46 protein-coding genes are annotated in these 42,645 nt (G+C 69.7%); 29 read left to right on the top strand and 17 right to left on the bottom strand.

Going from position 1 to position 42,645, the window contains the following annotated elements; all coding sequences use genetic code 11:
• The 4 genes from SYYSPA8_RS38065 to SYYSPA8_RS38080 all read left to right on the top strand — a co-directional run bounded on the left by SYYSPA8_RS38065 (position 1) and on the right by SYYSPA8_RS38080 (position 3,755).
• Complete coding sequence (locus SYYSPA8_RS38065; protein ID WP_323452096.1) at positions 1-825, top strand: ParA family protein; 825 nt, start codon at positions 1-3, stop codon at positions 823-825.
• 71 nt (positions 826-896) lie between these two features.
• Positions 897-1,136 carry a hypothetical protein gene (locus tag SYYSPA8_RS38070; protein ID WP_323452097.1) on the top strand — a complete coding sequence of 80 codons (240 nt, stop codon included), beginning with the start codon at positions 897-899 and terminating at the stop codon, positions 1,134-1,136.
• Between the two features lie 214 nt (positions 1,137-1,350).
• Positions 1,351-2,814 (top strand): hypothetical protein, encoded by a 1,464-nt coding sequence (locus SYYSPA8_RS38075; protein WP_323452098.1) that lies wholly within the window; start codon positions 1,351-1,353, stop codon positions 2,812-2,814.
• A gap of 77 nt (positions 2,815-2,891) precedes the next feature.
• Positions 2,892-3,755 (top strand): hypothetical protein, encoded by an 864-nt coding sequence (locus SYYSPA8_RS38080; RefSeq protein ID WP_323452099.1) that lies wholly within the window; start codon positions 2,892-2,894, stop codon positions 3,753-3,755.
• Positions 3,756-3,823: 68 nt separating this feature from the next.
• Here SYYSPA8_RS38080 and SYYSPA8_RS38085 read toward each other — a convergent pair whose 3' ends face one another.
• Both SYYSPA8_RS38085 and SYYSPA8_RS38090 read right to left on the bottom strand, forming a co-directional pair.
• Entirely contained in the window at positions 3,824-4,039 is a 216-nt protein-coding gene (locus SYYSPA8_RS38085; RefSeq protein WP_323452100.1) for a DUF397 domain-containing protein, read from the bottom strand.
• Positions 4,040-4,048: 9 nt separating this feature from the next.
• Positions 4,049-4,900, bottom strand: a complete 852-nt coding sequence (locus tag SYYSPA8_RS38090; protein WP_323452101.1) for a helix-turn-helix domain-containing protein — start codon at positions 4,898-4,900, stop codon at positions 4,049-4,051.
• 272 nt (positions 4,901-5,172) lie between these two features.
• On the opposite strand from SYYSPA8_RS38090, the gene SYYSPA8_RS38095 reads away from it, so the two are divergent.
• The 6 genes from SYYSPA8_RS38095 to SYYSPA8_RS38120 all read left to right on the top strand — a co-directional run bounded on the left by SYYSPA8_RS38095 (position 5,173) and on the right by SYYSPA8_RS38120 (position 8,290).
• Positions 5,173-5,340 carry a hypothetical protein gene (locus SYYSPA8_RS38095; protein WP_323452102.1) on the top strand — a complete coding sequence of 56 codons (168 nt, stop codon included), beginning with the start codon at positions 5,173-5,175 and terminating at the stop codon, positions 5,338-5,340.
• A gap of 577 nt (positions 5,341-5,917) precedes the next feature.
• Positions 5,918-6,340: an ATP-binding protein gene (locus SYYSPA8_RS38100; protein WP_228388523.1), complete on the top strand. Its 423-nt coding sequence runs from the start codon at positions 5,918-5,920 to the stop codon at positions 6,338-6,340.
• Positions 6,337-6,798 (top strand): hypothetical protein, encoded by a 462-nt coding sequence (locus tag SYYSPA8_RS38105; RefSeq protein WP_323452103.1) that lies wholly within the window; start codon positions 6,337-6,339, stop codon positions 6,796-6,798. Before SYYSPA8_RS38100 ends, SYYSPA8_RS38105 begins: the two co-directional genes overlap by 4 nt.
• Positions 6,795-7,529: a hypothetical protein gene (locus SYYSPA8_RS38110; RefSeq protein ID WP_323452104.1), complete on the top strand. Its 735-nt coding sequence runs from the start codon at positions 6,795-6,797 to the stop codon at positions 7,527-7,529. The genes SYYSPA8_RS38105 and SYYSPA8_RS38110 overlap by 4 nt, the downstream gene beginning before the upstream one ends.
• 150 nt (positions 7,530-7,679) lie before the next feature.
• On the top strand, positions 7,680-8,009 hold the full coding sequence (locus SYYSPA8_RS38115) for a hypothetical protein (RefSeq protein ID WP_323452105.1): 330 nt from the start codon (positions 7,680-7,682) through the stop codon (positions 8,007-8,009).
• Positions 8,006-8,290: a hypothetical protein gene (locus tag SYYSPA8_RS38120; RefSeq protein WP_323452106.1), complete on the top strand. Its 285-nt coding sequence runs from the start codon at positions 8,006-8,008 to the stop codon at positions 8,288-8,290. The genes SYYSPA8_RS38115 and SYYSPA8_RS38120 overlap by 4 nt, the downstream gene beginning before the upstream one ends.
• 403 nt (positions 8,291-8,693) lie before the next feature.
• Here the strand turns inward: SYYSPA8_RS38120 and SYYSPA8_RS38125 are convergent, their stop codons facing one another.
• Positions 8,694-8,981, bottom strand: coding sequence for a hypothetical protein (locus SYYSPA8_RS38125; RefSeq protein WP_323452107.1), 288 nt, complete (start codon positions 8,979-8,981; stop codon positions 8,694-8,696).
• 685 nt (positions 8,982-9,666) lie between these two features.
• On the opposite strand from SYYSPA8_RS38125, the gene SYYSPA8_RS38130 reads away from it, so the two are divergent.
• The 6 genes from SYYSPA8_RS38130 (at position 9,667) to SYYSPA8_RS38155 (ending at position 13,260) form a co-directional block, all read left to right on the top strand.
• Positions 9,667-9,933 (top strand): hypothetical protein, encoded by a 267-nt coding sequence (locus SYYSPA8_RS38130; protein ID WP_323452108.1) that lies wholly within the window; start codon positions 9,667-9,669, stop codon positions 9,931-9,933.
• Between the two features lie 76 nt (positions 9,934-10,009).
• Entirely contained in the window at positions 10,010-10,231 is a 222-nt protein-coding gene (locus tag SYYSPA8_RS38135) for a hypothetical protein (protein ID WP_153524482.1), read from the top strand.
• A 72-nt stretch (positions 10,232-10,303) separates the two neighbouring features.
• Positions 10,304-10,480: a hypothetical protein gene (locus SYYSPA8_RS38140; RefSeq protein ID WP_194292124.1), complete on the top strand. Its 177-nt coding sequence runs from the start codon at positions 10,304-10,306 to the stop codon at positions 10,478-10,480.
• Between the two features lie 904 nt (positions 10,481-11,384).
• Positions 11,385-11,915, top strand: coding sequence for a hypothetical protein (locus SYYSPA8_RS38145; RefSeq protein WP_323452109.1), 531 nt, complete (start codon positions 11,385-11,387; stop codon positions 11,913-11,915).
• A 117-nt stretch (positions 11,916-12,032) separates the two neighbouring features.
• The gene (locus tag SYYSPA8_RS38150; protein WP_323452110.1) at positions 12,033-12,536 is read left to right on the top strand and encodes a hypothetical protein; all 504 of its coding nucleotides are present in this window, start codon (positions 12,033-12,035) and stop codon (positions 12,534-12,536) included.
• Between the two features lie 247 nt (positions 12,537-12,783).
• Entirely contained in the window at positions 12,784-13,260 is a 477-nt protein-coding gene (locus tag SYYSPA8_RS38155) for a DNA-binding protein (protein WP_323452111.1), read from the top strand.
• A gap of 1 nt (position 13,261) precedes the next feature.
• On the opposite strand, the gene SYYSPA8_RS38160 is transcribed toward SYYSPA8_RS38155, so the two are convergent.
• Entirely contained in the window at positions 13,262-13,492 is a 231-nt protein-coding gene (locus tag SYYSPA8_RS38160; RefSeq protein ID WP_323452112.1) for a hypothetical protein, read from the bottom strand.
• Between the two features lie 1,108 nt (positions 13,493-14,600).
• On the opposite strand from SYYSPA8_RS38160, the gene SYYSPA8_RS38165 reads away from it, so the two are divergent.
• From SYYSPA8_RS38165 to SYYSPA8_RS38200, 8 genes are all read left to right on the top strand, one after another.
• Positions 14,601-15,080 carry a hypothetical protein gene (locus tag SYYSPA8_RS38165; protein WP_323452113.1) on the top strand — a complete coding sequence of 160 codons (480 nt, stop codon included), beginning with the start codon at positions 14,601-14,603 and terminating at the stop codon, positions 15,078-15,080.
• Positions 15,081-15,147: 67 nt separating this feature from the next.
• Positions 15,148-15,621, top strand: a complete 474-nt coding sequence (locus tag SYYSPA8_RS38170; RefSeq protein WP_323452114.1) for a hypothetical protein — start codon at positions 15,148-15,150, stop codon at positions 15,619-15,621.
• A gap of 308 nt (positions 15,622-15,929) precedes the next feature.
• Positions 15,930-16,850 carry a hypothetical protein gene (locus tag SYYSPA8_RS38175; RefSeq protein WP_323452115.1) on the top strand — a complete coding sequence of 307 codons (921 nt, stop codon included), beginning with the start codon at positions 15,930-15,932 and terminating at the stop codon, positions 16,848-16,850.
• 960 nt (positions 16,851-17,810) lie between these two features.
• The gene (locus SYYSPA8_RS38180; protein WP_323452116.1) at positions 17,811-20,039 is read left to right on the top strand and encodes a hypothetical protein; all 2,229 of its coding nucleotides are present in this window, start codon (positions 17,811-17,813) and stop codon (positions 20,037-20,039) included.
• A gap of 379 nt (positions 20,040-20,418) precedes the next feature.
• Entirely contained in the window at positions 20,419-21,435 is a 1,017-nt protein-coding gene (locus tag SYYSPA8_RS38185; RefSeq protein ID WP_323452117.1) for a hypothetical protein, read from the top strand.
• Positions 21,422-23,014: a hypothetical protein gene (locus SYYSPA8_RS38190; RefSeq protein WP_323452078.1), complete on the top strand. Its 1,593-nt coding sequence runs from the start codon at positions 21,422-21,424 to the stop codon at positions 23,012-23,014. Before SYYSPA8_RS38185 ends, SYYSPA8_RS38190 begins: the two co-directional genes overlap by 14 nt.
• A 222-nt stretch (positions 23,015-23,236) precedes the next feature.
• Positions 23,237-23,395: a hypothetical protein gene (locus tag SYYSPA8_RS38195; protein ID WP_323452079.1), complete on the top strand. Its 159-nt coding sequence runs from the start codon at positions 23,237-23,239 to the stop codon at positions 23,393-23,395.
• A complete protein-coding gene (locus tag SYYSPA8_RS38200) occupies positions 23,392-24,711 on the top strand; it encodes a 3'-5' exonuclease (protein ID WP_323452080.1) in 1,320 nt (439 codons plus the stop codon). Before SYYSPA8_RS38195 ends, SYYSPA8_RS38200 begins: the two co-directional genes overlap by 4 nt.
• Before the next feature lie 51 nt (positions 24,712-24,762).
• Here SYYSPA8_RS38200 and SYYSPA8_RS38205 read toward each other — a convergent pair whose 3' ends face one another.
• The 3 genes from SYYSPA8_RS38205 to SYYSPA8_RS38215 form a co-directional block, all read right to left on the bottom strand.
• Complete coding sequence (locus SYYSPA8_RS38205; protein ID WP_323452081.1) at positions 24,763-25,470, bottom strand: hypothetical protein; 708 nt, start codon at positions 25,468-25,470, stop codon at positions 24,763-24,765.
• A gap of 862 nt (positions 25,471-26,332) precedes the next feature.
• Entirely contained in the window at positions 26,333-26,905 is a 573-nt protein-coding gene (locus SYYSPA8_RS38210) for a hypothetical protein (protein ID WP_323452082.1), read from the bottom strand.
• Positions 26,906-26,968: 63 nt separating this feature from the next.
• A complete protein-coding gene (locus tag SYYSPA8_RS38215) occupies positions 26,969-27,346 on the bottom strand; it encodes a hypothetical protein (RefSeq protein ID WP_323452083.1) in 378 nt (125 codons plus the stop codon).
• Between the two features lie 295 nt (positions 27,347-27,641).
• Here SYYSPA8_RS38215 and mobC point away from each other — a divergent pair, with 295 nt between their 5' ends.
• The 3 genes from mobC (at position 27,642) to SYYSPA8_RS38230 (ending at position 31,434) form a co-directional block, all read left to right on the top strand.
• Complete coding sequence (gene mobC, locus SYYSPA8_RS38220; RefSeq protein WP_323452084.1) at positions 27,642-28,046, top strand: plasmid mobilization relaxosome protein MobC; 405 nt, start codon at positions 27,642-27,644, stop codon at positions 28,044-28,046.
• Entirely contained in the window at positions 28,043-30,211 is a 2,169-nt protein-coding gene (locus SYYSPA8_RS38225; RefSeq protein ID WP_323452085.1) for a relaxase/mobilization nuclease domain-containing protein, read from the top strand. Before mobC ends, SYYSPA8_RS38225 begins: the two co-directional genes overlap by 4 nt.
• Positions 30,212-30,339: 128 nt before the next feature.
• A complete protein-coding gene (locus SYYSPA8_RS38230) occupies positions 30,340-31,434 on the top strand; it encodes a hypothetical protein (protein WP_323452086.1) in 1,095 nt (364 codons plus the stop codon).
• A 65-nt stretch (positions 31,435-31,499) separates the two neighbouring features.
• Here SYYSPA8_RS38230 and SYYSPA8_RS38235 read toward each other — a convergent pair whose 3' ends face one another.
• The 9 genes from SYYSPA8_RS38235 to SYYSPA8_RS38275 form a co-directional block, all read right to left on the bottom strand.
• The gene (locus tag SYYSPA8_RS38235) at positions 31,500-31,736 is read right to left on the bottom strand and encodes a hypothetical protein (RefSeq protein ID WP_323452087.1); all 237 of its coding nucleotides are present in this window, start codon (positions 31,734-31,736) and stop codon (positions 31,500-31,502) included.
• Between the two features lie 242 nt (positions 31,737-31,978).
• Positions 31,979-32,584: a DUF4913 domain-containing protein gene (locus SYYSPA8_RS38240; RefSeq protein ID WP_323452088.1), complete on the bottom strand. Its 606-nt coding sequence runs from the start codon at positions 32,582-32,584 to the stop codon at positions 31,979-31,981.
• Positions 32,581-34,338, bottom strand: coding sequence for a type IV secretory system conjugative DNA transfer family protein (locus SYYSPA8_RS38245; protein ID WP_407706173.1), 1,758 nt, complete (start codon positions 34,336-34,338; stop codon positions 32,581-32,583). Before SYYSPA8_RS38245 ends, SYYSPA8_RS38240 begins: the two co-directional genes overlap by 4 nt.
• Positions 34,335-35,855 (bottom strand): ATP-binding protein, encoded by a 1,521-nt coding sequence (locus tag SYYSPA8_RS38250; protein WP_323452089.1) that lies wholly within the window; start codon positions 35,853-35,855, stop codon positions 34,335-34,337. Before SYYSPA8_RS38250 ends, SYYSPA8_RS38245 begins: the two co-directional genes overlap by 4 nt.
• An 18-nt stretch (positions 35,856-35,873) precedes the next feature.
• A complete protein-coding gene (locus tag SYYSPA8_RS38255; RefSeq protein WP_153524501.1) occupies positions 35,874-37,310 on the bottom strand; it encodes an SCO6880 family protein in 1,437 nt (478 codons plus the stop codon).
• Between the two features lie 5 nt (positions 37,311-37,315).
• Entirely contained in the window at positions 37,316-38,878 is a 1,563-nt protein-coding gene (locus SYYSPA8_RS38260; protein WP_323452090.1) for a hypothetical protein, read from the bottom strand.
• Positions 38,875-39,645, bottom strand: a complete 771-nt coding sequence (locus tag SYYSPA8_RS38265) for a hypothetical protein (RefSeq protein ID WP_323452091.1) — start codon at positions 39,643-39,645, stop codon at positions 38,875-38,877. The genes SYYSPA8_RS38260 and SYYSPA8_RS38265 overlap by 4 nt, the downstream gene beginning before the upstream one ends.
• Positions 39,646-39,655: 10 nt before the next feature.
• Positions 39,656-39,967: a hypothetical protein gene (locus tag SYYSPA8_RS38270; protein ID WP_323452092.1), complete on the bottom strand. Its 312-nt coding sequence runs from the start codon at positions 39,965-39,967 to the stop codon at positions 39,656-39,658.
• A gap of 11 nt (positions 39,968-39,978) precedes the next feature.
• Positions 39,979-40,242 carry a hypothetical protein gene (locus SYYSPA8_RS38275; RefSeq protein WP_323452093.1) on the bottom strand — a complete coding sequence of 88 codons (264 nt, stop codon included), beginning with the start codon at positions 40,240-40,242 and terminating at the stop codon, positions 39,979-39,981.
• Positions 40,243-40,531: 289 nt separating this feature from the next.
• Between SYYSPA8_RS38275 and SYYSPA8_RS38460 the strand changes: the two genes are divergently transcribed.
• Complete coding sequence (locus SYYSPA8_RS38460; RefSeq protein ID WP_153524497.1) at positions 40,532-41,005, top strand: helix-turn-helix domain-containing protein; 474 nt, start codon at positions 40,532-40,534, stop codon at positions 41,003-41,005.
• Positions 41,002-42,102 carry a C40 family peptidase gene (locus SYYSPA8_RS38280; RefSeq protein WP_323452094.1) on the top strand — a complete coding sequence of 367 codons (1,101 nt, stop codon included), beginning with the start codon at positions 41,002-41,004 and terminating at the stop codon, positions 42,100-42,102. Before SYYSPA8_RS38460 ends, SYYSPA8_RS38280 begins: the two co-directional genes overlap by 4 nt.
• A 78-nt stretch (positions 42,103-42,180) precedes the next feature.
• Here SYYSPA8_RS38280 and SYYSPA8_RS38285 read toward each other — a convergent pair whose 3' ends face one another.
• Positions 42,181-42,444 carry a hypothetical protein gene (locus SYYSPA8_RS38285; RefSeq protein ID WP_323452095.1) on the bottom strand — a complete coding sequence of 88 codons (264 nt, stop codon included), beginning with the start codon at positions 42,442-42,444 and terminating at the stop codon, positions 42,181-42,183.
• Positions 42,445-42,645 lie beyond the last annotated feature (201 nt).

Below are 42,645 nucleotides of genomic sequence, written 5' to 3' on the forward strand. Positions count from 1 at the left end.
ATGACAGAGACTCAGGTTGTGGGGAGCTATTCCGAGACCGGAGGGGTGACCAAGACCGCCAGCGCCGTTTCTCTGGCGGTTGCGTACGCGGTCGAGCACCCTGACGAAGATGTGATCCTGGGCGATCTTGACCCCCGGGCCGCCGCTACCAAGTGGACGGGCGCCAGCCCCAAGCTGGACGAGAAGGGGAACCCGCTGGACATGAGCGCCATCCTGGCCGCCGATGATGTGGAGGGGTGGGCCGACGCTATCGCCGTCCCGCTGGACCCGGAGAGGGGATGGCCGCGCAACCTTCGGGTCATCCCCAGCAGCCGCGCATTGTCCGCCCAGGAGAAGACCCCCGACGATCACGCCGAACGCCGGTTGCGGCGGAGCCTGATCGGCACGAGCGCCGCGTACGTCTCCCTTGATTTCCCGAACCGTCAGGGTGGTGTCCTCACTCAGAATGGACTCACGGCGTGCACGAAGATCGTGTACGCCGCCCGTCCGGACGAGGACGGCCTAGACGGAGTGGACGGCGCCAAGATCACCGTGGCGAAGTTCCACGGGTACCAGGCCGAGGACGGGTTGCCGAAACTCCCCCGTGAAGTGGGGATCATCCTCGGCGCCGCGTACGTTGGCGCGGTCTGGACCCGAGACGCGCGGCGGGCCGAAGAGGAGTTCAAACGCACCTCCCCCGGAATGCTGCTCAAGCCGTACGTGGAATGGCGAGCCATCGTCAAGGAAGCACGTTCAGCCGGTGAGTTCTACAGCAAGTACGGGGGCAAAGCGGGCGGTGACCGAGTGTTCCAGACCTATCGAGATCTACTGACGAGGATTGTGTGATGAGTGACCGCGAGCGACCCACCCCCCGGCCGAGGGCCGCCCCGGAAGCACCTGACCCGGCTGTCCCCCGAATGCCGGCGGCAGAGCCCAGCCCGTCCCCGGCGCCCCCGGCGCGGCGCCGGCGGGGGCCCGCTCCACTGGTTCAGCTCAACACGCGGGTCGTGCCGGAGCTGGACGAGCTCGTGGCCTATGTGGGCGATGAGCGGGGATGGTCGAAGCGGGACACCGTGGAGCACGCGTTGAGGAAGACCTACGCGGCCGAGCTGAAGAAGTTGCAAGCACGCAAGAGCGCGAGCGAGCAGGGGAACTAACTCGCGCTCTTGGTAGCGAGCTAGCTCGCTCGCTACCAAGCTAGCGAGCCAGATCAACAAGAAGGCCCCGGGGACGCCCGACTACCACGAAGCGCGCCCCCAGGGCCTACGGGAATGAGGAAGGCCCCATGCACCACCACAACGGTAAGGCCAACGGCCACCGCCCGGGGACCGCAGTCCCCGGGCGGCCCCGGAACGGGCGAAGGGCGGCCCGATGACGGACTTTGCGCAGCTCACCCAGTGGACAGCTCGGAACGGCGTCATGATCGGGGCCGCGCTTGTCCTCACGGCCGTGCTCGCCGTTATGACAGCGGTGTACCGCAAGGCCAAGACCGGCGACACGACCGCCAAGGCTCCGGTCAGAGTGAGGAAATTCAGCGTCGGGACGCTCTCCGCCGTGACGGCGTTCATCATCTGCACCAGCATCAGCCTCAACACGAGTTACCGGTTCACAGGTGACCGGGATGGGTTGGGCATGACGAACGAGGCTGAACGCATTTTGGCGTGCGCGGCGTTCGAGAGCCTGTTGGCCATGTGCGTGCTGGGTGCCCGTGAGCGCATGAGCGCCAGCGAGAGCCGCAGCCCCGGTTGGTACGGATCCGCCGTGTGGATCTTCGCTGCACTCTCCGCCATCCCCGCGTACGTCGAAGGCGACGGTTTCACTGCGGCCACCATGGTCCGGATCATCGTTGGTAGCTTCGGGTCCGCGCTTGCCGCTCACTCCGCACTCGGACTTGAACTCAGGCACCGTACGGGCGACGAGTCCCAGACCGCCATGGCCCAGATCATCCGGGATCTACGCGAGCGCCTGATGGCCCGGCTTGGGCTCGCCCACCGCAACCGCAGCGCTCAGCAGATCGCCCGGGACCGGGCCCTTGACCGGGCCGTGGACCTCTGGGACCGGTACGACCGGATGGAGGAGGCAGCCCGCGCCAGCAGGAAGGGGCGCAGGCTCGCCCGGCGGCTCGCTCTGTGGCAGGACCGCGCGGAGCTCGCCACAGACCCGGCACAGCGCGAGGCTTTCCGGCAACGAGCGGCACACCGGAAGTTCGCCACAGCGCTCCAGATCCAGGATTCCGAGTCCCCGTGGACACAGCCGAGCCCGGCCCAGCGGCACACCCGAGCACTGGACACGCTGGAGACACACGCCGAGCGCATCGAGGCCCTGGCCGACACCGCCGAGGCCGCCGTGATGGCACAGACCGGCACGCCCCCCGTGGCACAGAGCGGCACACATCTGCCTGCCCAGCGCGCCGACACGGGCACGGCGAGCCGTGAAGACGACGAGCCGGCCGACTACACCGAGGCCGGGCCCCCGTCCGCCGCCGCAGCGGCACACAGCGGCACACCCGGAACGGTCACCGCCCGTGTGCCCCAGCAGGACCCCGGCACGGACGAGGCCGCCGACGAGCACCAGGACCAGCCCCACCGGGATTTGCGGTCCTACCCAACGAAGCGGGCAGCCCTTGAAGCCCTGTACCGGTACCGGATCGACCCGGCCGACACACGGACCACGAATGCGATCGTTATGACGTTGCTGGACGAGCTCGAACAGCACGGCATCACGCTGGACCGGGGGACCGCAAACAGGTACATCGCCCCTCTCCGCCCCACCGACTCAGAGGATGCCGAGGACCGCGAGGGCCAGAGCCAGCCGCTTCAGTTGGTCGAGGCATGAGCAGGGGTGCGGCCGGTCGGCCGCACCCCTTACCACTCGGCACACCAGGTGCGCCGACACAGGCCGCAAGGGGAGAGATGACCAGGCCCGCCACACCGGCACACAGCGATCACGAGCCGCCTCACCCGCGAGAGACTGAGCTGACGGGCCGGGTTGACGCGGCCCACGAACGCGTCCGCCGGGCACTGGACGCCAGCACCGCACTCCGAGCGGCACAGGAGGCCGCGAGCGAGGCACGTGCCGAGGCACAGCGGGCCGAGGCTGACGCCGAGGCGGCACACCGCGAAGCCGACACAGTGCGGGCAGAGGCACAGACAGCCCGGTCGGAACTCGCGGCGGCGCAGCGGGAGGGGGAGGCACAGCGGGTCCGGCTCGTCGAGGCCGAGGCGGCACAGCGGGAGGCCGAGGGCGGCCGTGCCGTGGCGGTGCAGCTCGCCGCGCAGGCACAGCACACCGCCGAGGCGGCACGCCGGGAGGCGGAGGAGGCACGGGCCACGGCACGGGCGACGGGGGATCAGCTCGCCGCCGTCCGGGCGGAGCTGGAGACGGAGCGCGAGGCCCGCCGCCAGGTCGAGGCCGGCGCCGAGGAGACCACCGCGGCGGCGCAGCGGGAGGGGGAGGCACAGCGGGTCCGGCTCGTCGAGGCCGAGGCGGCACAGCGGGAGGCCGAGGGCGGCCGTGCCGTGGCGGTGCAGCTCGCCGCGCAGGCACAGCACACCGCCGAGGCGGCACGCCGGGAGGCGGAGGAGGCACGGGCCACGGCACGGGCGACGGGGGATCAGCTCGCCGCCGTCCGGGCGGAGCTGGAGACCGAGCGCGAGGCCCGCCGCCAGGTCGAGGCCGGCGCCGAGGAGACCACCGAACCTATGGCCGACGAGCCCGCCGCCCCGGCCCGGACCCGGCGCCAACCGAAGCGGCAGACCCGCAGCAAACGACGCTGAAGCACAAGTGGCACCACCAACCACAAGCGGGCCGACTGCAATTGCAGTCGGCCCGCTTGTGGTGAGGCTCAGAATCGCCCGGACTGAACACCCGCGATAAACATCTCAAACGCTCCGGTCGCCACGGTGACGACAGGCCCCCCATTCTCCTTGGAGTCACGCAGCGCCACCCATTCATGCGGGACTTTTGCGACCTCCACACAGGCGCCGCTCTCACTGCTGGCCGTGGCTTTGAACCACCGCAGATTTTCAAGAGCGGGGACAGGGGGGCGGGTTTGGCTCATCTAGTCTCCTTATGAAATAAGTTCGCGCATGAGCGCATTGGATTCCTCCGGATCGAGCGCCCCGGCCTGTAGACGGCTGAACGTGTTGCGCAATGATTGAACTTGCCGATCCTTTTCCAGGAACACGTTTCCCGCAGGACTGTCCACATAGCCGATCGTCCGGCCCGGAGGACGAAATTCGAGGAGGCTGAAAGCTCCCCGCAGACCCGGGTGAACATCTTTCTTCCGGGGAAAGACCTGAATCGTGATGTTGGGCAGGTGGGTGGACTTGACCAGGGATCTGATCTGACTGGCCATCACGGCAGTTCCCCCGATGTGTCGATGAAGCACCGATTCATCAATCACGGCCCAGAGTTCAAGCGGAGAAGAAGAAGTCAGCCGCTGTTGACGTTGCATCCGAACTTCTACCATCCGGGTAATTTCCCCATCCGAAGAATTGGGGAGAGCCGCCAGAACTGCACGGGCGTAATCCCGGGTTTGGAGGAGTCCAGGGATGAAACCAAGCTCCCAGCTCTGAACCGCACGGGCGTCATACTCCAGGCCGACGTAAACACTAAGTCCACTGGGCATGACCTGTTCGTATTCGGCTTGCTCCCACCAGCCGATTTCACCTGCGGCCTTATGCATTTCCAGAATTGTCGATCTCGCTTCGGGGTCCGTAACCCCGAATAGGTCTAGCATGGATCGAATCTCGATCACCTTGGCGAGTCCCTGGCCATTTTCCAGGCGACTGATTTTGGACGTGGAGCACTCAAGATGATGAGCCACCGCAGCCTGATCAAGGTCAGCAGCCTCACGCAAGCGGCGCAACTCCCCGCCGAGGTTCCGTCGCCGGAGCGTGGGCCCACTCGGCTCACTCATCCGCCGTCCCCGCCTTCGTTGTGGTCGTCGTGGGTTTGCTGTGTGCAAGTCTGCCTCATCGCTGCTCACGTCGCCGCGCACACCCCTTCATCACTCTTCTGAGCTGGAACGTTGGTCCGTCGCTCGCCATCTCACCCGTATGGGTATCTACCCTGGGCTTGCATCATGGGATTGCATGACGGATTCTAAAGGGGTTGACTACGGGATGTAGCGGCTTGGTGGCATGAGCAGATGCGTGGCGCCGAGCCCCGCGGACCCATGGAGGCCACCGGATGCGGTCCCAGATCGGCAGCAAGCAAGAGCCCTCCGACGACTCCCAGGAAGCGCCCCCGCAGGTGCTTGACGAGGTCGAGGAGGCCCGGCGGAAGGCTGCGCGTGCTCTAGCCGCCTCAGTCGAGGCCGCGCACCGCCTGAGCGAACTCACCGGGGGCACCCCGTGACCGACTATGCGATCCGGTGGGCCCTGGCCGCCGGTGCCAACCCGGGCGAACTTGCCCGGACATGGGAGACGGGGCAGCTCGCAGAGGTGCCCATAGGGCGTACCTGGGACGTTGTACGGATTACGGATCGAGTTGCCCCCACCGTTGCCGGTCGGCTGATCGTTCTAGGCGTCCCCCAAGGCCCCCTGCTCGTCTGCCAGCCCCGGGCCGCCTATGAGTGGCTTATACCGGTGGGCGAGGCGGCTCAATGGGCCGCGCTGCCGCAGTGGGGCCGTTTATGCGTAGCGGTCACCGCAGGCACCCTTCTTTGCCCCCCGCCCACCGACAGCAGGCGCCAGGAGTACCACCGTGGCCGCCGCTGGCTTGTCCCCCCGGCGGAGCGGTTTCCCCAGGCCACTGACTCCGATGCGTTGTACGAGGTCCTGGCCGCTGCCGTCACCCGTGATCGTGCCGACGAATACGCGAGCCGCACGGGATCTCAGGCCATGCCCCGCACCCGGGAGGCGCCCCCCCTATGAGCCCCGACATGTACCCGGTCCCGCCCGCCGGCACCGCTCACCCTTCGCCGGAGTGGGGGATGTTCGCTCTGCCGGGAACAAGCTCTCTCACCCCGAGAGTTGCCCGCCATGCCGTGCGTACCTCCCTCACTACGTGGGGCGTGCCTGACGAGGCAGTTGACAGGGCCGAGAGCATCACCAGCGAGCTTGTCACCAACTCCGTGCGGCACACGGTCAGCATGACGGTGGTGGTGCACATTGCGTACGACGGCCGAACCGCCACGGTCGGAGTGTCCGACGCCGGTAACGCCGCCGCAGGTCTGACGGCTCAGCCTGCCCCGCTGAACGCCGAGAGCGGCCGAGGGCTCTGGCTGATCGAGGCGCTGGCCGATCGGTGGTACTGCCGGACCGCCCCCAACGGCGGGGCCGATGTCACGGCAGAGATCCGCGTCAGCCACACCAGAGCCGAGTTTGCGGTACGTCCCCACCCGGAGATCACATGACCGCCGCGCCGCTGGAGGTACGCCAGGCCGGTACTCACTGGCGGAAGCCATTGGGGCCGGTGGACTTGAGCCCCCTCCCGGGCGACAAGTGCCAGCGACTTGAGAGTGACCAGTTCTTCGCGGCCCTCACCAGTTTACGGGCGTGGATGCTCGCCGATGGGGAGCCCCTGAACGACGGATCAGCGCAGCAGACCAGCAGTCACGTCCTGGCCGGGCGGTACGACCGTGCGAGCGCGGCCGACCGTGACGCCGTCGCCGTGGCGCTGCGAGATTGTGTGGCCCGCCTAATTCCGGAGGCGTACCCGACCGGGGATTACTGGCTGGTGGGGGCCGCCCAGGTTCTCGCCGCAGAGACAGCCGTACCCGACGCCCGCGCCGCAGCGCTGATGAGGCTCGCCGGCGCCACGCGCGATCTGCTCAGCGCCGTGGCGTCCCTGCCACCGGAGGACGCCCAATGACCCGTCGCCCCTGGCCCACGACGGACATGCTCACGGCGATAACGGATCAGCTCGCCGTGTACGAGGCCGAGGGCGGGCCGCCCGCTGTCGCGGTCGATCTGGCCGCCGCGCTCAGAGCCCACATCGGGGCCGCCGTCACCGCCGCCGAGGGCGCAGGGCCGGCCACCCGGGCCGCCAGGCAGGCGCGAACAATCGCTCTGGCATGGCTCAGGACAGACCCGCACGATCCTGCCTGCCCGGATACGCGCTACCTCGCAGCTCTGGCAACGGCGGCAGAGCGGATACAGCAGGTGGTCCCGAAGGCGCCCGTCCGCAGGAGCACCAGGAGCACGAAGCCGGCCGAGACGGCCGCCAAGCTTGCCGGCACCGCACGCGGCGCCGGAGTGGTGTACGCGTGCATACACGACGGCCGGGATCCTGAACGGCTGATGCCCAGGCTCACGGCGTGGGTACAGCAGGTCCACGGGGTCACCGTCGAGGCCATGGCGTACGACACCGGGCCCCATACCCGCCCGCTGTCGGAACGGCCGGGATGGAGAAAGGTGCACAGGGTGATCACAGCCGGCGGGGTGATGCTGCTCGCCGTCCCGGCCCTGGCGGAGCTCACGGGCCCCGGGAGCCAGCGTGACCGTCTCGTACACGCTCTGGCGGGCCATGGCGTTACGGCCATGACCATTCCGCGGCACTGGTACCCCAGGACCGACCCACGGACGTGGCGCCGCAGCAGATGAGCCACGTCGGCCGCCGTCCCCCGACCACCGAGGCGGCCGACTTCCGGGCAGTGCCCCCAGCCCCCAGCCGGACCGAATCCGGCGGGGGCACTGCCATGTATCGGAGGCGCGAGTACCGTTGAGGAGCCGAGCAGCGACGGAGGTCACAGGATGAGCGCGCTACCGCACGAGACGCCCCCCCGGGCGTACGCGGACCCATACCGGATCGAGGAGTGGGAGGGGCCCCAGACGCTCGCCGAGCTCCGGGCCGAGCTCGCCCTACTCGGAGCCGCCGAAGTCGTCGCGTTCAATGCCCGGCTCGATGCCGCTCGGTTCGGCGCCGCACAGGCCGAGGTGATCGCAGATGCCCGGCGGACGCTCGCGCTGCGGACCCGGCCCGAGGTACGGGCCGCTATCGCCGCGTCGCTTGCCGGGGCGACAGAGACGGCCCCGGTCGCCGACCTGTACGCCTATCTGGAGACCCAGGGCCCGGCGCGGTGACCCGCTGGACCGTCGAAGTACCGCCCCGGCTGTACGAGGAGTTCGCCCGGCTCAGCAGCGGCGGGCGACGAGCCGTTCATGACGTACTGGACCGGCTCGCCGTCGAGCCCCGCGACCCCACCAGTTCCACGGAACCGATCGAGGGCGCGGAGCTACGGCGCATCGACACCGAGCCGGCCAAGGACACCAGGGACCGGATCACTCTCCTGTACCGCGTCCACCCACCGCGGGCGGACTCCCCGGGCAGGGTCGAAGTGATCTTCCTGCTGTTCGGCCCCTGACCCCTGAACACCCCGCAGAGCCCGGCCATAGTGCCTGTTCCTGAACCCCGTACCGGCAGGTCAAAGCAGGTCGGTCCGAAATGGGAGCTTTGGGGAAACGTTCGGGCAACGGTCACTGTGACCGTTGCCCGAACGGAAACTGATGAGGCTGGAGTGACGTGAGCCGGATATGTGGTGAACGTCGTGACGGTGCTGACCAGCAACGCCACCTGGAGCTCACCGAGGAGCCCCACGGCTTGATCGTTCTCAAAGTCACCGCGGTGACTTTGGCCCAGGATCCGCCGGCTCTCAGCTTACCGAGCACCCTCGTCCGGAGGTTCAGAAACAGGCACATAGGCCGGGCTCTGCCTGTTCTTCTGCACGAGCCGCCGCCCTGCAAGGTGCGACCGCGCCGGGGGCCGTGTCAGCTCTTCCACTCGTCCGGCCAGCCCGGACGCACGAGGGGAAAGACACCAGGAGGAATCTGCAAACCGCCGACCCCGCTGTTTGTCTTTCCGGCGGTGACCAGCGTGCGCACGTATTCCACATCTTCAGTCAGCCGCGTGACTCGGCCCGCGAAGGCGTCATCCACCATGAGCAGCCCGTATCCGCCGTTGATAGCGGGCAGCCCGGCCACCGCGCACCAGGCGCGGTACCGGTCCAGACCGCCAAGATCATCAGGTGTGGCGAACGCGTACTCATATCGACCCATTGGGCCCCTCCCAAAGCGCTTCCGGTCCGGCCGGATCGTGTAAGGGACCCTAGCGTCAATTCGGTGCCCCGCTGGCCCTGTTGACTCTCCCCACAACCCGCGTACTGGTTGCACTCACGGTGCCGGCGCGGTTGGTTGGGCGCCTAGGGTTCGTAATCCTCCGTGGCCGGCGCCGTTGGCGGCCGGCGGGTTCGGTGGGGGTGGGAAAGGACGGCAGCGGCGGGGGGAGGGGTGCCGGGCGGGGGTCCGGGTGCCGTCCGCCCCGGTGGCCGGGTGGCGGGGCGCCGTACTCGCGCCGTCGCGGATGCGGGAGCGTGAGGAGAGCGCGCCGCCCGGCCGTGGCTGATGGGGGGCTCCTGCTGCCGCGATGGGGCCGGGGCCGGTGTGGTCACTCCGTGTCGGTGCGGGTCTCGCCGTGGCCGGGGCGCGCTCCGACACACCACAGCGGGGATCCCGCCGCGAGCACCGCGCACCCCACAAACACCCCCCCGACCGCACGGCCGCCGGGCCGCCCCCGGGGCGCCGTCGAGGACCGCCACGGCGACGAGCACCAGGACCACGGCCGCGCCGCCGGGCCGGTCGCGGGCCGCCGGTCGCCACGGCGTCGAGGACGAGCACCAGGCCGCCGAGGCCGGGCCGCCGGGCCGCTGCCGAGGGCCGTCCGGAACGCCCGGGGAGTTGGCTTGTGCAAGCCAAGAAGTGGGCCGAAGTTTCTTCGGATAGGGCTCTGACCTGCACTTTTACCGGTCTGGTGATGGTGCGTCAGATTGACCGTGAACCCCTAGTGCTGTATTCTTTTAGATGTCGGGAGGGAACGGCACCCACCGACACCACCACCACCAACCGGAAGGGGGCGCAGAGTATGCGCACCACGTGTGAAGACTGCGGCGATGAGATCGAGATCGATCCCGATGGATTCCGCACGCTCTGCGGCTGTGACGTAGCCGCATGATCAACCCGGTGGGGGTGGGAACGGCACCCGCCCCCACCGGGACACCTCACCAACACCCGATCGAGAGGATTCCGAGATGACGACACCCGCTGAGCAGTACGCCGAGGACCGCGCCACCGTGAAGGCCGACATGGAACAGGCCGTCACGCTCGAATTCGGCGAGTACGTCGGCTACTTGGCCCACTACGGGATCAAGCTGTGGAAGCTCGCGGACAAGCACCCCGCGCGGGAGCTCGCCCACCGCCACCTTCAGAACTACGCGGACGAGGTCTTGGACGAGCTCGCCGCCCGCCAGTAGCCGTACCCGTCCCCTCCCCCGGGGGCGGGAACGGCACTCGCCCCCGGGGCCACCAACACCCCGGGAGAACCGATGACTACGAAGAAGCAGCCCCCCAGCGAGGCCGTACGGGCACTGCTCGCCGAGGCCCGCGCCGACTACGAGCGAGCGCAGAGCCCCGAGATGAAGGCCGCCGTACGGCTCCAGCAGGGCCAGGCCCGCACCAACGGCAACGCGGCGGCCGGAGCCCCCGGCCACCGCCGGAGCTGAACCCCGGTCCGGGGCGCGCCGCCCGAACAGGCCGGGCGCCCCGGACAACGGGAAGGGCCGGTGGGACACCCCTAGAGGTGACGGCATCCACCGGCCCGCGCTCCCACCAACACCCGGCCCGAAGGCCGAAACGGAAGCAGCTACCAGTATAAGCGCGGACCGGGGCGGGAAGCCCGGCCCGGTCCGCGCCTTTGGAGAACCCGCCATGACGAACGCCATCACCACCCCCGCCCCCGCCGGTACCGCATGGGATCCGTCGATCCCGACCACCACCCACGGTGGCTGTTGGGTATATCCCGGCAGGCTGGTCCTGGCCATCCCGGGCCGAGAGTGGCCCCATCAGCCCGCCACGTGCCCCCAGCCCTACGACGCCCCCGGGGAGTGGATCGGATCCGGCGCAGACGAAGCGCTGGTGTGCACCGGATGCGGACTTGACATCACCTGAACCGACATCGGTGCAGGTGAACACCACGGGCCCGGACCATTCCTCAACGGGGGTGCTGTCCGGGCCCGCCCGCGCTCCCGGCCGCCGTCGAGGAAACGCGCCGGGGGCGACCAGTCACCGCCTCTCAGCCGGCCCGGGGCGCCGTCGAGGACGAGCGCCAGGACCACGGCCGCGCCGCCGGGCCGGTCGCGGGCCGCCGGTCGCCACGGCGTCGAGGACGAGCACCAGGCCGCCGAGGCCGGGCCGCCGCCGAGGACCATCCGGGGCGCCCCGGGAGTTGGCTTGTGCAAGCCAAGAAGTGGGCCGAAGTTTCTTCGGATAGGGCTCTGACCTGCACTTTTACCGGTCTGGTGATGGTGCGTCAGATTGACTGTGAACCCCTAGTGCTGTATTCTTTTAGATGTCGGGAGGGAACGGCACCCACCGACACCACCACCAACACCCACCGAAAGGCCCGAAATGACGACCTTCAAGGACCCGGCCGCAGCCAGCATCGAGATCGGTCGGATGCTCGTTCGCGGTCATCTGGCGGACGCCGCACCGGAGGACACCCCCGAGGACCGCGCCCGGCGCGGGTGGAGGCTCGCGGACATCGCCGCGCGCGCCGGATCTGCAACGAGCGCGTGCGAGATCACTTCGGCGGTGACCAGCATCCTGCACCTTGCCGACGGATGGCACACGGCGGATGCCGTGCTCACCAAGGCATTCAAGCGCCACTACGCGCCGATGCTCCCCGAGGTGTGGGCGGACGCCGCATACGGCGGACAGGAGCCGCACGCCGTTCCCCGGGTGCCGGGCCCCGACGCCGACCCGCGCGACATGGATGCCCTGGCCGGAGCCATTGCCGATCTGTTCGCGGGAGCCGCCGGGCAGTTCAACGCCACGGCCGAGGACATCGCGGACGCCGCCGAAATCGCTTTCTGGGACGACGCGGCGCCCGCTCACCGCGCAATCGTCCGCCAGATGCGCGAGCGCGCTGAACGCCAGTAGCAGCCAGCCCGGGGCGGAGCACGTCCCGCCCCGGGCCCGGACGGGCCCCGCAGCGCACACCAACGCCGTGCGCTGCCCCAGCGCTCCCACTCGCCACAGACCGAAGGAGACCCACCGATGAACCGCGCCCCTGCCCATTTCGCCAGCGCCTACGCTCTGTTGCGGATCGCCGCCGACGCCGCCGACCACTGGATTCAGACCGATGCGGACGCTCAGGCGAAGGCTGCGACCGACGCGGCCCCGGTGACGTACAAGGCGCCGGACGGAAGCGTGCACGTCTTCCGTACCCGCGAGGGCCGCCGCGCGTGCGCCCGCCACTGCCTCACCTACACCGCTACCCAGGGTGCCGCGCTGATCATCGGTGCCCGGGTTCTGGACGTCCGACTCCACCCCGCCGCCGTTGCCGCAGCACTCGCGGTGTCTGGGATCACGCACTATGCCGCCGACCGCCGGGTACCGAACGGCATCCTTCAGAGGCTCGCCCGGCGGGCCGGGAAGGAGCGGTTCTTTCTGCTCGCGGATCACGGAATGAACGGGTCGTACTGCCTTGACCAGTCCTGGCACCACTCATGGGAAGGGCTCGCCGCCCTGATCGCCATCACCGGAGCCGAGGACCGCTGATCAGGTCCCGGCCGGGCCCGGGTGCGGGGGCCGGCGGCATCGAGCCGCCGGCCCCCGCGCTGCCGCGGGGCCGGTCACCCGCCGTGCGAACGGCGCCCCGTACGCTCACACCGCCACCACCTTGAAGGAGCCCAACCCAGTGATTCCCCACGGCCGCCCCACGCTCGATCTTGACGCCGTGGCCGCCCGCGCCGAGACATCGCCATCCACATGGAAAAGAACGCGGCACGCCGCGTTCTCTAAGGCCGTGAAGCCCCTCCGGGGGATGCTCCGCCCGCTCCTGTACGACGCGGCCCAAGTAGACGCCTATCTGGCAGGCCAACCGATCCCGGCACTTCCCAAGGGGCCGAGCCCCGCGGATCTGCTCACCGACACCGAGGCCGCCGCCATCATCGGCGTGACCGCGTCCACGGTACGGGCCGACGCGGCCACCGGCCGGATGGACGGCGGGGTGGAGCGTCACGGGCGCCGATGGTGGACCCGTGCCGCCGCCGAGGCCGAGGCCGCCCGGCCCGACCAGCGCGGTCGGCAGCTTGGGGCAAAGGACAAGGCGCCCAGGGCCCGGCGCCCCGACCCCCGCATTCCTGAAGTCGGCGCCGAGCTGGAGGCCGCCGACGCCGGCCGCCGGGGCCCGGTCACCGCCGCCGAGCTCGCCGCCCGCTACGCCGTGAGCACCCGGACCGCCGAGCGCATCATGTCCAAGGCCCGCGAGGCCCGGCGGTAGCTCACGGGCCGCAGTCCGGCAGGGCGGGGGCAGGAATTGGGCGCCCGATGTCGAGGAGCAGGCCCGGGGGCACGTCGTCACGCATCCAGGACGCGCCGATGGACGACACGAAGCCGTCCGGGCCGTGCACGATCGCCAGCCCGTGCCGGCTCATCAGCGAGGCCGCCGCCGATCCGTCGAGCGCCAGCCCGAGGTACGCGGTTCCTGGCCGAGGCCACGTCAGATCACGCACCACCCCGGCCCCCGTCGAGCACCACGCGTGTTCGACCGGATAGGCAATATCCCAGGCCCACCCCTCCACATAGGCCAGCCCGCCGGCGGAATCCCGCGCGTACTGGACCGACTCAATGAAGCACTTTCCCGGCTCCCCCGGCGGAGGCCCACCATCCGGCCACGGAGCCGGAGTGAACAGCCTGCCGTGTGCCAGGAGTAGCGCGGAAACACTCCCATAGGCCCACCCTGGCCGTGGCGGCTTCATGACGGCTTCCGCCCGCAACCATTCGATGAGCCACCCATCGGACTCCCGCACCTCGGCCGCGGTGACCCCCGCCGTTCTACCCGTCTCATCCATCCCGTCAGTGTTCCGTACGCCGCCGGCGCGGTTGGTTGGGCGCCTAGGGTTCGTAATCCTCCGTGGCCGGCGCCGTTGGCGGCCGGCGGGTTCGGTGGGGGTGGGAAAGGACGGCAGCGGCGGGGGGAGGGGTGCCGGGCGGGGGTCCGGGTGCCGTCCGCCCCGGTGGCCGGGTGGCGGGGCGCCGTACTCGCGCCGTCGCGGATGCGGGAGCGTGAGGAGAGCGCGCCGCCCGGCCGTGGCTGATGGGGGGCTCCTGCTGCCGCGATGGGGCCGGGGCCGGTGTGGTCACTCCGTGTCGGTGCGGGTCTCGCCGTGGCCGGGGCGCGCTCCGACACACCACAGCGGGGATCCCGCCGCGAGCACCGCGCACCCCACAAACACCCCCCCGACCGCACGGCCGCCGGGCCGCCCCCGGGGCGCCGTCGAGGACCGCCACGGCGACGAGCACCAGGACCACGGCCGCGCCGCCGGGCCGGTCGCGGGCCGCCGGTCGCCACGGCGTCGAGGACGAGCACCAGGCCGCCGAGGCCGGGCCGCCGGGCCGCTGCCGAGGGCCGTCCGGAACGCCCGGGGAGTTGGCTTGTGCAAGCCAAGAAGTGGGCCGAAGTTTCTTCGGATAGGGCTCTGACCTGCACTTTTACCGGTCTGGTGATGGTGCGTCAGATTGACCGTGAACCCCTAGTGCTGTATTCTTTTAGATGTCGGGAGGGAACGGCACCCACCGACACCACCACCAGCACCCATCCGAAGGAGAGACATGAGCAAGGTGAGCAACGAAGAGCGCGCGGAGTGGGCCGCCATCGCCCTCAACGCCTACAGGAGCGAGGCGCCCCGCACCCTCTTCCCCATCCCCAACGAGTTCGAGCGCGTCCGGTTGGGCGTCGTCGCCGCCGAGGCCATGGCCCGCGCAACCCGGCACAACCCCGCCGATCACGTCGTCAATGACTACATCAGCGCCGAACTGATCATCGGCGACCTGATCGTGTACGTCTTCCATCTTGTGGACGACAAGGTCACCCCGGATCAGATCATCGCCGCTGCCGAGGAGATGCGCACCCCCTACCCGGTCACGCTCACGGCACTGTGCACGGTCGCCGCTGCCGATGCTGGACAGACGGCCGCGATGCTCGCCGCCCTGATGGAGGCCGCCGCTCACTTCGGGTGTGACTTGCCCGAGACCGTTGCCCAGGCGAAGGACTTTTACGAGGAGGAGAAGGCCGAGGAGGAAGCCGAGCAAGACGCGTGACTGAAGCTCCGGGGGCGGGAACGGCACCCGCCCCCGGAGCACCCCACCAACACCGAGAGGACTCACCATGACCGAGCTGACCATGACGGACCGGGCGGACCGGGCCCGCATCGCACTGGACGCGTACACCGCCGAGGCGCCCGCCAATCTGTTCTCATTCCATCTACATGATGAGCGTGTCCGGTTGGGCGTCGTCGCCGTCGAGGCCGTGGCCCGCGCGACCCGACGAGACCCGGCCACCCTCTCGCAGGAGACCGCCGACGAGCTCTTGGGCGATCTGATCGCCTACGTCTTCTGTCTCGCGGACGGCCGGATCCGCCCGCCCGAACTCACCCGCGCGGCTGAGCAGTTCCGCACATCGCGCCCGATCCGGCTGGACGCTGCCCTTGCTGCCGACGAGGCCGGTATGGGCAGGGTGGCCGCGATGCTGGGCGCGATTATCGACGTAGCCCACGAATACGACTGCGCCGTCACGTGGATGGTCGAGGACGCCGAGGAGTTCCTAGAGGAACAGAGGGCCGCCGAGGCCGCCGGAGCGTAGGCGCCGGTCCGGGCCCGGATCGCCCCCCAACGTGGGGGCGGTCCGGGCCACCGGACACGCCGAGGACGAGGGCCAAGCCGCCGCGCCAAGCCGCCGCCGAAGCCCCGGCCGGGGTACCGCAAACAGTTAGCTTGTGCAAGCTAAGAAATTGGGAAGTTTCTTCGGATGGGTCTCTGACCTGCGATTTTATGGGCGCTCTGATGGGGTGTCACTTTGACTGTGAACCCCTAGTGCTGTATTCTTTTAGATGTCGGGAGGGAACGGCACCCACCGGCACCACCACCAACACCCACCGAAAGGACCCGAAGATGGGCACCCCGACCACCACCACGGCCCCGATTCCCACCCAGCAGACCCGGACCGCCGGCAAGGAGCAGCACGGCAACGGCAGCAGGGTCATCGTCGCTCTTGAAGGGGCATGGGCCGCCATCCAGGCACGGCACCCGGACGTGCCCAATGTCCTGATGATCACGGGCACAGGGAGCACCGGTCTCAGTGTGAAATGGGGTCACTTCGGCGAAAGCCGCTGGACCGTGGAGGGCCAGGGCGGCACCCACGAACTCTTCGCGGGTGGCGAGCTTCTGAGTCTCGGAGGCCGCGCCACCATGAAGACCTTGCTGCACGAGGCCGCTCACGCGCTTGCCGCCGTCCGGAACATCAAGGACACCAGCAGCGGAAAGCGCTACCACAACATGCGCTTCGTCAAGATCGCCAAGAGCCTTGGGCTTGTGGCCCCCGCCACGCCCGACAGCATCCGGGGATGGTCAGCCTGCACCATCCCTGACGAGACCGCCACGACGTACGCGGAGGCCATCGAGGCACTGGACACCGCCCAGCTTCCGTACGTGTATGACCCGTACGTGGCCTACCACTACGGGGGCAACCAGCCCACCACCCCCGACCCCGACCCCGAGGGGAACGGCGAGCAGGGCGGCACCGCCGGTACCGGTACCGGCGGCGAGGGCGGTACGGACGGTGGCGAGGGCCCCGACCCCCGCCACCCCGGGAAGCCGGGCCCCACGCGCTTCCTGGTCATCTGTGCGTGCATCGAAATGGAGAACGACGGGACGACCCCCAAGCTCGACAAGAAGACCGGCCAGCCGAAGCCCGGCCGGGCCATCCAGATCAGCCGGAAGTCCTGGCACAGCGGCACCACCGAGGAGGCCGAGGGCGGGTTGATGTGCGGGAAGTGCCGGGAGTTCTTCCGCAAGGCCGACCCCGACGCCTAGCCCGCAGGGGCCCCGAAAGGGGCCCCTGACACCCCCTCACCCACCGGCCGGCGGACGCGGATGGGGCCCGGTGCGGCATCGAGCCGCCCCGGGCCCCGCTGCCGCGATGGGGGCCCGCCGGACGAAGCAGCTAACAACCTTGTTTGATTGCATCCGGCGCGCCGCCCAATGTTTTGGACATAAACGGGGTCTGAGGGTCTATGATCTGGATCATGGCAGCACCCAGAGGACGACAGCACCGAGGACGGAGCACTGACTTTCCGTCAGACCGCGCCGTCCGTGCTGGCCTCATGCTCCACCCCGGTGACCCTGTACGCGTCGCGTACGAAGAGTTGGTCACGGAGCTGGGGATCAGCGGTGCGGAGGTCATCAGGAAGGCCCTGACGGACATGCACGAGAGGCACCGTCAGGCGCACCCGCGCCCGATCGCTCTGAAGGAGGCCGGATGATTTGACCGGCCGAGCGGATTGCCGCCGGAATTCCTAACCGGCGCCCAGCAGTTCGTAAAGCCCCTGACACGGGATCTCAGCCATGTTCCGGTTCCGACACCTGTTGGCCGAGACCCCTCACCCCAAACGAGCACGTACACCAAGCTGACGGTTTCCTAGGCCGCCGGCCGGGGGTTTCGTGCGTCCTCTGACGCCGAGGAGCGTTGCCATCGTAGCAGCGGGCCGCGGTGGCGGTAGAGGCTTGCCCGACGCAGGTGTGTCCCCCGACGCGGCAGCGACGTTTTATCGACAAGGCGAGTCAGGCACCTCTAGCACCACTGCACTCATTGCGCCCCCGCAGTACCGGGGGGCACTCACCCTCCGTGCCGCCGAGGCGAGCGCGGAGGCCCACCACGCCCTGACGCGGTTCTTTGCCGAGCTCTACCCGGAGAAGCGGGTACGGGCCGCCGCAGGCCAGCGGGGTGCGTGGCTCAACTCTTACCCCCCTGACCTCTATGTCCCGGTCGCGGGCATGGACCTTGACCGGCCGGTGGCCGCCCATCTCGCTCCGCGCACCCCGGGCCGGGGACCCCGCCGCTTCCGTTTCATCGTGTTCGATCACGACCCGAAGAAGGTCCCGGCCGCCCAGGCCGCCGCCGATGCTGGGCTTTTGGCCGAATGCACACGGGCCGAGGGCATCGAGCCGGTACCGACCGCGTCCGGAAGTCCGGGCGGCATCCACCTGTGGACCGGATGCGCCGAAGGCGTCGCCGCGTCCGTCGTCGCCCGCATCAACGACGCCGCCGCCGCGCTCTGCCCGTCGCTTGACCGGGCCCCCCTGGCCAACCTCACGGACGGACTGGTCAGGCCGCCCGGCGCGGCCCACCGCGCGGGCGGGTACAGCACTCTCCTCATTCACACCGTGGATGAAGCGGTCAGGGTGCTGGGGCCCGATTCAGCCCCCGCGAGCGCGTTCGAGCGTCTGGCCGTTCGGCTGGAGGCGATGGCCGCCGCGCTCCCGCAGGACGACCCGCAGCCGGAGCCGGCCCCGGAGGGCCCGGCCGCCGCCGTGGTGGTCGAGGAGCCCGCGCCGAGGGGGCACCGGTCCCGGAAGGTGCCGCCGTCGATCCGGGCCCGGGGGCCCAGGGTGCGGGCCGTGGTCGAGGACGAGGCCGGATGCCCGCGCGTCGATACGCCGTGGCGCCCGCTGGGACGGAAGGCCGCCCGGAGCCTCAGCCAGCGCCCGGCGCCAGGTGACGACCACTCAGCCGCCAAGCACTCCCCCACCCGCAGCATGGCCCTGGCCGGGTGGACCCAGGCCCAGGGGCTCGCCGTCGCGCGGGACGCCGCCGCGTCGCCCGCACTGGAGTACATCCGGACCGAGCGGCAGCCGGACGGCCCGCGCCGCCCGCGTACCACCGAGCAGGTAGAGAAGTTGTGGGCGCGGGTGTGGTTCCTCGCGGTCGAGGACGCGGCCCGGATGCCGCGCCGTCCCGAGGACGACGGCCGCCACCAGGACCACGGCGACGACGCCGCCGAGGCCGTGGCCGACCTCATGACCCGGATGCAGGCGGCCGGGACCGCCCGATGGGCCCGGGAGTCCGGCCCCGCAGACGCCGCCGTCCTCAACTCCGTGTCGCTGCTGATCATGCTGACCGGCACCACCGACGTGTCCGCCAACGTCCGCCGTCTGGCGATCCTGTCCGGGTACACCGCCCAGACAGCCGCCGTGGCGCTCTGGAGGCTCATCCGGGACGGCTGGATCACGGTCACCGCCGAGGCTGAGCGCCGGGCCGGGAAGGCCCGCCGCGTCACCCTGGCCACGGCCCACGAATGCCCCGACAACGACCATCACCGATGCGCCATCTACGACGTTCCCGCAGTTCACCCGGGGTCTGACAGAAGTGGAACGCCGCGCCCCCCCGCCCCCCCCTCTAGCTCTCTGGAGTTCCTGCGGGCCGTCGCCATCCACCAGCAGGCCGACGTATGGCACGTGCTGGGGCACCACGCCGCACGGACGCTTTGGGCGATCCGGCGGGCAGGGCGGTGCACGGTGCCGGAGATGATGGCAGCCACTGGCTACGGCCGCCGCGCGACACTCCGGCACGCCGAGATGATGACGGCCCTTCAGATGGTCACCCCCGGGCCCCGACGCAAGGGGGTGCCCACCTACCAGGTCCCCCGCACACGGAGCCTGTACGAGGCCGCAGAGACCGCCCAGAAGAGGGACCCGCGCACCGGTGAGACCTACCCGGCCGCCGGGCGGATGGCCCAGCTCGCCGCCCGGTACCGGCTGGACCAGGCCGTCAGCGAGTGGTGGGCCGCCGAGGAGATCCACAGGTCCCTTCCCCGAGCCGAGCGCCCCCCCCGCGCGCACGCCCACCAGGCCGTCATCCCCGGCATGGACCCCCGCGGCCGGGCCTACCCCCGTGATGACGACGGCCGCCCCGACCACGTCACCGCCCGCGAGATCGAGGCCGAGCGCATCGGCGCCGTACGCCTCTACGCCCATGCCCACCGGCTCGCCCGCGCCGGACAGCTCATCGACCTCCCCGCGCTAACCGCCGCCGAGCCCGAGGCACCGCCCGCCCGCCGGCGCGGAGGCCGCGCGATCATCCCCACCCGATACGGATGCCCGCACTGCCACGCCCAGGCCGGCGCCCGGTGCGTCACCCGGGGCACCGGCCGCCCCGCCGCCCGCGTCCACGCCCGTCGCCGCGAGGCCGCCGCCGAGGCCCGCGCCCGACACGCGCAGGGATGACGTACTGGCCCCGAGGCGGGCCCCGGGGTATAGAGTTCTCCTCAGCACAGCGCACCCCCCCGAGCCCACAGGCCGGGGAGGAGCACACGCCGCCGGAGAGCCCACCGCCCCGGCCGGCACAGGGCAGCGAAAGCCGCCCGGCCATCCTCTGGGAATGGTCACCGGACTTAGCTTGCACAAGCTAAGTCCCGGCATCGTTCGGAAATCTCCGGACGATGCGAGAGCCCCAGCAGGGGCCAGCGTGGCCGGGAGGCCCGCCGAGCAGGACCAGCCAGCGAGAGGCCGGCACCCCACCAACCCCCGGAAATTGGCGCCGTGTTGCCAGCTCTTAATTACTGGAATACTAGAAACGGTAATCCAGAAATGCTAAGCTAAGGGCATGTCAGAGATCAGGTCCCGGTACATCGAGATGCCCCGCCCGTACGAGAACGGATACGGGGCGGTTGAGTCAGAGCTGACGTTCCGTGCCAGCGACCGCCGCCGCGCCGCCGAACACCGCGCCGCCGCCATCGAGTTGGCCACTCTCTACGGGGTGGAGTGGCGGACCCCGTGGAGGCTCACGCCCGGATGGACCATGTACCGGGAGATCACCGAGGGCACCCCGGCGGGGCGCCCCGACGACCGCCGCGTCATCGTCACCGCCCCGGCCCGCGCGCTCGCCCGTTACCTCGCTGCACTCCCCCGCGTCCTGGCCGAGCTGGAGGCCGCTGCCACCCGCGCCGCCCGCAGCTTTGGCCGGTGGCGCCGGTCGCTGCTCGCCACCCTGTCCGGGGCACTGGACTATGAGGACCCGACCACCCTCCGGGTGCGGGCACGCGAGTTCCGTACCGCCGTACTGCGGCAGGTCGTTGGCTATTTGCGGACCCCGCCGGCCCCGGCCAGCAGCGACCCGCGCCGCCCGATGTGGGAGCAGGCCGCCGCCGTCGCGGCCGAGGTCTGGACGGACAGTCCGGTGGACCTGTGGGCGGTCACCGAGGAGGAGGTGACGGCCGTACTGGCCAGCATCATCCGGACTCAGTCCGTCGTCATCATCGAGGCCGAGCCGGACGAGCAGCACCACCACCAGGACCAAGAGGACGAGGCCACCGAGCAGCAGCCGACCCCAGCCGAGCCCGCACGCCGTGCCGTCGAGCTCGCCCCGGCCGAGCCCGCACGACACCGGCCGCCGCGCCGCACCGTAGCCCCCCGGCCCGGCCCCGGCTCTGGCCGAACCGGCCCGCGGATTGTCCCCCGCCGCACCGTGTACGGCAGCATCGGCACCCCGCCCCGACAACCGCAGCAGCGACAACGACCGGACACCGCGCAGGCGCCCCCGGCCCCGCCGCACCGTGCCGCACACCCGTCCACCCCCGTGGCAACCCCGAGAAGGAAGGCCGCCCCCCGTGACCACTACTGACGACCCGCCACAGCCCGCCGAGGAGCCGGCGGGACTGTCGCCCAAGGCCCATCGGTTCCTTGCCGAGATCGGCGTACCGAGCGACCGCATCCCCGTGGCGGAGGAGGCCGCCGACCCAGACGACGACGAGGAGGAGGCGCCCCACGGATACTGGCCGGAGCCGTGCGCCAACTGCGGGAAGCTGATCCCCCGCGACCGCCCGGCGGGGGCCGGACGCCCCCCGGAATACTGCAACAAGCAGTGCCAGAACGAGCGCAAGGCCGCGAGGGCGAGGGAGCGCAACGCCCCCGGTCTGCCGGGGCAGATTCTCCGGGTGGAGGAGACCACCACCCGCCTTGAACAGGTGGCCGCCGACATGCGCGCCGAGCTCTCAAAAATCAACTCACCCGAGGGCATCGAGGCGAGACTAGCGGCGGCCCGCGCGGCCAACCAGCAGGACGTAGCCCGTGCCAACCAGGCCGCCGTACAGGCACAGGCCGAGACGGCCGCCGCACAGTCCCAGGCTCAGCAGGCCCGCGCCGACAAGGAAGCCGCCGACGCCGCCGCCGAGCGCGACCGAACCGCCCGCGAGGCCGCCGACGACGCACGCGAGCTCGCCGAGGGCGAACGCCGGACCGCCATGCACCTCAAGCAGCTCGCCGAGGACCGCGCCGAGGCCGCCGCCGCCGCCCAGGCCGAGGCCGAGACCGAGCGCGACGCCGCCCAAGCCGCCGCCGAGGAGGCCCGTCGCATCGCCCGCCGGGCCACCACTGCCGAGGCAGACGCCATCCATGCGCGGGACGAGGCCCGCCAGGACGCCGCCGCCGCACGGGCCCGCGCCGAGGACGCGACCGCCGAGCGCGACCGCGCCGAGGCCCGCGCCGAGGAGGCCAGCCGAGAACGCGAGGCCGCCGACCGCGCGCGGGACGAGGCCCGCCGTCAGGCCGAGGACGCGGGCACCCGGGCGAGGCTCGCCATCGAGGAGCGGGACCAGGCGACGGCCCGCGCCGATGAGGCCGAGCGGGAAAAGGAGGAGCTGACAACCGGGTACGCGAAGGCCCTGGCGGATGTCCGCGCCGCCAAGCAGGAAGCCGACGACGCCCGCAATCAGGTCACCGAATCCACCCGGGCTCGCCGGGAAGCCGAAGACCGCGCCAGCCGGGCGGAGGAGCGGCAGATTCAGGCCGAGGCTCGCGGCGACCGTGCCGAGGCCCGCGCCGACAAGGCCATTGCGGACGTCCAGGCCGAGCGGGATTCGCTCGCGGCCGAACTCGCCACCGCGCAGGAGGACCGGCGGAAGGCGGACCGGCGCGAAGCCGCCGCCGAGGAGCGAGCCACGGCCGCCGCACAGCAGGCCGCGCAGGAGGCCGAGCGACAGGCGAAGGCGTACGAGCGGCTTGCCGCTGAACTGCGGAAGTACGGCCAGGAGATTGACCGACTGAAGGCCGAGGCCATCCAGCAGAAGGAGACCGCAAGGAAGCCGGCACCGCGCAGGGCGAAGAAGCCGGCCGCCACGCCGGCCGCCACGCCGGCCGACCCTACGCCGGTCGAGCCGATCCCGGGACAGACCGCAGTGCCGATGCCCGAGACCGACGAATAGGCATCCAGCTCGCCCGAGGAGGCAGAGGCAGGGGTGAGGAACATCGTCAACCGGCGGGCCGGGCACTGCACCTACAGCGGGTGCACGGCCTATGTGCCGCCCGGTGCGGGGACGTGCACGAAAACCCGCCGGGGATGGAACGTACGGTGCGCGGACCATCCAGCCGAGCAGGACGGACCGCCTGAGGCGGAGGCTCGCTGTACGGGCACCACAGCCGAAGTCGTGGCGATGGTGGAGGCCCTGAAAATGGCGCCAAACATTCGGGTGATTTCCGTGTCCGAGGTATACGAGAGGCGTGACGAGCCGGGCCGCATCGGTGTTTATGTGAAAGTCGAAGTCGATTCGGATCCGACCGCCGAACCGCGCGAGGAGGCAGAGTGACGACCAGGACCAGGAGCACGACCGACGACACTCCACCGGTGCCACATCAGCCCGTGGGAACGCACGACGAACGGCCGCTGTACGCGTCCGGTGAGGTCCCGGACGATCTGATGACCGCCGCGCAGCTCAAAGAGGCCGGGCGCCGACTGACGAAGGGGCAGAAACCGCGTGCCTACCTGAAGTACAAGCCCCGGCACGGCAAAGGCCCCGTGCCCCTGTATCACGTTGAGGACACCGAGCGGGCCCGCGCTCTGTCACCCAAACAAACGGCTCAGAAGGTGGCTCGCCGGAAGTGCATCCTGTGCACACAAGTGGCTGACGCACCGTTGTGGGAGCGGACACGGAAGGAAAGCCCGTGGCTCGCCGCAGACGGGCGGATCTGCCAGCAATGCAGCGACGGAGCCCACGAGCAGTGGCAGCGGACATGTGACCGGTGCCGCACAATCTTCCGCAGCCGGGCAAGCGTTGACTACTCGCGAACGTGCGGGCCGTGCCGGGCCGTACTGGACCACGGCCAGGATCTCGCCCGCCGGCTCGCCCTCCGACACTGCCCGGAATGCCTGACACAGACAGCCACCCGCGAGCAGATCGAGGCCGCCGCAGCCGACGACCTCCCGCACCGCCTGTATGCGCGCTACCCCCGGACGTGCGGGCCGTGCCAGACGGAGCAGAAGAAGGCGGCCGAAGAGGCAGACCGCGCGTACGAGCGTGAGCGATGGGACGAGCTGGGGCCCGTCCGCCAGTGGGCCCGACAGGTGGTCGCCGCACCGGAGCGATACGCCGTTCTCGACACCGAGACCACCGGTCTTGAGTGGGACGCCAAAGTCGTGGAAATCAGCGTCACAGATGGTGCGGGAAACGTCCTCTTGAACACCCTCGTGAACCCCAGAACTCCCATCCCACGGGAGGCGCAATCCATTCACGGAATCAGCGACGACGACGTACGCGACGCACTCTCGTTCAGCATGATCCTCCCGGAGCTCACCCGCGTACTGGCTGGCCGCCGGATCATCATCTACAACGCCGAGTACGACACCCGGGTACTGGCCCATGAACTCACACGCCACCACCAGGAGGACGACCCCATCCCCGCCTTGCGTCGGATGGAGCGGCACCCTGCCGCCGAAGAGTGGATGAGAAAACAGCAGTGGAGCCGGTGCGCAATGCTCGCCTACGCCGTCCACCGCGGCGAGTGGTCCGACTACTGGGACGGATGGGCGTGGGCGCCCCTGAACGGCGGACACCGGGCACTCGGAGACTGCCGCAAGGTCGTGCAAAGGATCAAGGAAATGGCCGCGCCACCAGATCCGTTCTAGGGCCGGAGTGCCGACGAGGGCCCGCACCGAATCGGTGCGGGCCCCGCTCGCTCAATCCTGGCCGAAGAGCCGTTCGGCGGCTTCGGCATCCAGCCCCACACTCGTCCCAATAGAGGACCAGTCGAAGCCGGCCCGACGTGCCGAGCGCGCGGCCAGGAGCTGAGCACTCTCGACAGCGGCACCGATCTCGTGGAGCTTGCTGAGGACCCCGAGGGGCAGGCCGTCCACGTCGTCCAGGAGGGCAGCCACCCGGCGCAGTGCGTGAACCTTTGCGTCGTCCGCGTTCGTGCCCGGGATCACTGACGCCACGTGAGATTGCCACGTCCGAAGGTGGTACTCAGACCAGGCAGATTGAGCCGGCCCCGGCTTCCAGTCGCCTACCCAGTGCCAGGGCAGCAGCACGGGTACGACAGCATCGGCGGACCATGCGACCGCCATTCGGTTCGGATCGGGGGCCGACACGTCCACCGGATCCCCCGGAGGCAGCGACGGACCAGCATGGGCGGAGACCCAACCACAGACACATCCCGTAACGACAGGACCACCCGGGGCACCATTTTTCAGCCACCATTTGATGCCTGATGACGGGACACTCACCGTGCTGTCATCAGGAGATACGAGCTGCATTTCATGCAGCACATCACGCCCATCGGACGCCTTTTCGATCCAACCCGCCATCAGTTTCCCTTCTGCACAGGAGCCCTTATGGTCCCGCATTTCATGGACCACCGTGCGCGGAATGCTGAGCTTGGCTTGCACAAGCCAAGTCCACGAACTGACGTGTGTTCGGGGGTGTTTGTGGGGTGCGCGGTGCTCGCGGCGGGATCCCCGCTGTGGTGTGTCGGAGCGCGCCCCGGCCACGGCGAGACCCGCACCGACACGGAGTGACCACACCGGCCCCGGCCCCATCGCGGCAGCAGGAGCCCCCCATCAGCCACGGCCGGGCGGCGCGCTCTCCTCACGCTCCCGCATCCGCGACGGCGCGAGTACGGCGCCCCGCCACCCGGCCACCGGGGCGGACGGCACCCGGACCCCCGCCCGGCACCCCTCCCCCCGCCGCTGCCGTCCTTTCCCACCCCCGCGGACCCGCCGGCCGCCAACGGCGCCGGCCACGGAGGATTACGGACCCTAGGCGGCCGTGGAAACCAATGACCCAATCGAAGATAGAGATAGTCGTCCCGTGTCCGCCCGTAGGCGTCACGCGTTGGCTTGGCATGGGTAACGAACCGACCACAAGTCGCGCGGATTGAGCAGTGGGGTTCTTCGACTTCGACGCCGAAGAGGCGGACTGCTGTCCACACGCTGGACACACTCGGGTGGAGGTTATCCGGGGTGCTCTGGCCAACTGCCCGCAGGCGGTGAATGCTTTCGAACTAAAGGTGTTGACGAACATGCATGATGCGATTGTGGATGCCGGTGGGAGCATCGTTCACAGCCGTCGAGAACGTCAGTCATTCCGGATTGACGCAGGGGGTGTACCGCGCCCGGCTGCGGCCAGCGAGACGGCGGACGGGGTTAGCTGCGCAGTGAGTATTTGCTACTACTGAGAGGCAGATCCCGGACGTTTCTTGGGTCGGTCAGCGCGTAAGGTTGTAACAACCTTGTTAGATAGCAATCGTGCTCATCGCCCAACAACGATGGCGAGTGCTTCCCGAGCGATTCGCCCGAGTGTATAGATCTGTGCTTGCAATTCCTCCCGCCGTTGACGAGCAGTGCGAGAGCGTGAGGCACCAGGGCCGACGAGGTTTTCGGTGATCAGTGCGGCCACAATTGGTTCACTGATTCGATACGCCGCGAGGTGTGCGTGATCGATCAAGACAGGATCAATGTCGAGGGCCATTTTGTCCGTGAACTTTTGTTTCGACGTCCCGTATCGACGCCCAGGGAGGCGCTGTGCTTCCTGCTCTTCATGTGTGAAGGGGGTCCAGGGGCCGACGAGTTCAGGAGCTCTCAGGCGGACCCGCATGGCAGCTTCGAGGAGGTGACTTTGGGTGGGCCATGTGCCGGGCCGGAGGGCGAGCGCTTCCAGGCGGATCGGTTCTGGTGTGGGCTGGGAAGGGTGGAGGCCGGCGCGCTCACGCTGCTCTGCGATCCACGCCCTTTCCTCATTACGGTTCGCTTCGGCCATGGCACGAAGAGCGTCCCCATCTGAGCGATGGACCCATACGAAGGTGGTGTGTTTTCCGGTGGCCATGATCTCTCCTGTGTAGGAGGCCCCGGCACCGCGGAGGGCGGTACCGGGGCCAGTGCGCACGAGTCAGGTGGTGGGAGATGCTTGCGGCTCGCTCGGTGACTCGGAGGGTTCCGGAGTCCGGGGCGCCGGGGTTGTCGGTGCGGTACTGGGCTGACGCCGTACGCGGTTCTTCCTGGGGCGCCCCGGCGGGCGAAGGGTCGGTTCCGTGGCACCCATTTGGGCAAGCTCTTCGGCGGACCAGCCCGCCGCTTGCGCGTCCGCGTAGAGGGTGCCGTACTCCCGTTCGTTGTCGCTGACGAGCTGTTCAAGGTGCTTGCGCCGGGCGAGAGTCTGAGCGAGCGGCGGAATCACCCCCATGCGGTCGTTGAGGAGTTTTTGAGCAGCGGCCACCATGGGTGATTCGGCATCAGCGGCAGATGTCTGAGGCGTCGATTCGGTCATGCCCGTCATGGTAGCGCCGCAGAGCGCAAACGCACGGGAAATCAAGGCCCCTCCCCCGATGGTGAGGTGATCCGGCGACAGGTCACCGAGCTCTTTTCGCGGCGAAGCCGCGAGCCGCCCTAGGAGCCCGGCACCCCAGCCGACGGCCCTTCTTCGTCGGAGCAAGTTGGGCGTTAATGTTCCATTAACGCGGGGGTCGGCCCAAGCTCTCGCTATGCTCGGTAGCTTGGGCCGCCTTTTCGGTCCGGGGACGGACCGATGGATGGGGCCTGTACCTCAGAGAGGAACAGGGGAGATGAGCGACGACATGCCACGCGCTCGCCGCCGCGAGCGACGAGCCGACCAGCCGAGACGACACCGCGTCAACCTCGCGTACAACGACCACGAGCTAGCCATCCTCATGAGCGCCGCAGCCGTAGCCGGCCTCAAGCCCGCTGCCTACGCGGCCCGCGTTGCCCTGGCCGTGGCGAAGGACGAAATCTCCCCCGCCCCGGTCGAGTACAAGAACCGACTACGCGAGATGACTGATTCCCGCATCGCCGTCAACCGGATCGGTACCAACCTCAACCAGATTGCAAAGGAGCTGAACAGCGATGCCCAGGTATCGCCCGCGCAGCTTGCCGCGATTCTGACACGTGTGGAGGAAGCCATTCGGCGACTCGACGCCGCCACCATCGCCGTGATGGAGGGCCGCGCGTGATCGTCAAGAGAGCCCGAGACGGCGCCCGTACAGAAGGACTCCTGTACTACCTCTACGGCCCGGGAAAGGCCAATGAGCACACCGACCCGCATATGGTCGCTGCATGGGGCGCAGGTGTGCCGGATCCCGGCCGCGGTGACAACACGAACATCCCGCTCTTGGCCGCGCTACTGGACGCCCCTGTGGCCGCGCTGGAGAGCCGGCCGCCTGCTCAGCACGTCTACCACGTGCCCGTGAGTCTGGACCCGGGGGACCGGATTCTGTCCGATGAAGAGTGGGCGGAGGTAGCGCGAGAGGTCATGGACGCCACAGGCGTGGCGCCAAAGAACGACCCGTTGGGAGCCCGTTGGGTGGCGATCCGGCACGCGGACAACCACATTCACATCGTGGCGACGCTCGCGCGCCAAGACGGGTTGAAGGTCCGGCTTTCGCAGGACAAGAAGAAGATGCAGGCGTGTGCCCGGGAACTGGAGGTCCGATACGGGTTGCGTCGTCTGGCGAGCGGTGACCGCACAGCCGCGCCGTGGCCCACGACCGCCGAGGCCGAGAAGGCGAAGCGGATGGGGCGAGACGAGACACCCCGCCAGACTCTTCAAAGGACAGTCCGGGAGGCCGCAGCCGGCGCCCAGTCCGAAGACGAGTTTTTCACTCGGCTGCAACGGTCCGGCTTGCGAGTTTCCAAGAAGACAGCCGACGACGGGTCGGTGTTGGGTTACTCGGTTGCGCTCCCCGGAGACCGTACCGGCGCCGGTCGCGCAGTTTGGTTTTCCGGCTCGCGGCTCGCCCCGGATCTCTCCCTTCCCCGTATCCGTGAGCGTTGGACCGGGACAGCGGCCGGCGCATTGCTGGAGTCCGCCGGGCCGGTAGCAACCCGGGCCGCCGCATGGCAGGCCGCCGCCGAGCACGTCCACCAGGCCGCCGCGATCCTGGGGCAGTCGGGCAACACCGTTAGCGCCGGTGAGATGGTGGCGCTGTCCGATCTGCTCACGACCTACGCGACGCAGGCCCCCACCGAGGTCCGTCAGCAACTCCGAGACGCCGCCCGGTCTTTTGAGCGTGCAGGACGAGCCCCCACCTCCCGTCAGATGACCAGCGATGCTCACCATCATTTGCGCACGGCGACACAGCTTGTGGCCATGAGCGCATCCCTTGGAGTGAGCGGGGGCGAGGCCGCCGCAGCGATCACCATTTTGGTGGCCGTCGCCCTGGCCGTGGTCGCCGCCCAGCGTCTGCACCAGGCAGCCCAGCACCGGGCCCAAGAGGAGGCCGCCGCCCTGGCCGGTCGTCACCTCCGAGCGGCTACCGAGATCGCTTACGGCGCAGGCGCAGACGGCCGCCGAGGTAGCCGGGCGATGTGGCAGCGCACCCGGATGGATCCGAGCGGCCCGGCCCTGGCGGACCGTTTCGCACCCGTGGTGCGGCAGACTCTTCCCACCCTGGCCGAGCAGGTTTTGAGCGAGGCCGCATGGCCCGCACTTGCCGCCACGCTCGCCCAGGTCGAGGCGGCCGGGTACGACCCGGCCACGGTGTTGGGGCAGGTGGCCGGCGCCCGGGGATTCGGCGCCGCCGAGAGCGCCGCCGAGGTACTTGTCTGGCGACTGCAACGCCGGATGACGACCGACGCCGAGCACGGCCGGCCCCCGGTCACCGGCCCGACAAAAACAGATGCCCCGGCCCCAGTGCCGACCACCCGGACCACCGGGGAGGGCAGCGACGAGGGAGGTACGACCACCCCCACGGAGACGACGCCCCCGCCGGTCGTCGGCCGAGCGGATACCTCACTCGGAGACGGGGCGCCTACGTTGGGCGAGGCCGTCCGCCAGGCCGTCCCCGAGTACGTGTCAGAGGTGTTGAGCGACCCGGCCGCCGCAGGTCTCGCGGCAGCACTCCGCCGGGCCGTCGCCGAGGGGCACGCGCCCGCGGATCTGCTCGCCGAAGTAGTGGCCGCCCGCGATCTCGCCGACGCTGACAGCGTTGCCCAGGTGCTCACATGGCGCGTGCAAGGGCGTCTCACTCCGGGACGGCCCAGGCCCCTCCCCCGGACCACCGGCCGCCGCACCAGCAGCCCGACCGCCCCGCCCAGCCGTTCCGGTGAGCGCACAGCGGCCGAGCTCGCGCAGGACGCCGCCAGGAGGAACGGACCACCCCGGGGACCGCGTCGGTGATCCACAAAATCCGGTGTCACCTAGACGGGAAAACACCCTTACTTGGAGAGGTATTGCCGCTAGCGTCAGATGTGCAATTGCGCAGTGAAATCCCACGATCATGATTACGGAAACGGGGTGACCCACCCATGAGCGACACCAACCCGATGGAGCAGGCCGCAGGCCAGGCAGTTCATACAGCAGCGGTCGCGCTACAGGTTCTCGTCATGGCGGCCCAGTCCCTCCGGGAGCACCAGCAGCGCGAGGCAGCGGCCCGACAGCCGGCCGCCCCGCAGCCCGTACCCCCGGTGCAGAAGACGCCGCCGAACCCGGACCACGAGCGGTACGCGCACATCGTGCGCGGCGCCGTGCACCCGCCCGCCGTCGCCGAGGCGATGGTGACCGCCCCTCAGTGGCCCCAGCTCGCCGACGAGCTGAAGAAGCTGGAGGCCGCAGGCATCGACGTAAAACGATTCGTGACCGACGCGGCCCCGGTGATTGCACGCATGGACGCAGACCTTCGCGCGGGCAGCCCGACGCCCGGTGTCACCGTGTCCCAGGCCGCCACCACGCCGCCGAATCCGTTCGCTCCCCCACCGGGTGAGGAGAAGGCCCGGAAGGAGGGGCCGGGTTTCATTGAGGAGGCGGTGAAATGGATCAAGGAAGCCGTCACGAAGCTGATCGAGAAAATCACCGGGAAGGCGAAGAAGGCGAAGGCGGCCGACCCGAACCGGGAGCTCGCCGCGCACGGCATCACCCCGCAGGAAAACGTGCTGCATGTGGTGACGGCCCGCGCGGCTTTGTCGGATGAGAAGGCGCTACACCAGATCGTCACCTCCCGGGAATGGCCGGGCATCGCCGCGCAGATGAAGGGGCTCCAACAGGCCGGGCACTCGCCGGGCGAGGCCCTGGCCGGTGTGCCCGCGCGCATCCAGCAGGCCGCCGCCGCCGGGATCACCCTTACCCCGGCCGAGGCCGCTCACGGCCTGCTCACCGACATGGCCAAGACCACGCCCCCCACGCCGCCACAGGCCGCACCCGCCACCGGTTCCGCCCCGTCCACCGCTACGGCACCGACGACGGCGACCACCACCACCCCGTCCACCCCGGACCGTGCGGCAGCAGCGTCCGCCAGGTCCACGACCGCCACCCCCGGAGCGACCCCGGCCCCGGGCCCGACAGCGGACCGAGGAGCGCCCACCACGCAGCCCGGCCCGACCCACCAGCACGGCCCCAGCCGGTGACATGAGGACGGAGGATCACGATGCACTCACGCACCCAGCCTCCGAGCTCTGACGACGAGGGCGCCTTACGGCGGCCGGATCCGGGCAGGACCGGAGACGACGCCGGCGGGACGGAGGACGGCCGCCGCCAGGTCGAGGAGCACGCCCGGATCAGTGCCGAGCACCGGGCCCGCGCGGATGTCGCCCTGGCGGACGCAGACGGGGCCCGTGGACGCGCCGCCGCAGCGGACGGGGAGGGCGACACTGCGGCGGCCGGCGCCGCGTGGAGCGAGGCCGCAGGACTGGACGGGCTTGCCGCGCACGAGGGGACCACGGCAGCGATCGAGGCCCGAGCATCGGCCGCCATTGCCCGATCCATCACGACCACCGGCCGTTCAGCCGGCCGGGGGCAGACTCAGGGGGGTACGGCCGGGCAGCGAAACAGTGGCCGGGCCACCACTCCCCCAGCGCCCCGCCGGAGCGTGTGACGGCGGTACGGAAACCTGAACGGGCCGGAGGGAAAACCCTCCGGCCCGTTCTTCGCATGTGCAAGCTAAAAATGTGGCTACGTCGGTCCGGGCAATGCGTTGACCGGCGGGACCGGCAGCACCACGTGTTGTGGCCGGTCCGGGTTCGTCATGCATCCCGCGAACGGACCATCGGGCGCCCGCAGGTGAGCCACCATCGGGTCCAGGTGGTCACGGTGCCACACGGACGGACCGGTGAGCCCGCACACCTCTGGATTGGTGAGCTCTTGCCACGCCAGCCACGCCGCGTGGAGGCGGGCGACCGCCGGCGGGTGTTCCCACCAGCTCGCACACCACGTCGAGGAGGACGACACCTCACTCAGATAGGTGGGGACGAGGAGGTCACGCACCCAGGACGCCAGCGCCGCGAGCTCCGCCGGGTATTGCTCGCCGGACAGCCGCAGAATGAACGGCGGAGTCTTCGGCTCTTCCTTCCCTTTCCCCTTCCCCGCCCCTTTCCCATTGCCCTTTCTGGCTGTGTCGCCGCCGTCGCCCTGGCCGTCGTCGGGCACCACGGCAGCGGCCAGCCGCTCCACTTCCCGGGTGTTGTGCTCAAGCTGTGAGGCGAACCCGTTGACGACCGCTTTGAGGTCTTCCAGGTCTTCCGCCAGGCCGTCCACGGTGGGGGTGCTGTCTGTGCTCACGACGACATGGCCTTTCGTGACGCGCGGGCCGAAATCTCCGCGACTTCCAGCCGGGCATCCTCGTTCAGCCGGTCCGCGCCCGGCTCCAGATACCAGGGCCGCAGCCGGATCATCCCGACCCGTACGCCTGTCGCCAGCAGCAGGGCCCGCCCCTTGGGGAGAGCCCGGATCTCTGCCGCCTCTAGGACGCGCTCACGGCGCCGGGACGTGCTCACGCTCCGCCCCGACGACCCGTGAGACACCGAGGTTTCCCTGACTTTGTGGTCACCGACGAGCCGTGACACCTTTTCGGCGAATTCCGCGTCATCGAGCCCCGGGCCCAGGAGCTTGACCGTGGCCGCGCTCCACAGGGCATCCATCCCCGCTTCCCCCCAGACACGGACACCCTGGCGGTAGGACTGGAGGATGGTCACGGGCACGATCCCGCGCGAACCCAGGTGGCTGTAAAGGTCCGGGAGGTCTTCAATCCGGCAGACGTTCGCCGCCTCATCCAGAACGGCGATCAACGGGGTATCGAGCCGCCCGCCCGCCCGTTCCGCCGCGAGCATCCCAGCCCTGAGAACCGCGTCGGCCGCCGCCGCGATGACCCCGGCCGCCGAGCCGCCGCCATCCTTGGAGAGGAGATACAAGGTGTCCCGGGACCGTACGAAGTCATCCGGACGGAACTCTCTGGCGGCCGGATCCGGGGTGACCCACGCCAGCGTCCCGGGGTCGAGGAGACACGCCACGCACTGACGCGCCGTCTCAAAAATGCCGTCCCGGGTGTCCGCCGCACCCGCCACGGTGGAGGCGAGTTGCTGCGCGAGCGCGGTTTTCCCGGCCGCCTTGAGAGCGTTCACCGGGGCCCGGTCGGACGGAGTGGACAGCCACGCGAGCACGTCCGACACCGACCCGCCCGGAGCCACCGACGCCGCATGGAAGAGGGCCGTCAAGAGGTTCTTTGCCGCCCCCATCCAGAAGTCGCCGCGAGACTTTTCATCGGTGGTCGCGGCGATGAAATGGGACGCGAGGCGGCCGGCGCCCTCGATGGTGCGCGCGGACGCGAGCATGTCCCACCACATCGCCCGGTCCGAGTGGGTGATGTGCTGAGGATCGAGCAGCCAGACCGTGCCGACCTTCAACCGGCTCGCCCGCGTCACGGCGAAGGCGTCCGGCTTGTTCGAGGTCAGCAGGACCGCCCCCGGCGCCCGCAGGACCGCTGGCACCGCCACCGCGGTCGTCTTGTTCGAGCGCGGCGCCATCACGGCCAGCACCACGTCTTCCCAACTCCCCCGCAGCTCAGGGCCGCGTGACGCGTCGAGGTTGCCGAGGAGGAGGCCGGTATCGTCCGGCTGCACCTCTTGCGCGCCCTTGAGAGACGGCCGGAGCGCGCGGGCCCGCTCCCCCATCGCCTTGGGGGCGAGGGGCGCCAGCTCGCGGAGACCGGCGAGGCCGGACCGGTGCGAGAAGAACCGGCGCCACACCCAGTACCCGCCGGCGCCGAGGGCCGCGACGACGAGCACCAGGAGCACGAGGATCCCGACGCCCGCCGCCGTGCCGTGCCCCGGCCACAGCCGGCCCGGCCCCCCGGAGACGAGGAGCTTGGCCGACTGCACCGAGTAGGCCGGCGGAGCCCAGCCGCCCCCGGCCACGGCCACGCCGAGGGTGCCCCCGACGTGGGCCCCGGTGAACAGGCCGAAGGATCCGAAGATGACGCCGAGGACCGTGAGCGGCGTACCCGCCCCGGCCCCGCCGCCGCTGTTGTTGTCGTTCACGCCGCCCCCTTGCGAACATTGGATGGGTCGGTCTCGTACAGCCGCCGTTCAGCGTCCGTGAGCTGGAGGCGGACCGGGGTCCCCGGCCGTGTGCCGAGCCGCAGCATGTACTTCCCGCGCCCGGGGTGCACCTGCCGGGTGCCGTCGATGCCCGTCCCCGCGGCGTGCGACCACGAGGCGATCAACTGTGTCTCGGCATCCGTGAGCGGACGCTGAGCGGAGACCCGTTCCAGCTCGCCCATGGACAGGGCGCCGAGGATCATCGAGTCACAGCGGTCGATCATTCCGAGCGCCTTTGCCCGGTCCTGAGGAGTCGGCAGACTCTCCGGGTCGCGGAGCGAATGTGTGATGAACAGCGTCACTTCATTCCGGGCCCGGTTGAGGCGCGTCATGCTGTCGAACGCATCGACGATCCCCGGGCCGGCTCTCAGCGCTCTCCACATTTCATCGAGCGGGAGTACCAGGGGGGCGGTCATCAGCCCGACCGCCCGCGCACTGTCGATGGACGAATAGGCGTATGCCCAGGTGGCCAGCAGCCCGGCCGACACGACGTGATCCCCGGCGGTCAGCAGGCTGGACAGGTCCACGGACAGCGCGGGGGCTGCCAGGTCCAGGGCCGTGGTTGTGGGCCCGTCGAAGAGGCCGGCCAGCGGGCCGGAGCAGAGGTTTTCCAGAGCGTGTGTCACCGCCCGCACCAACGCCCGGTAGTCGTCTTCCGAGTCCACCATGAGTTGTGCGCGGAGCTCCGCCGGTCCGTCCCGCAGCACCGTGACCACGTCCGGGATGATTGGGTCCCCCTCCCCCACATGCCGGGCCGCCACCGTACGAATGGCGTGTTCCACGACGTTCCGTTCGGTGGGAGTAGGCCGCCGGTCCATTTCGGTGGTGAGCAGGGCATGTAGCAGCTCGGAACGACGGCCGTTTATCTCTGAGAGGAGGGCATCCCGCCGGGCCGGGTCGAGCGTGGGCAGGATTCTGCGCAGCGGGCCGGAGTCCAGGGGGTTGATTCGGTCCAGGCCCCGGCCGATCCGGACGACCTGGCCGCCGAGCTCGCCCACCAGCGTGGCGTACTCGCCCTTGACGTCTCCGGGGACGACGAGCTTGTACCCGTAGGCCGAGTAGGCCAGCCCGATCCGTTTGGCAATTGCCGACTTCCCGACCCCCGGTTGAGCCATGATCCACACGCCCGGATTGGTCACCAGGGAGCCGATCCAGCCCGAGGGATCAAAGCACACCAATTCGTGCGTCAACTGGTCATAGCCGATGGGTACCCCCTCCGGTGGCAGCCCGGAGCCGAGAACGAAGGGATACAACCCCGCAGTCTGGACCGTGCTGGAGAGGTAGACCGAGCCGGCGTCAAGGAGGGGCGATCGGCCACGTCCCACCCCCTTCCAGCCCGCCCGTGCCGCGATGACGGAGGGGTTGAGGGCCCAGCCGGTAGGCTCTGCCGCGGCCGGCCCGGCGGTTTGCCCCCGCCGGGACGGCGCGACCGCGCCACCGATCTTCTGGCGCTTCATATGCGTCTGTCCTCTTCTCTACAGGAGGGGATTGATGCCGACCGGGAGGCCGACGACGAGCGCGGCGGACTGGCCGCCGAACGCGGGACGGAACCTCAAGCCCCCGGCGCCCCGGGCAGCCTTTTCGATCTCCCGCCGCGCGGCGGGAAGGTCGGCCGCGCTGTCCACGGTGGTGGTGACGTAGATGGACCACTGGACCATCCCGGCCCCGGTGGCCTCTTCGGCCGCCGTACGCTCCGCGTGCTCCGCGTCCAGGCGCTCACGCCGGGTGGCCGTGCGCCGCGACCGGCGCCGGTACTCCGCCCGCGCTTCGCCCGCGTTCACCTCCCGCTCTACGACGGCTTGCGCCTCTTCCGTGGCTAGAATCCGGTACACCAGGGTCACGCGGCGCGCGTAGGCGCCGGGTGCCACCAGCTTGAGGAGCACGTCATAGGGGACGGTCTTGCGGGGTGCTTCCCGCAGGACGTACGAGACGGAGAAGTGGCCGTCATGGCGGTACACATCCCAGTCGTCCTCAGCCGCCACGGGGCCGACTTCATGCCAGACCAGGGCCTCAATCTGCTCAGACGGAGCATCCATGTCCCCCGGAGTGAACGCCCCGCGGACCAGCCGCTTGACATCCACGTCCGAGGCCCGCCGCAGCACGTCCGCCCCGGCGCCCGCCAGGTCCACGGCGTCCAGGGCCCCGAGCGCGACGGCCGCAGCTTCCGCCGGCCCCTTGGGCCGTTCGGGGGCCCGGGACGGATCGATGACCAGGCTCATCCACGCCGCGAGCTGAGCGCTTGCCCGGGGCGCACGGGCCACCAGCTCGCCGATAGCTTGCCGGGCGAGCTCCGGGGCGGCCGGGTCCAACCGGCCCCGTACGTGGTCGGAGAGGGCCGCGCCCGAGGACGGGGTGATCTGAAGCGTGACGGCCGCCGCGCTCACGGTGTCCTCATCGGCCAGCCGGGCGAGCGCTTCGCCCCAGGCCGCCACCTGACGGTTGACCGTCGCCCCCGACGCGAGGAGAGAGCCGGCCGGGGACAGCAACAGTGCCCCCGTCATCGTGCCGGTCCGCTGGTTCCAGACCAGGCCCACGGGCCCGCGCCCGTCGCCCGCCTCAGCCCGGATGAGCTTTGTCGGCGCGGCCATTCCGGGCAGGTCGAGCACTTCGGGCGCGGGCAGGAAGACACTCCGGTACGAGGTCTCACCGCGGAAGTTGGCCAGGCTCCACCGGGCCCGGCCGATGACGTACGACATGAGCGGCATCCCGTGCCGCTGCCAGATCGTGAGCGCGATCACCACCAATGCCACCGGCAGGGTTACCGCCAGGGTGGAGACCGGGCCGCCCACGATGATGACGACGAGCGGCGCCAGCAGGGTGCCCACCACGATCACCGTTTGACCGGTGTTCAGAGTGCCGATGCCCATGCTCTTGGACCGCCGCCACCCGCCGTAAAGCTGTGTCTCTGACATGCTCTCTACTCCTTCCCGCCCACAGCGCCGCCCGCCTTTTCGATGCCGGCTTTCCCTGCCTCAGCAGCCACCACGGCGATGCCCACAGGGCCAGCGCCCGCCGCCGCCATAGAGCCGGTGCCGCCGGCCGCCGTGGCTTGGCCCGCCACGGCCGTTCCGGTGGACGCCGTACCTTCGGCCGCCGCCGCCACACCTTCGCCCGCTGCGGATCCCGTCCCGGCTTGCTGCGGGATGTTCCCGGAGGCTTGCTGAATCGCACTGGACGACGAGTCATCGCCGCCGTTGTCGCCGCCCCCGCCGCCCGGACCGCCGGAGCCGGAACCCGAGTTCCCGCCGCCCGCCGGGCCGTTGCGGTCCATGTCGGCCGCATGGGAGACAGCCGAGGAGCCGGCCGAATCGCCGCCCCCGCCGCCAGCGCCGCCCATCGTGGATGCCATGGCACTGCCTGCCATGCTCAGGGCACCGCTCGCGCCACCGGAGGCGACCGCGTTCCCCATGGCCAGACCGAGGGGAGCGAAAAGCGCGAGAAGGGATTTCAGGGCGATGATCGAAAGTGCCAGGGTGACCACTCCCCGGATGAAGTCGATAATTCCTTGCCCGTGCTTCATTTCAATAAAGCCCACACTGATGATCAGGGCCGCCATGGGCTTGTACGTGATGATCACCATGATGGCGGTGAAGAGGCGCGGGAGCCACTGGCGTGCGCTTTCACCGCCGAGTTGTCCGGCACCGGCAATGGGCAGCAGGAGCGCTTGAATCGGGATGGCCGCCTGACGGAGGAACAGCATCACGAGTTGAATTCCACCGATGATCAGGACGATGAGGGCGATCACTAGCAGTCCCATCGGATTTCCGATGGAGGGCAGGAGGATGAGTGCCATACGGTCCGGCACATCGTCGTCCCCGAAGCCGACTTGAAGGATTGCCCGGGTGAGTTGGTCAGATGCAACCAGCAGGGCGTCAATGACTCCCACTCCGGCCGCCGAGACGATCACATTCATGAAGAGCCCTTGGAGGAGTTGGCCAAAGGGAGCCCCGGAACGCTGCATGATCATCTTGATTCCCTGGCCCATCGCCAGGAGGGTGGCGATTCCTGCCCCGATGCCGACCATGAGCGCATGAAGGCTGATCGACCGTGTAGGGTCATCCGGCTTGTTCGGATCGCCGAGTACGCCGGATTCCTTTACCTGTACGGAATCGGTCGAAAGCCAGAAGGTGAATCCGATTTTGATGAGGTCGCGCGAGAATTCCGCCATGGACGAGGCGGCGTCACCGATGACGGTTTCCCCGAGCTTTTTGGCCGCTGCCGTGGTTCCGTCCTTCGCCCCCTTCACTGCGACTTTCACGCATTCCACGGGGCCGTCCGGAGCTTTGGGCATGTTCGGGATCAGCCAGGTTGCGCATTTGGTGATTCCCAACCAGTCCACCGTAGGCAGGACGGCCGGCGCCGCCGCCGGCACCGCCGCCGGAGCCGGGCCAGCGGCAGCCGGAGCGGCACCGAGGCCGACGAGCACCAGGACCACCGCCACGAGCGGGACGACACGGGCCAGGACCCGCAGCCCCTTCACAGCCGGTCCCCTTCCTGAATCGAGGTCCACCCATGGTCATTGAAGGCCGCCGTCCCCACGTCCACGGGGTCCGGGATGCCCGCCGAAGGGTCGGTTGCCGCACCCTTCCAGTCCCCGTCTTCCCACACGGCCCGCCCGGGGCTCACGATCAGTTTCGTGGTGGTCGCCGCGCCCGCCTTGGGCGCGTGCGTGACCCGCAGCAGGACCAGCACATCCACCGTGCTGGAGTCCACAGCTTTCCACTGGACGCCGATGGGCCACGCGGTCAGCGTGGCGCCGTCCGGCACCGGGCCGGTGTCCGGGATTCCTGCAAACTGCCTGTTGCCCTTGGCCCCGGCCTCAGCCGCCGCCGCCATCGAGGTGCGGTACTGGGCAGCCGCGTACGCGAGGATGCCCGCCCGGATCTTTGCCGCGTCGAGGCTCCAGGCATTCCGGGACGAGGCCACGGCCATGGCCGCCCCACCTTCCGGGGTACGGGGGAAGCCGACCCGCAGCCCCTCCGCCGTCTTGCTCCGGCCGTCCGGGAGTTTGACCGTACGGTCCGGCGCCACATAGCCGCTGTCATCGTCGGGCACGGTGGCAGTCGGCTGAGGAGCCGGGGCAGCCGAGGAGGGCCCCGGCGCCGGAGCGGCGCCCTTGCCGCTGTCGTCATCACCGGTCACGGCGATGACGACCAGAGCAGCGACGAGGGCCAGGACCAGAGCGACGAGGACAATGACCGCCCGGCGCATCCGGCGGTTGGCAGCCTGTTGGAGATGGAGAGTCATCCCGGCCGCCTCAGGTCACGATGCCGGGGACGACCCCGGCCGCCAGCGTGACCACGGACAGGCCGCCGAGGATCCAGAGCAGGCCGTTCGCTCCTTCGGCAGACAGGTGGCTACGGTTGCGGCGGCCGACCATCATCATGATGCCGCAGGCGGACATGCCCAGGATGCCGCCACCGATGGCGAAATACTTTGCCCAACCGACCCACTCCGGCATGACCGAGCCCATGCCGGGAGGGGCCTTGGGCGGAGCGTCCCAGTCGGTCCCCGGGGTGGGTTCCATGGGCGCCAGCGCCACGAGATCGAGAACCGTGCTCATGAACATCGTGCATTCTCCTATTCGGCGAGGCCGAGCGAGCGCCGCAGAGCGCGGGCTGCTCTCTGTACGGCGCGCAGGTCGAGGCCATCACCGGGGGTATCGACGCCCCGCAGTTCGGCCAGGTAGGGGACCTCAGCTATCCCCAGGACCCGCGGTGTGATGGTGCGCATTCGGTAGACGGCCGGCTTGGGCAGGCTCAGCGGAGCGTCCCGGACGACGACCAGGTACGGCCGTGGCGCTTCCGGGTGCCACCGGCCCACGGCATCGACCGCGCGAGACATCCCAAAAGCCGTGGACTGGGCCACGACGACCGGAATGTAATAGAGCGGCAGCCGGCCGCCGCGACGGAGCTCTATCGAGCCGAGGGCCCCGTCAGGGTCGAGCCACTTCGTAACGGTTGACGTGCCCGCGCCGCCATGAGCGCCCAGGACCGCGAACCGTTCGTGGGCCGGGGGGCGTCGAACTTCAGTAGACGCCGGTTGACTCATCGTGCACCCCCGTAACTTGATCTCTCTGTCAAGCTACCATGACCCACTGTCATCTATCGCTGCTATAAATCAACGAGGGTCCATGAGTCCATCGAGCGGTCTCACCGGCTTCCGTGCTGACCTACTGCGCTCCAAAAGGGAGGCACGGGGGTGGAGTTGTGAACAGCTCGCCCTGATGGCCAGCGTCACGCCGGGCACCGTCCGAAAGGCCGAGGCCGGCCCGGGGAACCCCTCCCCCCGGGTCGTCGGCGCCCTGGCCGCCGCGCTGAGCGTCAACGTGGCCGAACTCGCACCAACAGGGGACTTGTCACTGAGACAACTACGCGCCCGCCGAGGGGTCACGCAAAAGATCGTGGCCGCCGAAGTCGGCGTCAGTACGGGGATGGTGAGCAAAGTCGAGACAGGAAAGTACGGGGTCAGGAACCCCGCCCGATGGGCGCCCGCGTACGGCGTGAGCGTCCGTGACTGGACGAAGGCATGGAACGCCGGCCGGGAGACACACCGCCGCCGTATCCGGAGCCAGCCGCCCCGGGCGAGCCAGGAGGTCAGGGAATGAAGGCCATAACCGGCGCCGTGGCCGCCGTGGTTGCTCTGCCCGTCGCCATCATCGGGCTTGTCCTGATGAGCGCCGGGGCGGACGCGACCGGAGACGAGGCCGGCGGGGCCGGGATGATCGACGGACTGAACGTGTCGGCGATGCCGCCGGAGGGCCGGAAGTGGGCCCCGTGGTACCAGAAGTCAGCAGCTCAGTGCCCCGGACGCCTCTCCCCCGCCGTGCTCGCCGCTCAGGGGTACCAGGAGTCGGGTTTCCGGCCGGACGCAGTGGGCCCGCCCACCGACTACGGCACGGCGAAAGGGATCAGCCAGTTCATCGACTCCACATGGGAGACGCAGGGCAAAGGCCGGTACGAGGACATGGACCGGGATGGCGACAACACCGCCTTTGACCCCGAGGACGCCATCATGGCCCAGGGGCGGTACATGTGCGCCATGGTGAAGCGGGCCGAGACCAGCGGGTACAAGGACACCCCCATCAGGCTGTCCCTGGCCGGGTACAACGCCGGGTGGGGGTGGGTGGACTACTACAAGGCGGTTCCGCCCGAGCGGTTCGCCAAGGGGCAGACGTACCACTACGTTCGGATCATCACGGCCAACGCGGCGAAGTGGGCGAGCGCGGTTTCCAGCATCAGCGGACTGGGCACCGGCAGCGGAGCCGACGCCGTACGCCGGGGCGCCAAACAGATAGGCATCCCCTACTCATGGGGCGGAGGCAATCCCGGGGGCCCGAGCAACGGGTTCTGTGACGGGCGCAATGGCTACCTGAACGGGCGGTGTGTGGCCGCCACGACCGCAGGTTTCGACTGCTCATCCCTGACGCAGTACGCATGGTGGTCGTCCGTCAAACTCCCCCGGGTGGCCGCTGCCCAGTACGCGGCTACGGCGAGCCGGCGCATCGACCGGGACGACCTGAAGCCGGGCGATCTGCTGTTCTGGTCCAAGTCGGGACCGGCCGCGATCTATCACGTGGGGATTTACGCAGGTGAGGGCAGGGTGCTACACGCCCCCCGCACCGGGCGGAAGGTCGAGTTGCAGCCGATTGCGGAGGCCATGCCGTCGCGGGACTATATCGGTGCGACCCGGCCCGGGGCTTAGCTTGCACATGCTAAATCCGGGAGACGGAGGAAGGGCCCCCGCCGAGCAGTGGCGGGGGCCCTTCCCGTTCAGCCGGACCTAGACGGCGACGGCCGCCCTGATGTCCATGTACGTCACGTCACCGGGGACGTTGAGTGCCGCCGCGAGCGCCACCAGGTCGTCCACCGGCAGCGGTCGCGGAGGCTCCGCCGCCGCAGACGGCCCCGGACCGCCGATGGGGATCACCGGCGCCACGTCCGAGGCCGGCACCGGGGGCAGGACCGTCCACCCCTCCGCCGGCTCGACAGGTACGAGCGGCCAGCCCACGGGGCGAGGGGCGTACGGGTCACGAAGTACAGTCATGGCAGATCCTCCATACGGATCGAGGCCCAGGGCAGCGACCGGCCAGAAGCCGCCCGAAGGCCGCAGGATGAGGGGCCGGGCCCAGCCCGGCCCCTCTTGCTTGCCCGGCACTGTACTCCTTTGATAGATAGCTAGCTAGCACGCAAGATAGAGGGCGTGTTAGCGAGCGAGGTAGCGAGCTTGGCCGCTATCATGCGGGCC

Origin of the sequence: Streptomyces yaizuensis, from assembly GCF_034961445.1 — a bacterium.
Taxonomy (GTDB): domain Bacteria; phylum Actinomycetota; class Actinomycetes; order Streptomycetales; family Streptomycetaceae; genus Streptomyces; species Streptomyces yaizuensis.

What these genes read in the sequence shown, in the direction of transcription:
- SYYSPA8_RS38080 (WP_323452099.1), top strand. Translation starts at nt 2,892, where the DNA reads ATGACCAGGCCCGCCACACCGGCACACAGCGATCACGAGCCGCCTCAC.
- SYYSPA8_RS38075 (WP_323452098.1), top strand. Translation starts at nt 1,351, where the DNA reads ATGACGGACTTTGCGCAGCTCACCCAGTGGACAGCTCGGAACGGCGTC.
- SYYSPA8_RS38230 (WP_323452086.1), top strand. Translation starts at nt 30,340, where the DNA reads ATGAGCGACACCAACCCGATGGAGCAGGCCGCAGGCCAGGCAGTTCAT.
- SYYSPA8_RS38095 (WP_323452102.1), top strand. Translation starts at nt 5,173, where the DNA reads ATGCGGTCCCAGATCGGCAGCAAGCAAGAGCCCTCCGACGACTCCCAG.
- SYYSPA8_RS38210 (WP_323452082.1), bottom strand. Translation starts at nt 26,905, where the DNA reads ATGGCCACCGGAAAACACACCACCTTCGTATGGGTCCATCGCTCAGAT.
- SYYSPA8_RS38215 (WP_323452083.1), bottom strand. Translation starts at nt 27,346, where the DNA reads ATGACCGAATCGACGCCTCAGACATCTGCCGCTGATGCCGAATCACCC.
- SYYSPA8_RS38280 (WP_323452094.1), top strand. Translation starts at nt 41,002, where the DNA reads ATGAAGGCCATAACCGGCGCCGTGGCCGCCGTGGTTGCTCTGCCCGTC.
- SYYSPA8_RS38135 (WP_153524482.1), top strand. Translation starts at nt 10,010, where the DNA reads ATGACGACACCCGCTGAGCAGTACGCCGAGGACCGCGCCACCGTGAAG.
- SYYSPA8_RS38460 (WP_153524497.1), top strand. Translation starts at nt 40,532, where the DNA reads ATGAGTCCATCGAGCGGTCTCACCGGCTTCCGTGCTGACCTACTGCGC.
- SYYSPA8_RS38180 (WP_323452116.1), top strand. Translation starts at nt 17,811, where the DNA reads ATGGACCTTGACCGGCCGGTGGCCGCCCATCTCGCTCCGCGCACCCCG.
- SYYSPA8_RS38270 (WP_323452092.1), bottom strand. Translation starts at nt 39,967, where the DNA reads ATGTTCATGAGCACGGTTCTCGATCTCGTGGCGCTGGCGCCCATGGAA.
- SYYSPA8_RS38285 (WP_323452095.1), bottom strand. Translation starts at nt 42,444, where the DNA reads ATGACTGTACTTCGTGACCCGTACGCCCCTCGCCCCGTGGGCTGGCCG.
- SYYSPA8_RS38125 (WP_323452107.1), bottom strand. Translation starts at nt 8,981, where the DNA reads ATGGGTCGATATGAGTACGCGTTCGCCACACCTGATGATCTTGGCGGT.
- SYYSPA8_RS38100 (WP_228388523.1), top strand. Translation starts at nt 5,918, where the DNA reads ATGTTCGCTCTGCCGGGAACAAGCTCTCTCACCCCGAGAGTTGCCCGC.
- SYYSPA8_RS38265 (WP_323452091.1), bottom strand. Translation starts at nt 39,645, where the DNA reads ATGACTCTCCATCTCCAACAGGCTGCCAACCGCCGGATGCGCCGGGCG.
- mobC (WP_323452084.1), top strand. Translation starts at nt 27,642, where the DNA reads ATGAGCGACGACATGCCACGCGCTCGCCGCCGCGAGCGACGAGCCGAC.
- SYYSPA8_RS38255 (WP_153524501.1), bottom strand. Translation starts at nt 37,310, where the DNA reads ATGTCAGAGACACAGCTTTACGGCGGGTGGCGGCGGTCCAAGAGCATG.
- SYYSPA8_RS38070 (WP_323452097.1), top strand. Translation starts at nt 897, where the DNA reads ATGCCGGCGGCAGAGCCCAGCCCGTCCCCGGCGCCCCCGGCGCGGCGC.
- SYYSPA8_RS38275 (WP_323452093.1), bottom strand. Translation starts at nt 40,242, where the DNA reads ATGTCTCGCGCGGTCGATGCCGTGGGCCGGTGGCACCCGGAAGCGCCA.
- SYYSPA8_RS38145 (WP_323452109.1), top strand. Translation starts at nt 11,385, where the DNA reads ATGACGACCTTCAAGGACCCGGCCGCAGCCAGCATCGAGATCGGTCGG.
- SYYSPA8_RS38110 (WP_323452104.1), top strand. Translation starts at nt 6,795, where the DNA reads ATGACCCGTCGCCCCTGGCCCACGACGGACATGCTCACGGCGATAACG.
- SYYSPA8_RS38065 (WP_323452096.1), top strand. Translation starts at nt 1, where the DNA reads ATGACAGAGACTCAGGTTGTGGGGAGCTATTCCGAGACCGGAGGGGTG.
- SYYSPA8_RS38150 (WP_323452110.1), top strand. Translation starts at nt 12,033, where the DNA reads ATGAACCGCGCCCCTGCCCATTTCGCCAGCGCCTACGCTCTGTTGCGG.
- SYYSPA8_RS38090 (WP_323452101.1), bottom strand. Translation starts at nt 4,900, where the DNA reads ATGAGTGAGCCGAGTGGGCCCACGCTCCGGCGACGGAACCTCGGCGGG.
- SYYSPA8_RS38105 (WP_323452103.1), top strand. Translation starts at nt 6,337, where the DNA reads ATGACCGCCGCGCCGCTGGAGGTACGCCAGGCCGGTACTCACTGGCGG.
- SYYSPA8_RS38170 (WP_323452114.1), top strand. Translation starts at nt 15,148, where the DNA reads ATGACCGAGCTGACCATGACGGACCGGGCGGACCGGGCCCGCATCGCA.
- SYYSPA8_RS38250 (WP_323452089.1), bottom strand. Translation starts at nt 35,855, where the DNA reads ATGAAGCGCCAGAAGATCGGTGGCGCGGTCGCGCCGTCCCGGCGGGGG.
- SYYSPA8_RS38175 (WP_323452115.1), top strand. Translation starts at nt 15,930, where the DNA reads ATGGGCACCCCGACCACCACCACGGCCCCGATTCCCACCCAGCAGACC.
- SYYSPA8_RS38085 (WP_323452100.1), bottom strand. Translation starts at nt 4,039, where the DNA reads ATGAGCCAAACCCGCCCCCCTGTCCCCGCTCTTGAAAATCTGCGGTGG.
- SYYSPA8_RS38115 (WP_323452105.1), top strand. Translation starts at nt 7,680, where the DNA reads ATGAGCGCGCTACCGCACGAGACGCCCCCCCGGGCGTACGCGGACCCA.
- SYYSPA8_RS38140 (WP_194292124.1), top strand. Translation starts at nt 10,304, where the DNA reads ATGACTACGAAGAAGCAGCCCCCCAGCGAGGCCGTACGGGCACTGCTC.
- SYYSPA8_RS38185 (WP_323452117.1), top strand. Translation starts at nt 20,419, where the DNA reads ATGTCAGAGATCAGGTCCCGGTACATCGAGATGCCCCGCCCGTACGAG.